The organism is Rickettsia amblyommatis (genome assembly GCF_002078335.1).
GTDB classification, from domain to species: Bacteria; Pseudomonadota; Alphaproteobacteria; order Rickettsiales; family Rickettsiaceae; genus Rickettsia; species Rickettsia rickettsii.
Genome location: NZ_CP015012.1, coordinates 122501 through 179766, shown reverse-complemented (window position 1 = coordinate 179766; position 57266 = coordinate 122501). Strand labels below are relative to the sequence as shown.

The following is a 57266-nucleotide window of genomic DNA, read 5'->3' as shown; positions in this document are numbered from 1 at the left end:
TCCCGTGCTTATGTGCTTCTTTAGCAATTTTTGCGGCATTATCATAGCCTATATGCGGATTAAGAGCTGTAACAAGCATTAGAGATTGATCACGTAAATCATTAATGCGTGCTATATTGGGTTCTAATCCTTTAACACAGTGAGTAACAAGGCTATTTACGCTATCGGATAACAGCTCTATAGATTGTAGGATATTGTATATTATTACGGGTTTAAATACGTTAAGTTCAAGATGTCCGTTTGAGCCGGCAATAGTAACCGTAACATGATTTCCTATCACCTGACTGCACACCATTGTTAAAGCTTCGACTTGTGTAGGGTTTACTTTACCGGGCATAATAGAAGAACCAGGTTCATTTTCAGGTAAATGTAGCTCACCAAGACCGCATCTTGGACCGGAACCGAGCAGTCTTATATCATTTGCTATTTTCATTAAGCTAACTGCTATAGTATTAAGAGTTCCTGAAAATTCTACTAGTGCGTCGTGAGCAGCTAGACTTTCAAATTTATTAGGAGCCGTCTTAAAGGGTTGTTTAGTAAACTCTGCCACTTTCTCGGCAAATTTTATATCAAAGCCTATTTTTGAGTTAATACCTGTACCGACTGCCGTTCCTCCTTGGGCAAGTAGATAAACTTTTTGTAGTGCATTTTCTATGCGTTCTAAAGCATACTCTATTTGTGTAATATATCCGGAGAATTCCTGTTTAAGAGTTAAAGGAGTTGCATCCTGTAAGTGGGTACGTCCTATTTTTATGATTTTGTCCCAATCTTTTGACTTATCCTGCAAAGAGGTAAGTATATTATTCAAAGCTGGTATCAGTTGCTGTTTAGTTGCAAGTACGGTTGCTATATGCATAGCGGTTGGAAAAGAGTCGTTGGATGATTGTCCTTTATTAACATGATCGTTAGGATGTACCGGAGATTTGCCACCTTTCTTGCCTGTTAATTCTTCGTTGGCAATAGAGGCAATAACCTCGTTCATATTCATGTTTGTTTGCGTTCCTGAACCTGTTTGCCAAACTACTAAAGGAAAATTATCCTCAAATTCGCCTTCTAAGATTCTATCCGTGGCTTTATCTATACTTATAGCGATTTTAGCTTCTAAATCACCACACTCATGATTAACCTGTGCTGCACATTTTTTTAAAATAGCAAGAGCACGAATTAAAATTTCAGGCATTTTTTGCTTGCCTATTTTAAAATTTTCTAAAGATCTTTGAGTTTGAGCCCCCCAATAAAATTTTTCTTCTATTTGAATTTCTCCAAAAGAATCACTTTCGGTTCTGTAATTTTTCATAAATTGTTAAATATTATATAATTATCTATTTTTTTCATAAAATGATCACTTACTGCATTCAAGTCTAATTGCTGGGCTAATTTAGCAAAGCTATAATATAATTTGTCTGTTAAAGAAGCTTTTTTTAGATTCTTAGCAATAAATATTAATGTGCTTTCTATCATAAGATTACGATTAAAACTATAAAATTTTTGCCAATGTGCGTTATATTTAGGTTCGGAAGATGCTATATAATCGGAATATATAGGTTTAGTAATTACTGCTTTACCTTGATATATATCAAATATAGTATCATTAATTAATCTTTCATTCTTGAGGTTATTGATCACTTTATCAAAAAAATTGTTTAATATAGCTGTTGTTATCTCTTTTTCTGTAAGTGCATTTATAAATATGTCTAATTGTTTTTCAAAACTCTCGATAATTTGTTCATTTGGTCCCCTTTTCATGACTTTTCTCTCAAATTAATTGATATAATAAAAGTTTATGACTTTAATTTTAGTAGACTAAATATTTATAGCGAAGTAAATAAAACACAATATTTGATTTATTAAAAATATTATTTATGTAATGAATGAAAAATTATAGAAGCGGCATTTGATACATTAAGACTTTCTACTCTCTGAGAAATAGGGATTTTGGCTAAATAATCACATGTTTCTGCAACTAATCTTCGTATGCCTTTATCTTCTGAGCCAAATACCAATACTATTTTGTCGGAAATTAATTTATCGGTCAAGTAGTCATTTGCAGAACCTGTTAGACCTATAATCCAAAAGCCGTGTTTTTTAAGATAATTCATACATGAGCGTAAGTTAGTAACTTTAATTATAGGTATTAATTCTAAAGTACCGCAAGCCGCTTTAGCAATGCCGCCGCTTTCATTCGGAGAATTATCTTGAGGTAATATTATAGCATTTATATCAAAAGCAGCGGCACTACGAATAATTGCTCCAATATTTTGTGTGTCTGTTATTTGATCAAGAATCGCAATTTTACATTTTGGATTTGTTATATCTATGTCCTCTAAATTGTAAGAAAAAATTGGTCTAATTTTTGCAGCTATTCCTTGATGTGTTTGGTTTTTCAGTAATTTAGATAAAATATCGTTATTAACAATTTCATAAGATCTAGTACCTATTAATTTTTTGTTTGTATCAAAGATTTCCTTAGTGCATAAAATATTGTCAATTTGACGTTTTGGATTATTGAGAGCAGCAAATACAGGATGTTTCCCATACATATAATAACAATGTTTAGAATCAAGTTTTTTATTTTGCATCTTATTGAAAACCGTCAGTAATTTGTTCTTGACAGAAACTACTATTTATTATAGAAAGTTACAACTAAATAAATGTGTAAGCTGCTATTTGTTTATTTGATGATTCGGCAAGAAGTTTTATTAAGTCCTAATACTAATTATATTATTGTATTTTACAGTGAATTAGTCTATTTAATACAGTACAGTTCTTTAGGAGGGGTGGCCGAGTGGTCAATGGCAGCAGACTGTAAATCTGCCCGCGTAAGCGTTCGAAGGTTCGAATCCTTCTCCCTCCACCACTTAAATGGTTCAGGGAAGCATATCATTTTATTTTAAAAGATTTCATGTATATATGTTTAATTTTATTTAAAAATAAAACATAATTGTGTATATTTATAAATCTGAATAAAATTGATATAGCACTGTTAACAAAATAACTTTGAAATTATTTTATTAATAGTGCCACAATGCGGGTGTAGCTCAATGGTAGAGTTCCAGCCTTCCAAGCTGGCTGTGTGGGTTCGATTCCCATCACCCGCTCCAGAGATAGTGGTAACAAATAAATTTAGCAAAAAAATGCACTTATAAAAATTAACTTGTATTAAACCTAAAAAATTGTAGAGAGTAATAATATGGCAAAAGCAAAATTTGAACGAACTAAACCGCATGTTAATATAGGTACGATCGGTCACGTAGATCACGGTAAAACTTCCTTAACGGCAGCAATAACTATAGTACTTGCTAAGACAGGTGGAGCACAAGCTACAGCGTATGATCAAATTGATGCCGCTCCTGAAGAAAAAGAAAGAGGTATCACTATTTCCACTGCACACGTAGAATATGAGACTAAAAATAGACACTATGCACACGTAGATTGTCCAGGACACGCTGACTATGTAAAGAACATGATAACTGGTGCTGCTCAGATGGACGGTGCAATATTAGTAGTTTCTGCTGCTGATGGTCCTATGCCGCAAACTAGAGAGCATATATTACTAGCAAAACAGGTAGGTGTGCCTGCTATGGTAGTATTCTTAAATAAAGTAGATATGGTGGATGATCCTGATCTATTAGAGCTAGTAGAGATGGAAGTAAGAGAATTATTATCAAAATATGGTTTCCCGGGTGATGCAATACCTATTATTAAAGGTTCTGCACTTCAAGCTTTAGAAGGAAAGCCTGAAGGTGAAAAAGCTATTAATGAGCTAATGGATGCAGTAGATAGCTATATACCGCAGCCTGTAAGAGCTACGGATAAACCTTTCTTAATGCCGATAGAAGATGTATTCTCTATTTCAGGAAGAGGTACTGTTGTAACTGGTAGAGTAGAGTCAGGAATAATTAAGGTAGGTGAAGAAATTGAAATAGTTGGTCTAAAAGATACGCAAAAAACTACCTGTACCGGTGTAGAAATGTTCAGAAAATTACTTGATGAAGGACAAGCCGGAGATAATGTCGGTATATTACTACGCGGTACAAAAAGAGAAGAAGTTGAAAGAGGACAAGTTCTCGCAAAACCTGGTAGCATAAAACCGCATGATCAGTTTGAAGCTGAAGTATATGTGCTTAATAAAGAAGAAGGGGGACGTCATACCCCATTTACTAATGACTATCGTCCACAGTTCTATTTTAGAACAACAGACGTTACCGGTACAATAAAATTGCCTGCTGATAAGCAGATGGTTATGCCTGGAGATAATGCTACTTTTACAGTGGAATTAATTAAACCAATTGCGATGCAGGAAGGGTTGAAATTCTCTATACGTGAAGGTGGTAGAACAGTGGGTGCCGGCGTAGTAACTAAAATAAATAATTAATTAATTTTATAAATACCTATTATTAAAAAGTAATAGGTATTTATATTTTAAGATGTCTAAAAAAACATCTTGCTGTTTAAATATTAGGTTTACTGAATGAAAAATAAAATCAAAATTCGTTTAAAATCATTTGATCACCGTAGTCTTGATCAAGCTACAAAAGAGATAGTGAGTGCTGTTAAAAGAACGTTTGCTAACATTAATGGTCCTATTCCTTTACCCAGAAAAATTGGAAGATTTACTGTAAATAGGTCTCCTCATGTACATAAGAAGTCAAGAGAGCAATTTGAAATTAGAAAGCATAAAAGATTATTAGTTATAGGTGATCCGAATCCGGCGGTTGTCGATGCTTTAAGTAAAGTTGATTTAGCAGCAGGTGTTGATGTAGTGATTGAATTAGAGAGTGGGGAATAAATGAGAACCGGTATAATTGCTCAAAAAATTGGGATGACTAGTGTTTTTAATGATAAAGGCGAAAGAATTTCTTTAACATTAGTAAAAGTTGATGATTGTCAAGTAGTAGGACATAAAACTCTAGAAAAACATGGATATAATGCTTTGGTTATAGGTGTAAAAGATAAAAAAATATCTAGAGTAACCAAACCTATGAAACAAGTTTTTGCTAATGCTCAAATATCTCCTAAAACTAAATTAAAAGAATTTAGAATTTCTGAAGAGAATTTTATTGATATAGCAGCAAGTCTAGAAGTAGACCATTTTACGGCAGGACAATTTGTGGATATAACGGCAACTACTATAGGTAAAGGATTTGCCGGTAGTATGAAAAGACATAATTTTAGAGGTCTTGAAGCTTCTCACGGTGTTTCGATATCCCATCGTTCGCATGGTTCTACAGGACAAAGACAAGATCCAGGAAAGGTTTTCAAAGGCAAAAAAATGGCCGGTCATATGGGATGTCACCAAGTGACTATTCAAAATTTGAAAATATTTGCTGTTGATAAAGAGCGTAAGCTTATTATGATTCAGGGTAGTATACCCGGTCACAAAAATTCGTATCTTTCAGTAAAAGATGCAATAAAAAAGATTTCAATAACTGTATAATAGATATTTAGACATGTCTGTTGAGGTTAAAGATTATCAAATTAACAAAACACCATGCAATATTATTTATATAAAAGTTTTATATAAGACTGTATAAGGTTAAATAAAGATGAAAACTAAAATATTAAGTCTTGCTAATGAAGAAGTTGGTGAGATTAGCTTAAATGAAGATATATTTGCTGTTGAATTTATCAGAGAGGATATAATAAAGCAGGTTATTGATTGGCAGAGAGCTAAGGCAATGTCCGGTAACCACAAAACTAAAACAGTATCAGAAGTATTAGGAACCACAAAAAAACCTTTTAAGCAAAAAGGTACAGGTAATGCAAGACAAGGCTCCCTTAGATCGGTACAGATGCGTGGTGGTGGTGTAGCTCATGGACCTAGAGTACGTAGTCATGCAACAACATTACCTAAAAAAGTACGAAAACTTGGTTTAATTCATGCTTTATCCGAGAAATTCGCTGAAGGAAAATTATTAGTAATAGATTCTTTAAAGCTAGATAAGCCTAAAACTGCTGCTCTTGTAAATATATTAAACAAATTTCAAGGGAAAAGTTTCTTTGTAATAGACGGAAATGAAGTAGATATTAATTTTTCTTTAGCTGCAAAAAATATTTATAATACTGTGATTGTTCCACAAATAGGAGCAAATGTTTATGATATAATACGACATGAATATATCCTATTATCACAAGCAGCAGTGAGCGTTTTAGAAGAGAGGTTAAGATGAGTTCTTATAAATACTACGATTTAATTAGAAAACCTATTATTACAGAAAAAACTACAACCCTTTCGGAACAAAATAAATACGCTTTTTATGTAGATAAATTTGCTGAAAAACTTACTGTTAAAAAGGCTATAGAAGAAATATTTAAAGTAAAAGTAAAAAAAGTGAATATTTTAAACGTTAAAGGTAAGAAGAAAAGATTTAAAGGAATTATAGGGACTCAAATCAATAGAAAGAAAGCTATTGTTACATTAGAAAAAGACCATAATATCGATTTTGCTGGAGGAATTAAATAAATGGCTTTAAAAAACTTTAATCCAATTACTCCTTCTCTTAGAGAATTAGTTCAAGTTGATAAAACTAGTTTATGGAAAGGCAGACCTTTAAAATCTTTGACCAGAGGTATATCTAAAACCGGTGGACGAAATAATCAAGGTAGAATTACTTCTTGGCACAGAGGTGGAGGACACAAAAAATTATATCGTATTATTGATTTTAAAAGAAATAAAATTGATATTTCTGCTATTGTTGAAAGAATAGAGTATGACCCTAATAGAACTGCTTTTATTGCTTTAATAAAATATGAAGATGGGGAATATTCTTATATTCTAGCACCGCAAAAATTATCTGTAGGTGATAGAGTAATATCAAGTCAAGATGCTGATATAAAAATAGGAAATTGTTTACCTTTAAAATTCATTCCTATTGGTACTACTTTACATAATGTTGAAATGAAAGTCGGTAAGGGCGGTCAAATTGCAAGGTCTGCAGGTACTTCAGTAGATCTCGTGGGTAAAGATTCAGGATATGCTCAGATTAAATTAAGATCAGGTGAATTTAGGTTAGTACCTTTAGATTGTAAAGCTACTATAGGTAGTATATCGAACCCGGATCAAAAAAATATTAATTTAGGCAAAGCAGGTAGAAATAGATGGCTAGGTTGGAGACCGCATGTTAGAGGTGTAGCAATGAATCCTGTAGATCACCCTCATGGCGGTGGTGAAGGTAAAACTTCAGGAGGTCGTCATCCTGTTACTCCTTGGGGATTCCCAACAAAGGGTAAGAAGACACGTAAAAATAAACGTACTTCAAAATTTATCGTAAAGAAAAGAAAATAGATTTTAAATTAATTAGGTATTAGTATGGCACGTTCAATATGGAAAGGGCCTTTTGTAGACGGTTATTTAATAAAGAAAGTTCAAAAATTAATGGATTCAGGTAAATCTGAAATGATTAAAACTTGGTCTAGAAGATCAACGATTTTACCTATTTTTGTAGGGTTTACCTTTTCTGTTCATAATGGAAATAAATTTATTCCGGTTTCTGTAAATGAAGAAATGGTTGGAAGAAAATTCGGTGAGTTTGCTCCTACTAGAACATTTCACGGTCATGGAGCAGATAAAAAAGTCAAAAGAAAGTAAAGATTTATATGGTACAGGGAAATAAAAATTTTGCTACGGCACAAGCTAAATCTATTAGAGTAAGTTCAAGGAAGCTCAATTTAGTTGCAACTTTTATTAGAAATATGAAAGTATCTGAAGCATTGGTACAATTAACTTTTTCTCCTAAAAGAATTGCAAAAGTTGTAAAAGATTGTTTACAATCTGCTGTTGCAAATGCTGAAAATAATTTAGGTCTAGATATAGATAGATTGGTTATTACTAAAGCGACTGTAGGTAAGGCTTTAGTAATGAAAAGAGTTATGCCAAGAGCAAAAGGAAGAGCAACTAGAATAAATAAGTTTTTTAGTAATCTTTATATAACTGTTACAGAAAAAGAGGATAATTAAAATGGGGCAGAAAGTTTGTGCACATGGTTTTAGAGTTGGACCGACTTTAATTAAAGGTTGGGATTCCGTATTATATGCAGAAAAACATTATAAAACTCTTTTGATACAAGATTTAAAAATTAGGGATTTAATAAATAAGGGTTTTAATCAAGCTCAAATTAGCAGAGTTTTAATTGAACGCCCTTCTAATCAAAGTATTATAATTAATATTAATGCCAAAAAACCAAATATCATTATCGGTAGAAACGGTAGTGAAATTGATAAGTTAAAAAAAGCTATCGAGAAAATGACTTCTTTAAAAGAAGTTTATATAAATATTCACGAAGTTAGAAAATTTAATATAGATGCTGCTATAGTAGCTCAAACTATAGCATTACAGCTTGAAAAAAGAGTTTCTTTTAGAAAAGCCATGAAAACAGCAATTCAGGCTTCATTTAAACAAGGTGGACAAGGTATCAGGGTTAGTTGTTCAGGACGACTTGGAGGTGCTGAAATTGCTAGAACCGAATGGTATATAGAAGGAAGAATGCCGTTACATACTTTAAGAGCTGATATTGATTATTCAACAGCTGAGGCTATAACTACTTATGGAGTTATAGGGGTTAAAGTGTGGATTTATAAAGGTGAATATACAGAAAATAAAAGATATAATTAATTTTAAGTATTAAAATGTTAGCTCCGAAAAAACAAAAATTTAGAAAAGCTCATAAGGGTAGAGTTGCTTCAAAAGCAAAAGCAGGTACGACGCTTGCTTTTGGATCATTTGGTCTAAAATCTATAGACGGTTGGCGTGTTACTGCAAGACAAATAGAAGCAGGAAGAAAAGCTGCTACTAGATGTATGAAAAGGCAAGGAAGATTATGGATTCGCATTTTTCCGGATGTTCCCGTTTCTAAAAAGCCTGCCGAAGTAAGAATGGGTAAAGGTAAAGGTTCTCCTGAATTTTTTGCAGTTAGAGTTTCACCTGGAAGAATTATGTTTGAAATTGAAGGGGTAGAAGAAAATGTTGCACTTAGAGCTTTGGAGCTTGCAAGTGCAAAATTACCTGTTAGAACAAGGATAGTGAGACGTTATGAATAATTTAAAATTATTAAGCAGTAAGTTATCTACTGAAACAATAGAAGAGCTTTATAAAAACCTTAATCTTTTAAAAAAAGAATTGTTTAATTTAAGATTTCAACAAGCTTTAGGTGAGTTAAAAAATACTAGTAGGTTTTCGTTAGTCAAAAAGTCTATAGCACGTATTAAAACTGAATTAACAAAAAGATCTAATAGTGAGGAATATTAAAATGCCGAAAAGAGTGTTACAAGGCGTGGTTATAAGTTCAAAAGCTGATAAGACGGTTACAGTAAAAGTAGAAAGAAAGTTTAAGCATCCTATTTATAAAAAATTCGTGAAAGTATCTAAAAAATATGCTGCTCATGATTCAGAAAATAAATATCAAGAAGGAGATAAAGTTAGTATAATTGAAAGTCGTCCTATCTCAAAAACCAAAACATGGGTAGTGGTCAATGGGGAATAAAGTTTTTTAATCTTTGACTTTATAAGGTAGATTGTTTATTTTATTTCTCATGTATAAAAAATTGGAAGTAGTTTATGATTCAAATGCAGAGCATCTTGGAAGTTGCAGATAATTCCGGTGCTAAAAAGGTTATGTGTATTAAAGTTTTAGGTGGTTCGCACCATATGGTGGCAAAGCTGGGTGATGTTATAGTTGTATCTGTTAAAGACGCTATACCCGATGGTAAGGTTAAAAAGGGTGATGTGTGTAAAGGCGTGATTGTGCGTACAAAGACTGGAGTAGTAAGACCTGACGGTAGTACAATAAAATTTGATAAAAACGCATTAGTGCTTTTGAATAAACAAGATGAACCTATCGGTACTAGAGTTTTCGGTCCTGTTACAAGAGAACTTAGAGCGAAAAAATATGTTAAAATAATGTCGCTTGCAGAGGAAGTGTTATAAATGATTAAATTAAAAGTAAAAAAAGGTGATGAAGTTGTTGTTATTACCGGAAAGTACAAAGGAAAAAAAGGTAAAATATTAAAAGTTTTCCCGGAGGACAGTAAAGTAATTGTTTCTGGAGTAAATTTAGTAAAAAAGCATACTAAATCTAATCAAATGAGTGAAGGCGGGATCATAACTAAAGAATTACCTATACATATCTCAAATATTGCACACATCGATCCAAAAACCGGTAACCCTACCAAGATAGCTTTTAAATTCTTAGAAGACGGTTCTAAGGTTAGAGTAGCAAAGAAATCAGGGGAAATTATCGGTAAGGAAGGTAAATAATGTTAAGATTTAAAGAATTATATCAGCAGAGAATTATTGAAAACTTACAAAAAAAATTTTCTTATAAAAATAAACACGAAATACCGCAAATTAAGAAAATTGTTATAAATATGGGAGTAGGGGAAGCAACAGCCGATTCCAAAGTAATTAATAATGCAGTAAATGATCTTACTTTGATTTCCGGTCAGAAGCCGGTTGTAACGTTAGCAAGAAAATCTATTGCAACTTTTAAGTTACGCGAAAATATGAAAATAGGCTGCAAGGTTACATTACGTAAAGATAGAATGTATGATTTTTTAGAGAGGTTAGTAATTGTTGCATTACCCCGTGTTAAGGAGTTTCGCGGTTTTTCTTATAAAAGTTTTGATGGTAAAGGGAATTTTACTTTTGGATTAAAAGAGCAGATAGTTTTTCCTGAAATTAATTACGATAAAATCGATACAATAAGGGGTATGGATATTACAATCGTTACATCTGCTAAAACAGATCAAGAAAGTAAATTTTTGTTATCAGGGTTTAATTTACCTTTTTATAATTAATTTTTAGGATATATATAATGGCAAAAGTAAGTTCTATAAAAAAGAACGAAAGTAGGAAAAAAAAATCACAAAGTTTACATAATAAACGTTTAGCACTAAAAAGTAAAATTTATGATAAAAATATTTCATTAGAAGAGCGTTTTTCTTTGGTAATGTCACTTGCACAATTACCTAGAAATTCATCATCTACTAGAATAAGAAATAGATGTGAGCTTACAGGTAGACCAAGAGGTGTTACAAGAAAGTTTGGTATATCGAGGAATAAGCTTAGAGAATTAATAGGCAGAGGCTTAGTGCCCGGTGTAGTTAAGTCAAGTTGGTAAAAGTTGATAGGTGAATCATATGTCAATGACGGATAATGTAGCAGATATGTTAACTAGAATTAGAAATGCTTATAAAAGCAAATTGATAAATGTTTCTTTTCCTAGTTCTAAAATTAAAACTTCAATTTTAGATGTTTTACAAAAAGAAGGTTATATAAAAGATTATATAACTACTCAAAAAAATAATATTAGTTATACCGAGGTAGCTTTAAAATACTCTGTTAATGGCGATGCTTCTATATGCGAAATTCATAGAGTATCAAAGCCTGGAAAAAGAGTATATTCTGCTATTAAAGATTTGAAAGGATATTATAATAATATGGGTATATATATTCTTTCTACTCCTTACGGTGTTATGTCTGATAGAGAAGCTCATATTAAAAATGTCGGCGGCGAAGTAATTTGTAAAGTATTTTAAGGTAAAAAAATGTCACGTGTTGGAAAATTGCCGATTACTATACCTGAAGGTGTAAAAATTGGTTTAAATGATTTAGAAGTAAAAATATCCGGACCTAAAGGCGAATTATCAAAAACTTTTAAAGGTAATATAGCAATTTCATTGGCAGAAAATAAGCTTTTAGTAAAACCTTTAGCCGCAAATAAAAATGCACGTGCTATGTGGGGTACTGCAAGAAGCATAATATCAAATATGGTTACCGGCGTTAAAGAAGGTTTTAAGCTTAAACTCGAAATTAACGGGGTCGGTTACAGGGCAATGGTCAAAGGTAAATATTTAAATTTAATGCTTGCTAAAAGCCATAATACAAAAATTGAAATACCTTCAGATATTAAAGTAGAGATGCCTAAGCAAAATATTATTATTCTTGAGGGAACAGATAAAGAAAAATTAGGACAATTTGCTTCAATTATTATAAAACAGAGACCACCTGAGCCTTATAAAGGAAAAGGAATTAAATTTGAAAATCAATTTATACCGCGTAAAGAAGGTAAGAAAAATTAAATTTAAGAGTTAAATATGCGTAGTGCTAAGCTAAAATTTGAAAAAAGAAGAAGTAGAATAAGACATAAAATATCTAAAACATCTAATAGAGTTAGATTATCAATATTTAAGTCAGGTAGACATATATATGCACAAATTATTGATGATTCTAAGTCTATAACGATTGCTTCTGCTTCAACTTTAGATGAGAAAATAAAAAAATTAAAAAAATCTCATTGTAATGTTGAAAATGCTATCAAAGTAGGCGAAGAAATAGCAAAAAAAGCTGATTCTGCAGGGATAAAAGACGTAGTGTTTGATAGAGGCGGATATAAGTATCACGGTGTTGTAAAAGCTCTAGCTGATGCAGCTAGAGAGAAAATAAAATTTTAGGTTATAAGGTTGTAGTAATGTCTAAAGTTAAAAAAAATGATGAGACTTTAAGTGAAGTTTTAGTTGATGTAAATAGAGTTACAAAAGTAGTAAAAGGCGGTAGAAGATTTGCTTTTTCTGCTTATGTAGTTGTCGGTGATAAAGCTGGCAGAGTCGGAGCAGGACACGGAAAAGCTAAAGAAGTAAATGAAGCTCGAGGAAAGGCAAAACAAGCTGCTAAAAAGAGAATGATGAAAGTGCCGTTATATCAAAATAGGACTATTCACCATGATGTTGTCGGTAAAAGTGGAGCTGCTAAAGTGATTTTAAGAAGAGCTAAAGCAGGTACAGGCGTTATAGCCGGAGGATCTATGAGAGCAATTTTTGACTCTTTAGGCGTTCATGATATTGTTGCTAAATCAATAGGTTCAACGAATGTTTACGCAATGATTTCTGCAACATTTGATGCATTAAATAAACTTGCATCACCAAAGTCTATTGCTATGAGAAGAGATAAAAAAGTAAATGAAATATCTGTAAAATCTGCTGACATTCAAGTTAATGAATAATGTTGCGTAAGTAAGGTGAAGTTATGAATAATAAGATCAATAATATAAAAATTACTCAAGTTCAAAGTGCTATAGGTCGTAAGTATGATCAAAAATTGATATTAGTTGGGCTTGGTTTAAACAAAATTAATAAGAGCGTTATTCTTGCAAATACTAATTCAATCAAAGGGATGGTTAAAAAAGTAAAGCATTTGTTAAAAATAGAAAATATGTAATTAGAGTTTTTAAATGAAATTAAATGAATTATATAATAATATAGGTGCTAAAAAAAATAAGAAAAGAATAGCACGCGGTATTGGTAGTGGTAAAGGAAAAACCGGCGGTAGAGGAATTAAAGGTCAAAAATCTAGATCCGGCGTTGCAATAAAAGGTTTTGAAGGTGGTCAAACACCTATGATCAAAAGACTACCTAAAAGAGGGTTTAATTGTATTTCAACTAAAAAATACAATATAATAAATATTTATTATATTGAAGAAGCATTAGCCAATGGGCGTTTAAGTGCTGATGATACTATTACGAAAGAAAAATTGGTAGAAGCCGGAGTAGTTAATAATAAAAATAATAAGAAATTAGTGAAATTACTATCTATTTGTAGTGATGATTTCGCTTCTCCTCTATCGTTAAAATTAGATGCTTATTCTTCTAAAGCTAAGGATTTAATCGAGAAAGCAGGTGGAAAATTATTATAGTATATGGGGCAGCATTTTTCTAAAAAATCCGGTAATGATTTAGTTAGTCGCATTGTTTTTACTATTCTCATTCTTATAGTATGTAGATTTGGGTCTTTTATACCTATACCTGGTATAGATTCAATTGCTTTAAGTAGTGTGGCTGCAAAGAATCAATCCGGAATACTTGGAATGTTTAATATGCTATCCGGAGGATCGCTAGGTAGAATGTCCATTTTTGCTTTAGCAATTATGCCGTATATTACCGCCTCAATTATTATCCAATTAATGTCAGTTGCATATAAACCTTTGGAAAATTTAAAAAAAGAAGGGGAAGTCGGTAAAAGAAAAGTAAATCAGCTATCGAGATATTTAACGGTTCTGCTTGCTTCTTTTCAGGCTTATGGGGTTGCTATAAGTTTAGAGTCGATTGTAACAAATACCGGTCCTGTAGTAATTTTAGCGGGTTTTTTCTTTAGAGTTACAACCGTAATTACTTTGGTTGTAGGCACGATGCTATTAATGTGGTTAGGCGAACAAATTACACAACGCGGAATAGGTAATGGTACGTCTTTAATTATATTTATAGGTATAATTTCGGGAGTACCTAGTGCTATTATTAGTATGTTTGAATTATCAAGAAAAGGAGCATTATCGCCTTTAATAGCGATAGCTGTTTGTATTGGAGTAGTTGTATTAATAGCTATAATTATATTTTTTGAAAAAGCACAAAGAAAATTATTGGTGCAGTATCCTAAAAGACAAGTAGGAAATAAAATTTATGGAGGCGAAGCAACCCATATGCCTCTCAAGTTAAATACTTCTGGTGTAATACCTCCAATATTTGCTAGTTCAATTTTACTATTTCCTGCTACGCTTGCTAATTTTTCTAATAGTAATTCAGAAACTATGGGCATGCTTACTTATTACTTAGGGCATGGAAAACCCGTATATATTTTATTATATGTAGCATTAATTATGTTTTTTAGTTTTTTTTATACTGCAATAGTATTTAATTCTGAAGAAACTGCTAATAATTTAAGAAAATACGGTGCTTATATTCCAGGTAAAAGACCAGGGAAAAATACGTCTGGTTATTTTGATTATATACTTACAAGGCTTACGGTTATAGGTGGGATATATTTAAGTGTAATATGTGTAATTCCGGAGCTATTAATGAATAAATATGTAATCTCTCTTTCTTTAGGAGGTACGAGTTTTTTAATTGTAGTGAACGTGGTACTTGATACTATGACTCAGATTCAAACTTACTTATTTAGTAGTAAGTATGAAGGTTTAATGAAGAAAGTAAAATTAAAAAATTAAAAATGAGCTTAAATAGTGATAGTAATTTTTTTAGGTCCGCCAGGAGCGGGAAAGGGAACACAAGGAAAAAAGATAGCTAAAAAAATTGATTTACCACATATAGCAATCGGTGATATATTTAGAACAATTATTAAAACATCAACTAGTGAAGCAGAGTTAATTAATAATTATGTTAAGCAAGGGGAGCTTATCCCTAATGAAATAGTTAATCAAGTAATCAAAAATTTTTTATTACCCTCTGAATATAAAAACGGATACATATTAGATGGATATCCGCGTAATTTAGAGCAAGCGAAATTTTTTGAATCATTTATTAAAGAAAAAATTAAAATAATATATTTTGATGTTTCAGATGCATTATTAATTAAAAGAATTTTAGGAAGATATAGTTGTAAAAATTGCGGTAAAATATATAACAGTTACTTCTTGCAGCCTAAAACTGATAATGTATGTGATGTCTGCGGTTCAAGTACATTTGATTATAGAAAAGACGATAATGAAGAAGTAATAAAAAAAAGAATTGAAGTATATAAAACAGAAACATATCCGTTAATAGATTATTATAAAAATAGTGGTAATTTTTATATAGTTAATGGAAGTAAAAATGAACAAGAAATAGAAATTGATATACAGGAAATACTAAAAATAAATTGACTTTATCAAAGATTTTTTTATTATTTTCTAGTTACCAGTAAAATTTTGGAGATTATTTGTGGCAAGAATTGCAAGTGTTAATATTCCTGATAATAAACGTTTAGTTGTGAGTTTAACTTACATTTACGGTCTTGGGCCTACTATGGCAGCAGAGATCTGTAATAAAGCAAAAATATCGAAAGAGAAAAAAGTGAAAGAACTGACAGATCAAGAGTTAATAAGCTTACGTAATATTATTGAAAGTGAGTATAAAGTTGAGGGTGATTTAAGACGAGAAGTTACGCTTAATATTAAGAAAAAGAAAGATATAAGATGTTATCAAGGACTTAGACATATACGTAAGTTGCCGGTGAGAGGACAGAACACGCATTCTAATGCTCGAACTAGAAAAGGTAAAGCTATTGCGATAGCCGGAAAGAAAAAAGCTGTAAAATAATAGTTTAAGTATAGAGTATAAATAATGAATCAGACGGTTAAAGTTAAGAAAAAGAAAAAAACTATCACTCTTGGTGTTGTGCATATCCGAGCATCATTTAATAATACTATAGTAACATTTACTGATATCCAAGGTAATACTATTTCTTCTGCATCGGCAGGAGGTAATGGGTTTAAAGGGGCAAGAAAAGCAACACCTTATGCAGCTCAAGTAACAATTGATAGAGCATCGGAAAAAGCAAAAGAATATGGTCTAAAAACTATTTCTATTAGGATTGGAGGACCGGGGGCTCAGCGTGAATCAGCAATGAGAGCTTTATTCGGACAAAATTTTGTGGTTACATCAATTTTAGATGTATCGTCAATTGCTCATAATGGAGTAAGACCGCCAAAAAGAAGAAGAGTATAAGAGAATCATAGGTATTAAATGTTATCGTTAAGTAAAAATTGGAATACTTTAATAAAGCCGAATAAAGTCGCTTATGAAAATTTTCCAGAAACCAATAATAAAGCTAAAATTGTAGTTGAACCTTTAGAAAGAGGTTTTGGTTTAACACTCGGTAATGCTATGAGAAGAGTATTACTTTCTTCTTTACAAGGAGCAGCTATCACTTCTATAAAGATCCCTGCTATAGAACATGAATTTTCTTCTATACCCGGTGTAAAAGAAGATGTATCGGAAATGATTTTAAACATTAAAGGTATTGAAGTAAAAATGCATGTTGCAGAAAAACGTATCATGAAATTAAAAGCAACAGGACCTTGTGTTGTAACGGCTGGTATGATTGAAACAGGTCATGATGTAGAAATACTGAATCCGGATCATGTAATTTGTGATCTAGCTAAGGACAAGCAGCTTGAAATGGAATTAACTTGCAAGGTTGGTAAAGGATATGTACTGAGCACAAATAGTTATGAGGATAATTTACCTATTGGTGAAATAGCTATAGATGCTTTATTTAATCCGGTAAAGAGTGTTACTTATAAGGTAGAAAATACTAGGGTAGGTCAGGTTACCGATTATGATAAATTAATTATGTTTGTAGAAACTAACGGTGATTTATTACCTGAAATGGCTGTAGGTTTAGCTGCACGTATTTTACAGGAGCAATTACAATTATTTATTTCTTTTGAAGAACAGGAAGAAGATAAGCAAGTTAAAACTGATGCTTTACCATTTTCACCTTATTTACTTAAGAGAGTCGATGAATTGGAATTATCCGTTAGATCGGCAAATTGTTTGAAAAATGATAATATAATATATATAGGGGATCTAGTAAAAAGAACGGAATCCGATATGCTGAGAACTCCAAATTTCGGTAGAAAATCTTTAAATGAGATTAAAGAAATATTGGCAAAATTTAATTTAAGATTCGGTATGGATGTACCAGATTGGCCACCGGAAAATATTCAGGAATTATCTAAACGTTATGAAGATTCTTATAATTAAGGACTAAAAAATGCGACATAAAATTAAAGGCGGAAAGTTAAATGTAACAAGTAGTCATAGGCAAGCAATGCTCGCTAATATGGCTGTAGCACTTGTAACCCATGAACAAATTAAAACTACTTTACCAAAAGCTAAGGAATTAAGACCTTACATTGAAACTCTAATTACTAAAGCTAAAAAAGCTGATTTAATGGTAAGAAGAAGCATTTTATCAAAAATAAAAGATAAAAAAGCAGTAGAAAAGCTTATAAATATTTTAGGTACCAGATATAGAGATAGACCTGGTGGTTATACTAGAATAATAAAAGCCGGATTCCGTTATGGTGATTTAGCACCGATAGCATATATTGAATTTGTAGATAGAGATATTAATGCTAAAGGAAATATACAGCAAGATGCTAATGAAGAAATTAAAAATTAAAATATAAGGGACTCGGTGATGGCTAATCATTCTTCAGCAAAAAAAGCTGCTAGACAAACAGTAAAAAGAACTCTAATCAATAAAAAACGATCTAGTGCAATAAAAACTTTTATAAAGAAAGTTGTACATGAAATCAGTCTTGGTAATAAAGAAAATGCTAACTTAGCTTTATCTGTTGCTCAGTCTAAGATAATGCAAAGTGTGAAAAAAAATATAATTAAATTAAATACCGCCTCAAGAAAAATCAGCAGATTATCAAGGCAAATAAAAAGTTTGAACGAAAGTAAATAACACTTTATAGTAATTTAAAAGCAAAAACTAATAAAATTTTGCTAAATTATTTATATACTGCTTATTAATTATAAGTGATGTTATTTTACTAATTCATAAAAAATATGGGCGATTAGCTCAGTTGGTAGAGTATCTCGTTTACACCGAGAGTGTCGGCGGTTCGAGTCCGTCATCGCCCACCAATCAAAAGTTTTTAGTATTTCAACGAAAATATCAAACAATGAATGAAGCTTAAACTTAAGCTTTTCAGTTTTAAATGTTACAATAGTTAAAAACCTATCAAGAAAAACAGTATCTTTGTGAAATGGCATTTCTAACTAAGTATATATTAGTTAATAATTTAATGCCATTGCAATAAAATTACAAAGTAATTGACGAAATAATCCAGTACTAAAATACTAAATTTTAGCATTTTTTAGTACTTTTTCTAAACCCCCAGATTCTTTATAGTTATAGTTTTTTATTGTGTAAATCAGGAAACACGTTCAGTGTCATACAATAGACCTCTTCGGAAACTCTACTTCTAGAGGTAATTTGTACGTCAATCCTTACCACTCATCCTCACATACTAGTATGTACGCTCCGGTTCAAAGTGAAGTGTCTCTTTCAAATTCCTCTCTAAACGCCAGTTTAGGATAAGGGAAGTTGTGAATTGTTTAAAAAAGGTATAAATTTATTAGTTTTAGTAAGATTAAAAGCATTAACACAAGCTAGAATATGAACTAAAAAGTTGTTAGGTGACCTATGTCTTGAATGTTCAAGATTCATGTTTTTCTTTAATACACGTTAAGAATAGACTTAATTAACGATCTTTTACGAAGTAGTATCTTATCTTCTAAATCTAATAGATAGATTCTTCATATCTTTCCTTATTCCTGTAAATAAATGCAAGCCTCTAGAGTTTAATATGCTAAATAAATCCTTAGAGATATAAGCTTTATCACCAAAGATTTTGCCTTTTAATGCGGTAGTTATACTGCTTGCTACTGATAAATCACTACTATTTGCTTTGGTAATGTTGACTGCCATAATTTGACCTTTATTATTAATTCTATATGTAACTTAAAACCCATAAACCAACCATAGCTACTCATACCTATTTTAGCAATATTACTAAACACTCGATTATTACTTGTACGCTTTGTATGGCATATAGATAATTTAGTTGAATCGATAAAATAAACCCCTGTATCTTCACCCCTAAATAATTGTAGCATTATAACAAGCGGTAAAACTAGCCTCGGCCATGGTTGTATTATCCGACTATAACTCGGTAGTTTAAAATAACCTCTGCATTTGTATGATAAATAATATAAATAGTAATTTTTAAAGTCCTTACACGGTGATAAATAAAAATATAATACTATAGTTAGTAACTCGCAGAGTTTTAAACTCCCTTCTCTCTGACGTTGCCTATCTTTTGGTATTGATTTCTTTTGCTCCCATTCCTCATACTATGTTGCAAAAATTATCTAGTATACAGAATAAACTTATGATACATTTCTTCATGTTGAGAGTATATTTTTTGAATAAATCTTATATATCTCAACACTCAAATCCTTGCAACCACTTCTATATTATCATCTCTCTATATCCTTCTTATACTCTAAATGCGCGTTATAAAAGCATCAAGTTTTTATTTTCTCTTATCCTAAACTGGCGTTATAAATCCTTATTTCTGAAGAAGTCTAATAAAGTTTACGTAATGCGTTGACAAGAAGAAAACGAGAAGAGATTGTCTATTTAGAGATTGATATAGATAGGGTTAAAAAAAATGGTATGCTATTAATTTGTCATCCCGTGGTTTGACCACGGGATCCAAAACTTTTTAAGGTCTTCTGGATACCGGGAACAAGTCCTGGTATGACAGTTTATATCTTTTTTATCTCGCTTTAGCCATATTACATTACTTGGCTATTGTTTTTGGAACCTGCGGTCAAGCGAACTAGGATGACATGGGCGGAATCGATCCGCGTAATAATGCTATATCGTGGTCAACAAGCCATGGTATGACACTGAATAAATTTCCTGATCCATACGAGTTTTTAGAATCTTTCATATACAGCATAATTCATAAAGCTTGATACAAGCGAATTTTGTACTATCGTCCTTGCTCACATATTAATATACGCCTAGCTCGCTCGCCTTTAAATTTGTCTTGTTGGAACCTTTCTGAATTCTACTGTAATTCTTTTCCGCATTATTTATTACTTTTGCCGTTATTTTTACTAGATTTTCAAAAAAAATAGCAAAGTATAAATTGCACGAGGAAGTGGAAGTTAAAGCAGCTAATAAAGTAAAATGATAGTTGTTAAAATACAAAATAACCAAAGGTTGCTAACATATTTAAAGTTAAAATATTATTACAATTTTTTAATTTTTGCTTTAATTGTAATCAACTATTATTAACAAAAAATAAAAAATAACTTTTATGGAAGATATAGGCTCTAGGAAAAAAAAGTTTGAAGTATACGTTTACGCTAAAAAATTACTTGATAAACTCGAAAATTTAAACACTAAAGTAAAAAATCCTATTGATATAGAGGAGGTTAAAAAAGGCATTTACTACGCTCGTAAATATCACGGTTCTCAAATGCGTCATCAATCAGGTGATCCTTATTACTCCCATCCGATTGAGGTGACGATTATGCTTGCAGAGTTTGTAGCTGAAGAAGTTCCTAAGCTTTTTACGACCATAATGTTACAAGCTGCGTTACTTTATGATACTATTGAGGATACAGCAATTAACTGAAGAAATGATTAACGGCATTTTTGGAGCAGAGGTAGCGAAACATGTAGAAGGCCTAACTAGAATTAAACCTTACGGGAAAATCACTGCTGAAGAAAGCTTAAATCTATTAATTAAACAGAAAAGATAAAACTTTTTGATAGAGTCCTAATATACAGACTTTAGGAGCTAAATCACCTGAGAAAGCTAAAAAAATTATTGAAGAGACTTTAATAAATTTTGTAACTATAGCTGCGCATACTTTAAAATTCCAGTAATAAAAGAAAGGCTCTTATTTTTATGCTATCAGTATCTATATCCTAAAGATTATCCGCTGGAACGGTCACTAACGAAGTTTGAGGATAACTTTCAACCACTTTATCCAGCTTTTCACAATATAATATTCCCCACGTAAAGCTTATACTTACTGGAATTAATATAAACAATATTCCCCAATTATCAAAATATTTAACTAAAAAAACTAGTCCAAAAGAGGTAATAATATGCATTAAGGCTTGTGATAAAGCAAATAACCAACTTGGATATTAAAACGTTTAAAAATTGGAAAATGTTTTATATATATAGGTACGCAGGAAAAGCATCAGGTCTAAAGATAATAAAAAATGATTGTATAAAAAGAACTGCAAAAGGACTGGCTACAGTTGATAATAAATAAGAATATATAAAAGCAAATAACCAAAATATTAATAACCTAAATTTTATAAGAATTAATGGATATATTTTATAGCATAGATAGGTTCATATTATATATGAACCTATCTATGCTATAAAATTATTATGTATAATCTGTTCACTGGTGTAACCAAAGGTATTTTTTAGTATATTACTACAATGAATATAAGCAAAATAAAACCATACTGGTTGTGCTAGTGGTATTAAAAAATAATAGATTGCAGTCTTCTTATTAACTTTTTCTTGCCATACAGGATTATTTTTTATCTTTGCTACATCAATTATATCTTTTATCGTTTCTTGTATTCTACGCTTAGCATCAACAAAATCCGGTGTTTCTCGCAAAGTAGTCCTAGCAGCACTACCTATTAATGCAATTCCTGCACCTACCCAAAATGCGATACGCCAATTAAAGCCATAGGATGTAACTAAGGTTGCTATGTCAAGGGCCACAGTTAATCCTAAGCTAGCACACACCCCTACAAATGCTACGGCAGGGAAGCGTTTAGGAACTCCAACAGATTCCGTTAAATATAATTCTGCTCCTACTCTTGCTCCCATGGATGACATACCTTGCACTATAACGGCATATTGTTATTATCCAGGCGGCACTAGCACCATAAGTAGGAAGATTAGCCATAACGATGCAAGAAAATGATAATTAAAATAGTGGTGTAATAATGACCGTGGATTTCCAACCTATATTATCTCCTATCCAGCCAAATAATAAAGCTCTTAAGGGTCTAAAAATAAAAGTAGAACAAAAAGAAAAAACTGCAAGAAGTCGATTAACGTGAGTATCATATTGCGGAAAGAAAAGCTCATTAATTAGTACTGCCATATGAACATATAGCATACTATAGCCCGTTTTTGTTCTCTGTTTAAACTTTTTTGTTTTTTTCGTATCCCAACACAATTTTTTCTAAAAAGTTAATTTATAGCAAGGTTATATTGAGAAGATTTCAAGTCAAGGAAAAAGTTACAATGTTTTATGCTTATACTTATTTAAAACTTCTTTGACTAATGAAGTTGTTATTTTTCTTTTGGAAATTAAAGCAAAATAGTTAATATTTTCTAATATTTCTATAATTTTAGAATATTCCCTAGGCAAATTTACTAAAAGAAAATCTATTATTTGTCCGGATATTGTTACCGAAGAAATAGCAAAATGCTTAAATATTAGAATTTTGATTAATTCATCATCAGGTGAGTTTAATAGAATACTAAGTACTGATTTAATACGTGAAGATAAATCGGGTAAAGTAAAATTTCTGCTTTTATCAGATGCGGTAAGTAAAAGATATTTTTGTTTTTCGTTAATAATATTAAATATATGAAGTAATGTCGGCTCTTGCCAGTTTTCAATATCTTCAATGATGAAAGCATTATATTTTTCTAAAATTTCTTCATTAAAAAAAATATCTTTAATAATATAGGCATTGCTTAAATTTTGCCATATTTTGGTTAAATAAGTTTTGCCTGACGAAGAAGGTCCTTTAATTAATAAAGTAAATTTATAAGGGTTAATGCCAAAGCCGTACTGCCAATTTTTTATAATATTATAAGCTTGATCGTTAGAATTAGAAACAATAAATTCATCAGGATGATATTTATTAGAAGTAGTAAAACGAAATATATATTGCTGCACTGTTATAAGAATTTTTTAGCCGTCTATTCGATAGAATTTGCTAGATTTATAAAATTTAATTAGATTCAAAAGTAAAATTTTTGTAATCCCTGCAATCGGTATAGCAAAAAATATTCCAATAATTCCAAATAAACTGCCACAGGCAAAAATTGAGAATATAATCCAAAGAGGATGCAACCCTATTTTATCACCGATAATTTTAGGGGTAAAAATATAAGACTCGCAAATATTTCCAACTAGATAAATTATCATTATATATAGTAATTTGGTAGTTACACCAAAAGTTAAATAACCGATAATTAGAGTTAAAAGAAACGATATAAAAGTACCAAGGAAAGGAATAATAACTAAAAATCCTGTTAAAATGCCAAGTAAAAGAGCGAGATCAATACCTATTACGGTAAATGCAATACTATAATAAGTAGATAATAATAAGCAAATATTTAGCTGTCCTCTTATGTAAGCAGATAACAGATTATTAATTGCCGATAATATTTCAAGGATTTTCGGTCGGGTTTTTATAGGTAATAATGATTTCATGTTTGCAATAATTTTAGCCCAATCACGTAGGAAATAGAATAATATTATAGGTATAAGTAAAAATAAAACAAATATGTTAATAGTTATAATAGTATAACGCCAAAAATTATTAGCAACACTGCCAAGTATAGTAAATATACTATTTATAAAATTGCTTAAAGAATTCTTGATTTTATCGGCAATATCAGGTTCGATCGAATAAATTTTTGCCATTATAGGCGGTAATATTTCTGCCTGTAAATAATTGTTATATTTTGGAATATTATTTATAAAAGTAAAAATTTGTCCATAAATTATCGGCACTAAAATAGTTAAGCTTAAGAAAAATATGCTCAAAAATATCAAATAAATTATGCTTGATGCAAATTTATTTGATATTTTAAATGTTGATGCGATAAAACCTATAGTAGGTTGTAATAAGTAAGATATTATAAATGCGATAAAAAATGGTTTTACTGCGTCTGAAATTAGCATAAAACCGCTTATAAAAAGCCCTAAAAAAACTAGCCAAAATATAACGGTTCTATTCATATTATTTTGCCCATTTTCTATACGAAGATCAACTTCAAAAAGAGCTAGGAGTTCACAAGGCGAAGATCACAGCGTATACTTATTAATACGTGAGCACCGAAGCTCTTGTAAAACGACGGACGCCAATTTTTGAAGTTCATCGAGTATTAAGGTTTTTTAACTACTTGTACAGTAGCAGGACGAAGTAGTCTATCTCTAATTTTATATCCTGATTGCATTAAAGTAATAATACTATTCGGTGCATGATCGGGATGTTCTATCTGCGCAATTGCATTATGTAAATTATAGTCGAACATTGATCCTATTTCCGGCTTTATTTCTTCAATATGATGTTTATGAAAGACTTTGTCTAGCTCGTCTTTAGTCATCTGAACGCCTGCAATAATATTTGTGACTTCTACATCAGAATTTGCTGGTTTATGTGCTAATGCTCTTGAAAGATTATCACTAACATTTAGTAGTTCTTTAGCAAATGTAGCAATTGCATAATCTTTTGCTTCGTCACGTGCTTTTTCTAAACGCTTTCTTGTATTGTCTATTTCGGCAGTAGTTCTTATTAGCTTATCTTTTAGCTCTTCAATCTCGGCTTTTAACGCTGTTATCTCCGGATTTGCCGTTTCAACTATCTCTTCAGCAATATCATTTATTGTTTGTTCATTATTTTCTATATTATCGTCTATCATATTATTTACTTTATATTTATGTTCTTTTTTGAGATATATATATATAATAAAAATTTTTTTCAATAGTATACTCGTTTAATTTGAAAAATTGGCGTCGTTGTTTGGTATTTTTTTATCCTCACGTACTACTAGTATGTACGCTGCGGTCAAAAAATATGAAACGCCTTACTCTTTTCCAAATTAAACTTCGTCTACTATTTATTTTTACTTATGGAGTACAAATTGTATTATGAGACAGTCAGGAAGAAAAAGCAACCAATTACGTCCTATTTCATTAGAATTATCTCCGCTTATTAATGCGGAAGGTTCATGTCTTATTAAAATAGGTAATACACATGTCATGTGTAGTGCTACTTGTGAAACTACCGTACCGCCATTCTTGAGGGGACAAAATCAAGGCTGGATTACTGCCGAGTACGGTATGCTTCCCGGTTCTACATCACAGCGTATTAAAAGAGAAGCGGCACTCGGAAAACAAGGCGGAAGAACGCAAGAGATACAGCGTTTAATAGGTAGGGCGATGCGATGTGTAATTGACGTGAAGAAACTCGGCGAGAGGCAAATTATCATAGATTGTGATGTTATTAATGCTGATGGTGGTACTAGAACTGCAGCAATAACAGGGAGCTACGTGGCATTGCACCTAGCTATTAGGTCCTTGATGAAAAAGAGAGTTTTAAAGGTGAACCCGTTAATTAGTCAAATTGCAGCTATTTCTTGCGGTATATATAAAGGTGAGGCGATACTAGATTTGGATTATTTAGAAGATAGTGATGCGGACGTGGATAGTAATTTTGTGTTTGCAGGTAACGGTAATTTAATCGAAGTACAAGGCACGGCAGAGAAAAATCCTTTTTCCGAAGAGCAGTTTTTAGCAATGTTAAAACTTGCTAGAGGCGGAGCTGCGGAATTATTTAAACTACAAAATCAGGTACTGCTTGGGTCTTAGAAAGTTGCTAAGTGGATCAGTTTTCCCGTCATTGCAAAAAATGCTATAAATTAGCATTTTTTTATTATTTCTCTGGATTGCCGCATCGCTTTGCCCCTCGCAATGACGGTGCATGTATCCACGCAACCAATCTTCCACGAGAATAACATATTTATTAAGCGTATGGATTATCATCAAAAGCAATATGTTCACCTGATAATATAATTATCTTATCTCGATTGGTATTATTTATAAATACCTTATGATTAAGATCTGTTACTTTAACACTACTATGTGGTCCTAAGATTAATTCCGCAACATTGCCTAGGCTTTCAAACGTAACACGCTGATTAGCTCCAATGGTTATTTTATCGGGGGGGGATATATTAATATTTGCTGTTCTACTTTCTTCGGTAAAAGTAATAGTTCTATATTGCGTTCATATTTTCCTCTCCAATTTGAATGAATTTTAAGTTATAAAATCATTACTACTGCAATTTAAATTTTTTTAACCTAACTCTTTACTCAATTTATAATTGTATTATAGTGTACTTTTTAAATTTAAGCGGCTATGGTATTAAGATTATATTATTGTCTAGTATGCCTTATAATTATTTTTGATATTAATAAGGTACATGCTTCGGCATGGTTGTTAGAGCAAGGAGAAGATATAGATATATTGTAGGGGGTAATAAAGTTAATAAGATATCAAAAAACGAGAAAAAGCAAAGAGAAGAAGCTATTTTATACATAAGAGAAAGAGTAGCTTATCTATGGGAATACCTCAAAAAAGTAAGTGATCAGCCGAGTCTTCATACAAAAATCTTACGACAAATAAAAAGATTAGAGCAGAAGATAGTAGAATTATCCTCTGATCAATATGAGCAATTTGTAAGTAGTACTGTAGAATACGGTATTACCAATAATCAAAATATTGGAGTACATTTTTTGTACAAAGAAGATAAATTTTTGAATGAAAAAAACATAAGCACGGATGCTTCTATTTACTATAAATTGAAGCTATTTGAAGATAAAGATTTTGTTATTTCGGCTCAGCCTAAAATTTTAATGAGTAAGAGTAAAAAACTTAGAGAAGATTTTTGAGGCGAGATATCTTTACTAATGGGAATAAGAATAAAATATCCGCCCTGTTACTATTTTTAATCAAAATATATTTAGCTTTGGACATTCAATTAATATTGGTTCTAAGACGATGTATTATAATTTTTCTACTTGTGAAGGGATTAAATTTAAAAACGGTATAATGCTTACAAGTTTTACGAAATACCATACTCGGCAAAATTACAGTTATGTATATGATAGTTCAGTTTATGAGCAGCTAGGAATTGCCAAGATAATTAATTTTGGTAAAGAGAATAGAAACTTGTTAACTGCTCAAATCGGTTATTTTTGGGATTGCAGTCTTTCAAATAAGAAATATAAAATATCAGGTATAAGTTTTTCAGCATGGTTAGTGTATAAATGAAGATAATAATCAGAGATAAAAACTTATTAGGTAAAAAACAAGCTACTAGTTTAAAAGCTATGATCGAAAAAGCAATTATCGATAATGAGATAATGATTGACATATTATATGAAAATAGAATATTGCCGCTAATAAGCAATATTTCTTATATTAAAATTTATCATTATTCTTATATACAAGCCTATGTAGTGAATGGTTATTGTATATATGAAGATGTTCACGGTAATACAATAACTGCTATAAATGATCTAAAAATATTGTTTAGTAATAATAATATTTTTAGATCTATAATGCTGATCAAGAAATATTATTTTTATAAATTATTAGAAAAAAATTTCGCCCATTTAACTAGTATTAAAGCAAAATATGCTCTTGAATTTAAAGTCGAATAATATTAATTATACCAATAAAATAATAATATTTTTCGTCGTGTTTATAGCCACATTGATTTATCTGCCGGTTTTATTTCAGGTTGCTAATAATATAAGCTATTGTTTGCAAAATATTTTAAAATCCCTGTTATTTATAAGGGCAGTAAGAGAATTGCCTTCGGTAGGGTTGCATGGATTGAAAAGCGTATTCGGTGTCATACCGTGGTTTGACCACGGTATCCAGAAAATAATTAAAAATACTAATATTAGTATTTTTAACTGGATCCCGCGATCAAGTCGTGGGATGACAGAGGTGGAATCGCTGCACAAAACAAGTAGTACTAAAAATCATTCGGTGGAATCACAAATTTTTCAAAATGAGGAGAAAGCTTTACCGGTTTATACAGTTTTAATACCGTTATATAAAGCATTAAGTAAGTTAAGGTCGATAATTAAAATATTTCATTAATTGAATTATCCAAAAGATAAACTAGGCGTTAAAATTATTATCGAAGATGACGATTATCTAATGATTAAAGAAGTAGTGTTATATAATTTACCGTCTTATTTTCATGTTATATCTGTTCCGAAAAGTCTACCAAGAACTAAGTCGAAAGCCCTTAATTATGCTCTAGAATATTCACGTGGCGAGTATCTAGTAGTATATGATGCTGAAGATAAACCTGAACAGCTACTTAAAGCTCTAGCAATGTTTAAAAACTTGCCTCTAGAATATGCTTGTCTTCAAGCTAAGCTTAATTTTTATAATAAAAATGAGAATATTTTAACCAAAATGTTAATGTAACAGCAGATGCCGAGCTTGGTATAAGAATTTACTCACAGAACTATAAAGTAGCTATTCTTGATTCCTATATTCTAGAAGAAGCTCCGAATAGTTTAGGTAATTGGCTAAATCAAAGATCACTTTGGATTCAAGGCTTTTTGCAAACATTTTTGGTATTTAAAGCACAAAAAGATAAATACCAAAAGTTTATTTTATTGCAAGTAATAACAATTTATATTTTTATCGGCTTATTTACTTATAATTTTTGGAGTGTACCCTTTATAATATTTTCTATTGTTATAAATAAAAATTCTATAATTAATTATTTATGGCGTATTAATAGTATTTTTTCGCTTTTATATCTATATGGTACAGCTCTGTATATATTAAAAAATTATTTAAAAAGCGGAAAAGTAAAATTTCAGGATATAGTAGCTTTGATCTTATGGGCTAGTTATTTTATATTACATACTGTAGCTTCATATAAAGCAGTATTTGAAATAATTTTCTGCCCTTTGAATTTTTGAAATGGAGTAAAACTAAACACGGCACTAGTTTAGAGGATTTTGAGAAAGAATAGACCTCTAATAAAAAAAATTTTATTCTTGCCCCTTGAATTAACAAAAATAAAATAATATATTAGTATGTACATTTAAAGATTTAATAATTGGAGGTTAAAATGTCTTTTAAACCATTACATGATAGAATTGCAATAAAGCCTATCGAACAAGAAGAAAAAACTAAAGGTGGAATTATTATTCCGGATACTGTAAAAGAAAAGCCGATGCAAGGTGAAATAGTAGCCGTAGGTAACGGTATTCGTAATCAAAAAGGCGAAATTCATCCTTTAGAGCTAAAAGTAGGCGATAAAGTTTTATACGGTAAATGGGCAGGCACCGAAATTGAAATTAAAGGCGCAAAACTGATCGTTATGAAAGAAAGCGACGTATTTGGTATTATTAATTAATTATTTGTTTTAAGGAGAAATTAAATATGGCAACAAAACTTATTAAACACGGCTCAAAAGCTCGTGAGCAAATGCTAGAAGGCATTAATATACTTGCAGATGCAGTAAAAGTTACTTTAGGTCCAAAAGGCAGAAATGTACTTATCGAGCAATCATTCGGTTCACCGAAAATTACCAAAGACGGTGTGACGGTTGCAAAATCGATCGAGTTAAAAGATAAAATTAGAAATGCAGGAGCTCAGTTATTAAAATCAGCTGCTACAAAAGCTGCAGAAGTAGCCGGTGATGGTACTACTACAGCTACGGTACTTGCTAGAGCTTTGGCTCGTGAGGGTAATAAGCTAGTAGCTGCCGGTTATAATCCTATGGATTTAAAGCGTGGTATGGATTTAGCGGTAAACGCAGTAGTAGAAGAAATTAAAAAATCCAGTAAAAAAATCAATAGCCAAGAGGAAATCGCACAAGTCGGTACTATTTCTTCAAACGGTGATAAGGAAATCGGTGAGAAAATTGCTAAGGCAATGGAGGAAGTCGGTAAAGAAGGCGTGATAACCGTTGAAGAAGCAAAGAATTTTAGCTTCGATGTTGAAGTAGTGAAAGGTATGATGTTTGATAGAGGTTATCTATCACCGTATTTTGTAACGAATTCCGAGAAAATGGTTGCTGAGCTTGAAAATCCTTTCATCTTACTATTTGAGAAAAAATTATCAAATTTACAACCGATGTTACCTATACTTGAGGCTGTAGTACAATCACAACGCCCGCTATTAATTATTGCTGAGGATGTTGAGGGCGAAGCTCTTGCAACGCTTGTAGTCAATAGATTACGTGGTGGTTTAAAAGTTGCGGCAGTAAAAGCTCCAGGTTTTGGCGATAGAAGAAAAGCAATGATGGAAGATATTGCTATCCTAACTAAAGGTGAGCTTATTACTGAAGATTTAGGTATGAAGCTTGAAAATGTGAGTATTAAGAGTCTAGGGACGGCAAAAAGAGTAACAATTTCTAAAGAAAATACCGTAATTGTTGACGGTAACGGTGATAAGAAAAATATTGAAGATAGAGTATTACAAATTAAATCTCAAATAGCTGAAACTACTTCTGATTATGATAAAGAAAAACTACAAGAGCGTTTAGCTAAACTTTCCGGCGGTGTTGCCGTATTAAAGGTTGGCGGTGCTACGGAAGTTGAAGTGAAAGAGCGTAAAGATCGTGTTGAAGATGCACTTGCTGCTACAAGAGCGGCAGTTGAGGAAGGTGTTGTTGCCGGTGGCGGTGTAACATTACTTCATGCATCACAACCTTTAACAAAGCTTAAAGTAGAGAATAAGGATCAACAAGCAGGTATTGAAATAGTAATAGAAGCTTTAAAGGATCCGCTAAAACAAATTGTTGAAAATGCCGGTGAAAACGGTGGTGTAGTAGTTGGTAAGTTACTAGAACATCAGGATAAAAATTATGGCTTTAATGCTCAAGATATGCAATATGTCGATATGATTAAAGCAGGAATTATTGATCCGGCTAAAGTAGTGCGTACTGCACTTCAAGATGCTGCTTCCGTTGCTTCGTTAATTATTACCACGGAAACTTTAATTGTTGACGAACCTTCTGATAAGGAAGAGCCAATGCCAATGCGTGGCGGTATGGGTAGCATGGGCGGTATGGATTTCTAAGTCTATACCTCTATAAGATAGGTTATGCAATAGATCTAATAAATGCGTTTTGTTGTATTGCTCGTTCCCCTCATTGTAAGGAGGCATTGTTGCGTGGACCGCAAAACCTGTTCAATGTCATATCGTGGTTTGACCACGGTATCCAGAAAACAATTTAAAATACTAATATTATTAGTATTTTAAACTGGATCCTGCTACAAGCTCGCAGGATGACAATTAAGAAACTTGGTCCACGCAGGCAATGCCTGCTCCGCAATGACGATTTTAACAACGTGCCGTACCACACATTATTAAGTCGCAGTGTGTAGGGACACTGAAAAACTGATTTATGCAACAAATGGGTTTTAAAGCAATTCTTTGCTTGATTTGAAAATAAACTCTTTAATAAAACTCTTCCTCAAAAAATAAAATATAGAATTTCTTGTAATTATTTCAATAAATGATTGCAAATATTTTTTAATTAATTATGATAGCTCAACCTTTGGTGTTTATCCTATGAGACTGTTAACAAAATAATTTTAAAGCTAATTAAATTCTTTTTAACTGCAAATTATAAGATTTTTTTTGAAATAGGGATATTTATTACTGTAAAAATCTCTTTAATTATCAATTAAAGTTATTTTGTTAACAGCCTTATATAGGATGATGAAAAGGTTTAAAGCGGTTTTACGCTTTAATGATTAAGAATAGATTTCTTGTTGAAGCTATAGGCAAGGTTAATCTATAATGTATATATTCGTTTAATTTAAAAAATTAGTAATAACAGTTTCTAGCTTTTGGTCGGTTAAACTATGCTAACTAAAATTAGTAAGGTTTTAGAAAAATTACTATTCTTATTTTAAAAAAATCTTATAATTTATACAGTTAAGAAAGACTAAAATAAGATAATTTAAATTTTATATATAAAACTTAAAAAATTAGGTTCTAAAAGCAATCTAAATAATGTGAATTTAGGATAAAAGATAAAATAATAGGGTAGTGTGAAGCTTTGCCACAAGTTTAATTTTTCCTATTAATATCAACTAAAGCTGGGTTTTATTAATATTTACTAAAAATAGCAAATTAATTAGAAATATTAATAGAACTTAATCAAGTTTATTGCTTTAATTGGTGTTTAGTTATTCGTAAGTATAACTATTAACTGAATTAGTATAAATTAAAGAGGTAGTGTTGCTTCAAAGGGTTATTAAACATTTAAATTATAATTTATCTAAACATGATATGGCTGCTCAAATAACAGGTAGGATCAAACATCCAATATCAATTTTATATAAATTATATCGTAAGGGTATAAAGTTAGAAGAATTAACAGATATTTTTGTGATAAGCATAGTGGTAATAGATGAAGAGAAATGTTATAAAGCTTTAAAAGTAGTTCATGATCTTTATGAGTATGAAAAGGATAAATTTAAAAATTATATTCTTAATCCTAAACCAAACGGCTATCAATCTTTGCATACTATTATCACAACTGAGAATGATTATAAAATAGAGATACAAATACGTGATCATAAGATGCATTATCATGCAGAGAGCGGTGAAGCTGCACACTGGAAATATAAAAATAGTTTTTAGCTGATATACACTTCTTTTTTTTCTAAAGTATATGCCTACTCCTTTGGGAAGAAGTTTGAAATAATGAATATCCAAGATGAAAGACGGCTTCTATCTTGGACACAAATTTAATTTATTTTTTTATTTTGTATTATTTTGAAGTTTAAAAAAGAAATTGCGTAAACCGACTTTTTGAAATATTTCTTTTTGTTCTGAAGGGAAATGTTGCTTGATAAAATTAGTACAAACATTTAATAGATTGTGGTTCTACGGTTCGTATTTCTAAATAAGCTGCTATGAGTAAGAAGCTTTCTATAGTTTCTTTTACTGTTTCTAAAGCCTTGTCTGTAGATTTAGCATTTATAGTTTGTAAATTATGTAGGCGATCAAATACTTTAATAAGTGCGATATCATATCTTTGTTCTTGGATTAGTAAATTTAACATTTCACCGGAGCTAATTTTACCGTACGGCTTAATTCTTGTTAAACATTCTACACTATTGGCAATATTCTTATCAAAAATTTTGCTAATATCAGCATGTGTAAGTATTGTATCCTCTATAGTATCATGAAGAAGGGCAACATTTATCATATATGATTTGTAAAGTTTAGGAGCTGCAAGAGCTGTAAAATCTGCAAGCATGATTGCAACTTCTATAGGATGATAATAATAAGGCTCCCTTGATTGACGCATTTGAGAAGCATGATATTTACGGGTATAATAAAGACCTTTTTCAATTTCTGTTATATCTATAGGTGAGTCTACTAGTATTCAAATATTTAATTCGATCAATTAATTTTTTACTATAATCACAAACCTCAAATTTTTTCTGCCAAATATCAATTATCTTCCATAAACCTACTAAACAAGTTAAACTATATCTTGATTTTTAAATAGGATTATATTTTTGTTAACATGATAAATTGAATATATTACTATAATAATAGCTAGTATCTTAAGTAAAAATATAAAAATAGTTAATAAAACTTAATAAAAAGAAAAGCCTTTTTTTATTTATTCTCAAATATTTTTTCACTTTAGTGGTTTATAACTTCTTGCAATATATTAAAAATTTAGTAAGCATTATTAATTGTAGAGATAGATTATTATTCAATCTATCTCTATATATATCGAAATACAATTTAAATTAAAGGTAAATTATGACTAAAAAACTAGTTGATAACAAAATAGCTCCTAATAAAGCAGAGTACTATAAGAAATTTTCGCATGTCTTAGGTGTTACCCCATATCATGGGGCAGTAACCTTACCGAAGACAATGGTTTGAGTTTGCGAAGAATTAAAGTTGTTAAAGGATAGCTCACAGAAAAATGAGATGGAAGGAGGAAAAAATCCTTTCCTGGTGATGTTGACTTTCCTGATGATACTCTAAGTGCACCGGCAATTAAAGAGGGACATCTTCTTAGCGGTGGAAAAGAAGATGAGAGAGATGCTGTTAATGATACTAATGCAGAAATGCAATTTTCATCTGACAAAACTATTTGTATTGAAGAGATGGAAGCAAGTACCATCATGTTCATAAAGTAAAAGCCGGTGACAAGTTTTATATACATTGGGATTATACCATGGCACATAAAACACGTGGTTATACATATGCGATCACTGATCATCCTAATGACTTTTCTCAAAGACTAACTTTTAATGAGCTTAAGACATTTTTTGAAAATATAAGCCAAGAAAAACCATTTTGGAGCCATCCATTACCTGCTCTACGGGTCATTCAATAATTCTTCCGGAAAGAGAAGCAGGATTTCGCGTTCTTTTAGAAAGATGGATAGTCGCTGATACCAGCATGGCATTTCATCAATCATGGGTTCTTGAATATGAAGCAAGTTTAGGCGGTGAAGGGCCTGGGGGACATGGACACCATCATCATGATACTTAATTAAGCTTTAAAGCAACTTAATAGCGAGTGGTTATGCGCTAAGCGACTCAAAGCATTGTTGTGCGGATACCCAAGTCGTCATTGCGAGGAAAAATTGAAAATTTTGACAAAGCAACCTCGGACCAAAATCTTGAGATTGCCACCCTCCTTTCAGTCGCTCGCAATGACGGTTTAGTATCCACGCAACAATGCTTAAATTCTTGCGTTACTATCTACTCAAAGCTTTTAGGCCTTCCTTTAAGCCGTCTTTTATAAATGAAATTTTAGCTTGTTTGCCGTCTGCGGTAATTAGTTCTATATAATTATCGTTTGATAAAATCATGTCTAGATCGTCTTTTGTAATAATAGCTAAAGCCTGACAGCCGTTTACTGTACAATTTACGTATTTTCCAGCTGCTATTCGTTTGTCACCGCTATTAATAACTGTACCTGCCGGAATTTGAACATTTGACGGGACCATTTCTATTATTTTTAATTCCTGTTCTTCGTGCTCCCCATTGAAATAACCTATGTGATAAATGGCTAACATTTCCTTTTCTTTATCTTTCTCTAGATTATTAATTTGTTGTGATAAGAAGCAAAGTTGTTTTTTCTCATTATTAAGAGTACAATTTAAAGTCCAAGCTCCGTACTTTTTTGGTGTTGTTGATGCGCTGACGTTTCCTATGCTATACAAAACAAAAGTGCCGGTTATTATAAATAATCCACTAAAAACAAAAGCAATTTTTTTTATACAATCTTTCATATAATTTTTAACCTTTTTAAAATATTTTCTTTTCCTAAAATTTCTGCAATCTCAAATATGCTAGGTGATGCAGTCATACCTGTTATTAAAGCTCTTACCGGTTTCATAATGTCATTCAGCTTTAAGTCGTTTGCTGCTGCTATTTCTTTAAATTTATTCTGTACGGATTCCTTATCAAACTGCTCAAGTTCGCTTAAGTTTTCTATAACTTGTTTGATTAAATTCTTATCGCAATTTTCTATAATTTCTTTTGAATCTTGGTTGTAGATGATAGGCAAATCTACTAGATAAATTTGAGCAAGGCGTGTTAGTTCTAGTAATGTTTCACTTCTAACTAACAAGCTTGGCATTGCTTGTTTGATATAACCTATTTCCTGCTCACTAACCTTAAACTTCTTCGGCAACTCTACTGCTAGGGGTAATTTGTACGTCAATCCGGTACTCGCATCCTCACATATGTCTATATACGCTGCGGTGCTGCATTCCGTGTTTCCTTCAAATTCCTTCCTATAAGCGAGTGTCTGAAGAAGTTTATTATAATTTTGTTCCAATATCTCTACAGCCTTTGAAGTTAAACTATCATTGTCAAGCATTCTTAAGTAATGAGCGTTAATGCTATTCATCTTAGCAAAATCAAGCTTAGAAGGTGATTTACCAAGTGAATCGAGATTAAACCAGTCTATAGCCTGAGTCATTGAGATAATTTCATCATCGCCGTGACTCCATCCAAGACGCAGTAAATAATTACACAAACTTTCCGGTAAATACCCCATATCCTTATAAGCTTCAACGCCTAATGCTCCATGCCTTTTGGATAATTTTGCTCCGTCTGCTCCATGAATTAACGGTATATGAGTCATGCTCGGTACTTCATATCCGAAAGCCTGATAAATAGCGAGTTGCCTTGCTGCATTGGTTAAATGATCGTCACCTCTAATAATATGAGTTATACCCATATCATGATCGTCTACTACAACGGCTAGCATGTAAGTAGCAGTGCCGTCTGCTCTTAATAGTACCATATCGTCTATATGAGAGTTTTCAATTACTACCTCACCTTGTAAGGTGTCATGAATTGTTATGCTACCCTCTCTTGGAGTTTTTAGACGTATTACCGGTTTAATATCATTAGGATAGATAGATGGATCTTTGTCACGCCACTCGCTATTAAAAATAAAATGCTGTTTATTGTCTAAAGCTTGTTGTCGCTGTCTTTCTATTTCTTCTTGGCTAGTAAAACAATAATATGCTTTACCGTTTTGCAGTAATTTTAGTGCAGCTTCTTTGTAAAGATTATTACGTTTAGACTGGAATATAACCTCACCGTTCCAATCAAGCCCTAGCCATTTTAGACCTGAGAATATAGCTTCTACCGCTTCTTTAGTTGACCTTTCTTTATCAGTGTCTTCAATGCGAAGCAAGAACTTACCGTTATGGTGCCTTGCGAACAAATAATTAAAAAGGGCGGTTCTTGCCGAACCTATATGTAAAAACCCCGTCGGTGACGGAGCAAATCTAGTAATTACGTTATTAGTCATTTATTATCTTTTTTAAATATATACTAAGAACTGTGTCATACCGTGGTTTGACCACGGTATCCAGAACACAACTAAACATACTAATATTATTAGTATGTTTAACTGGATCCCGCGATCAAGTCGGCTTTGTTGAATGGATCAGTTTTTGCATCATTGCGAGGAAATTGCATAGCAATTGACGAAGCAATCCAGAAAAATAATAAAAAAATGCTAATTTTTAGCATTTTTTTATTATTTTTCTGGATTGCCACGTTCCTTACAGTCGTTCGCAATGACGTTCGATATTCATGCAACAAGGCTGATCAAGTTAGCTAGGATAATAACACATACTCTTTCTCCCCAAACACATAAAATAATTTACGTCTATATCATCGCTTAATTTCCACTCATTTTTAGCCGGATCATATACCAAGCCTTTCAGCTCTTTAATTTCAATTTCGGTATCCGTAAGCATTTCGTAAATTTCCAACGGTTTTAGGAATTTGCTATAATCATGAGTGTTTTTTGGTACCCAACCTAAAATATATTCGGCAACTATTATTCCAAGTATATAAGCTTTTTTAGTACGGTTAATCGTAGAAATTATTGCCATACCGTTTGGCTTAATATGCTTCACCAAATTTAGTATAAATTGCTGTACGTTTTCTACATGTTCAATAACCTCAAGACAAATTACCACATCATATAGCTTGTCACTTTCTAATTCTTCTATAGTAGATTGTAAATAATTTATCTTTACGCCGTTTTCCTTAGCATAAGCAGTTGCCGTTTCAATATTACTTTGCAGTGCATCAATGGCTGTAACGTTAAAACCTTGAGCCGCTAAAGGCGTTGCAATTAACCCTCCACCGCAACCGACGTCTAATATTTCTAATTTAGAAATATTAGACGTCTTCTCAAACTCTACTTCTAGAGGTAATTTGTGCGTCAATCCGCTGCTCGCATCCTCACGTACTTCTATGTACGCTGCGGTGCTGTGCTGCGTGTTTCCTACAAATTCCTCTCTATAAGCTGGTTTGGAAAGGTGTCTATTGTAATGCGTAGTTATTTTCTCTATTATATATTCAAGGCGAATAGGGTTTATTCGGTGTAAGATACCGAATTCTCCGTCCTTATTCCACCAATTATGAGAAATTTTCTCAAATTTTTCTAATTCTTTTTTATCGATTGAAGACATAGTCTATGATTCTTTCCAATGTCATCCCGTGGCTTGGTCACGGGCTCCATAAGTACAGCCTAAGCACTTTAGTGGATCCTGTGGTCAAGCCCACGGGATAACAAGAGGCCATACAACAAACATATATAATATACTCAGATGACTTTAATAATACTAGCCTTAATTTTAATTAGCTGCATATTTGCCCCGCTTGGCTGCATTGCCCTATGGAAGAGATATATTTATTTCGGTGACGGGTTTGCTCATAGTAGTTTTTTAGTGGCTAGCATAAGTATTATAGCAAATGTTCCATTAGTATATTCAGGCATAATAGTTGCAATTCTTTTTTCGTTTTTTGTGTTTATTTTTAAAAATAATTCTGAAAAAAACGCAGTTATTAATTTGATTTCTAGCTTTATGCTAGCTGTTGCTTTAGTTATTAATTATTTTACTTCTTTGCAGAATAATATAGTGAATTTATTGTTTGGGGATATTTTATCCGTATCTTTTAATGATTTGATGATACTTGCAATAGTGCTAATAACTATTATAGGCTTTATAGTATATTTTTATAATCAAATTCTTCTTATCATTATCAATAGAGATATTGCCGTTATAAAAGGCTTAAAGGTTAATATTATTGAGCTAATATTTTTACTTCTTCTCTCATTATCGGTATTTTCTGCTATAAAGATTGTCGGAGTACTTATGGTAACTGCTATTTTACTTATTCCTGCAATGATTGCACGGTTTGTAGCATATAGTCCCTCCCAGATGATTATAATATCAATTCTTATATCTTTATTTATTAATTTTTGTGCCGCATTTAGCTCTTTCTACTTTGATTTACCTTTAACTCCATTGTTTATTATATTAGGTACGTTTATTTATGGTTTGTTGTGTTTAAAGCGATTATTATGAACAAAAATGAATTTACTGAATATGTCAAAGAATTGTTAGAACCATATGGTTCAGTAGCCGTTTGTGCCATGTTTGGTAGATGGTATATATAAGGGTGGTGTTATGATAGGAATTATTAAGAGTAATGAATTATATTTTAAGTCAGACCTAAGTACTTATGAATATTTTCAATCTTGCGGTTCTGAGTCATTTGTATATCAAAGTAAAGGTAAACTTGTAACTCTATCATATCGGAAGGTGTTACCTGAAATTATGGAGGATCAAGAGTGATTAGGTAAGTGGTTTAAATTAGTTTTGAATGCTGCTATTAATAGTCAAAAGAAAAAATAAATGTCGCCCCGTGGCTTGACCAGCATTGTTGTGTGTGGCGTTTTTTTTCGTCATTGCGAGAAGACGCCATAGGCGTCGACAAAGAAATATCAGGCACGATTCCTGAGATTGCCACGCTCCTTGCAGTCGCTCGCAATGACGTTAGAATCTATCCACGTTTTTCATAATCTCAAGATAATCAATTTTGCCGCTTGTAAGTAGAGGTATTTCTGAATCGGTAATAATTACTTTCGGTAAATGTAGTAAAGAAATTTGAGCTTTAGATACAGCATCTGCAAAGTTCTCTCTATTTATATTGGAACCGGTAGTAAGTAAAATAATCTTTTCTCCGTGCGTTTTATCGGGAATAGAAATAGCAGCGTGCAAGGAATCAGGATCAATTTCGCTTGCAAGTTCTTCAATTTTTGTAAGAGATATCATGTCCCCTGCTATTTTAACAAAGTGTTTTAAACGTCCTAAAATGGTTATATATCCTTCAGAATCGATTTTGACTATATCGCCTGTGTCGTACCATTCTTTATAAGTACGGTGACCTTCTAAGTCCAAGTAACCAAGCATGATGTTAGGACCCTTAATGAATAAACGTCCCCCTTCATTTATTCTCTCTACTTTCTCAAGCTTATAATCAATTTTCGGTAATAATCTTCCTACCGTGCCTGCTTTATTATGCATAGGGGTATTGCAAGCTATAATAGGTGAGGCTTCTGTAATCCCATATCCTTCAAAAATACGTATGCCGTACTTATTAAGCCAAAATTGTCTTGTAGATTCTTTTAATTTCTTGCTACCGGCAAATATATAGCGTAATGCGTAAAAATCATATGGGTGAGCGTAATTAGCATAACCGTTTAAAAAAGTATCGGTAGAAATTAATATAGTTGCTCCAATATCGTATATAACTTCAGGAATGCTATGATAATTTAGTGGAGAAGGATATAGAAACAGCTTAATACCGTTTAAAGTTGTAATAATTGTACTACTAAGACCAAAACAATGAAATAGCGGTAGCGCATTAAATACTATATCTTCAGGGCTAAAAGGTACTTTAGCAGTTATTTGATATCGATTAGTTTGTAAATTTCTGTGAGATAATAGTACGGCTTTAGGTTCACCTTCAGTACCCGAAGTAAAAATGATCACTGCCGGTTTTTCGTCATCACGATTACGACAAAAATAATTGTAATAAGTTTGGGCACAATAACTTCCTATTTTTGCTTTTAGTTTTAGAGCTGTACCAATCTGATTTTTCAAATCTTCTAAATATATTATTTTAATACCGCAATCTAATAAGTTAGTTATTAATTCATGTAGATTTACTTTCTCAATAAATTGTTTTGAAGTGTAAACTACTTTAATTTGTGCAAGTTTACAGGAGTTAATAATAGTACTTATGCCGCTGCTCCAGTTAATTATAGCAGGAACATAACCGCTAGATTGCATAGCGTAAAAAGTAATTAACGTATTCGTGGTATTAGGCAACATTAAGCCTAAATTTCTGCCAAAGATATTATTCTTTTTGATTAAATCACCTAGGATAAAAGATTTTAATATTAAATCTCGATAAGTAACCGTATTATTTTCAAAATCATCAACTATTTTTTTCTTAAATCCATGAATTTTAGCAGCTTCTATAAGAGATGAGAATACAGTATTTTTATAGTCTGAACTCTCAAACATCATGTCAGCCATGATATCATAAAGAGTCCTAGATATATAACTGCGTCGTTCTTGATTGCTTGTAGCATCCATATTAGCGAATTTTACCGGCGGTAAAACGGTTATAGTAATTTTAGGAAATATTTTTCTTTTTAATATGTTTTTTAATTTTGATAAATGAGTAAATTGAGTACCGTCTATTCTAACCGGTAAGATGGTAGCACCGGCTTTATCGGCAATCATTCCCGGTCCTTCGTATATTTTCATTAAAGAGCCGGTAACGCTTATTCTACCTTCAGGGAAAATTGCTACTTTCTGATCCTTTTGTACTTCTTTTACTAAAGTCTTTATTGCCATTGGGTTACTTGGATCAACCGGCAAAGTTCTTGCCATACGTAAAAACGGTTTAATCCACCATATTTTTTGTATATCGGGACTAATTGCAAAAGTCATTTCTTCTCGTAAGTAAGTAGCAATTAGCGGCGGATCTAGATATGAAATATGGTTAGCGACCACTACTACTTTTTTACCTGCTTTTTGAAGATTTTCAAATCCTTTAACTTCAACCTTATACATAAGATCAAAACAGATTTGGAATATTCTTCGCAATAGCTTAAACGGAATAATTTTAACTTCAGGTATTAAACGGTAAATATGTATAGTAACGATTATATTAGCTAGGCTAATAAATAATATAATCCAGGGTATAGTGAAATTTAGGTAAAATAATAAAGATAGAATTATTGTTGATCCTACCATGAAAATGGAATTGATAAGATTGTTAACGGCAATAATTCGACTACGATGAGCAGGGTTTGCGTAATGCTGTAATATCGCAAAAAGAGGAACGATATATAATCCGCCTATTGCCGCTAAGAACAATAAATCTATAACTATTCGCCAATTATGTCTTTTCGATAAAAATACTAAAATACTTTTTAGCTGAGTAGGTTCGTAGTTAACTGAGCTAATTCTACTTGCAAAGAATAAATCAATACCGAAAATACTAATGCCTAGGGCTGAAATAAATAGATATTTAACGGTAATCTCATCTTCAAATATTTTGCTACATAAAAACGAACCGACCCCAACACCAAGCGAGAAAACCGCTAAAAATAAATTAGCAACATTTTCATCAGCTTTAAAAGTTATCTTAGCAAGTAAAGGTATTTGAGAAATTATAGCAGCTCCGATAAACCAAAACCATGAAATACCAAGTATAGCTAAATATATCTGTTTTTTTGCTTTGGCATATTTAATCATATTTATGCTTTCATCTATAATATTAAAATTTATTTTAATATCACGATTTGCGTTTTTAGATTTTGGGGAAAAAAGGCTTGTAATAAAGCCAAGAAAAACGATGGTAATTAAGGAATAAATTATAAAATTATTGCTGATTGTATAATAGCTGCCGATTATAGTACCGATAAAAATACCGATAAAAGTTCCGGCTTCAACAAAGCCGTTAGCTCCAAGTAGTTCGTCTTTATTTAGGTGGTCAGGTAATACACTATATTTGATTGGACCGAAAAAAGTAGAATGTATGCCCATTAAGCAAATAGAACAAAACAGGATTAACAGATTATTATGATGAAATCCGTAAATTGCAAAGACAATTATACCGATTTCACAAATCTTAATAATTTTAATAAGATTTGCACGCTCGTATTTATCGGCAATTTGTCCTGCTATGCTTGCGAATATTATAAAAGGTAATACAAAAGTAGCATTAGCAATTAAAACAAGTAGATTATTATATTTACTTAAAGCTCCTGAAATACCATAAGTTATAAGGATTACCAGAGCATTTTTTAATATATTATCATTAAGACAACCGCATAACTGCACTATAAAATTCGGTAAAAATCGTCTATCTTTGAAAAGATATAATTTGTTTGTGTCCATGATATAAAATATTTTAAATGCCAATTTTGTTGGGTGACTCTTATGTCATCCCCGTGAAAACAGGAATCTAGTAATTAAAAAATATAAATACAGTCAGTTTTTAAAACTAAAAATTTGATTTATCTCGCTTTACCCTGGATTCCCGCCTATGCGGGAATGACATAAGCGAGCTATGCAACAAAACCTAAACGCCCCAAATATTAGCAATTTATATTAATATGTCAAATGTGGTGCTTATTTACTTTCTGTTTCTCAGCGTCTTGATTTTATTAATTCATCTACAAGAGAAATTTTGCCGTCCGTAGAATCAGTGTAATTTTTTACTATTGTTTGTAATGCAGATAAAGCTTAGCTTGTAGTATCTTTCGTTTTAACTTTCTTTCTTCTTTGTAAATTCTTTTTTAAGGCAGTTGATAAATTATCAAATTTAGCCGATGATTTGGCTTTTTTCGGTGCTTCTTTGATATCTTTGGTAGATGACATAAATAATTATCTTTTCACATTAGCATTATTATATTATATTGGATATTTTGGAAAATAAAACTATAAATAATCTATGAATCAAAGTAATATAATCTCTCCTGAGTTACTGGATGAGAGAAGAAATATTGCAAGGCAAGGGGGCGGTGAAGCTAGGATCAACGCACAACATCAAAAAGGTAAGTTAACTGCACGAGAACGCATAGAAGTATTATTAGATCCGAATAGCTTTAACGAAACAGGTATGTTTGTATCCCATAGATGCGATAATTTTGGGATGCAGGATAAAAAGTTTTTAGGTGACGGCGTTGTAACGGGATACGGTACGATAAACGGTAGGTTGGTATTTATTTATAGCCAAGATTTTACCGTACTCGGCGGCTCTCTCGGCGAATATCATGCTAAGAAAATCTGCGATATTATCGATCAAGCTATAGAAACCGGTGCTCCCGTAATCGGTATTAACGACTCAGGGGGAGCAAGAATTCAAGAAGGGGTTGATGCTTTGGCCGGATACGGTGAATTATTTCAGCGTAATGTTTTAGCGTCGGGTGTCATCCCTCAAATTACCCTAATTATGGGACCTTGTGCCGGTGGTGCGGTATATTCTCCTGCCTTAACCGATTTTATATTTATGGTTAAGAATAGTTCTTATATGTTCGTAACCGGTCCCGATGTAGTAAAAACCGTTACGGGTGAAGAAGTAAGCCAAGAAAAGCTCGGCGGTGCTAGGATGCATACCACTAAAAGCGGCGTTGCCGATCTTGCATTCAACAATGATATAGAAGCATTGCTTGAAATTCGTAAATTCTTTAATTTCCTTCCGTCATCCAATCGTAGTCCTCTTCCTGTTCGTTCGACTGTTGATCCTGCCGATAGAGTTGATATGTCTCTTAGCACGTTGATACCTAACACTCCTAATAAGCCTTATGATATGAAAGAGCTTGTTGAGCGTATAGTTGATGAGGGAGAATTTTTTGAACTACAACCTGATTTTGCTAAGAATATCATTATTGGCTTTGGTTATATGGAAGGTTATCCGGTAGGATTTGTGGCTAATCAGCCTTTGCATTTAGCAGGATGTTTAGATATAAACGCCTCAAGAAAAGCAGCAAGATTTATTAGATTTTGTGATGCTTTCAATATTCCTATAGTAAGCCTTGTTGATGTGCCTGGATTTCTGCCTGGTACATCCCAAGAGCATGACGGTATTATTAAACACGGGGCTAAGCTGTTATACGCTTATGCGGAAGCTACAGTGCCGAAGATTACTGTAATTACCCGTAAGGCTTATGGAGGTGCTTATATAGTTATGAACTCCAAGCATCTTAGAGGCGATATAAACTATGCTTGGTTTAATTCGGAAATCGCCGTTATGGGGGCAGAGGGAGCAGCCGAGATAATATTTAAGGAAGAATGTAAAAATCCTGAAGCTAAAAAACAAAAAATCGATGAATATCGGAAAGTAGTAACTTCGCCTTTTGTTGCGGCAGCTAGGGGATATTTGGATGATATTATAAGACCACAAAATACCAGATGGCGAATATGTAAGGCGTTAAATTTCCTGCGTACTAAAAAAGTAGAACTGCTTTGGAAGAAGCATGATAATTTGCCGCTTTAGCTGTCATCCCGTGGCTTGACCACGGGATCTCAGAATACAGTCTGTGACACAAGACCCCGTGGTCAAGCCACGGGGTGACATTAGGATACAAAAAACTATGAATAAACCATTATTTGATAAAATTTTAATTGCTAATCGTAGCGAGATCGCCGTTAGGATAATACGTACCTTAAAAAAGATGGGGATAAAGTCGGTTGCAGTATATTCTGAAGCAGATACAAACTCAATGTATGTGCAGCATGCAGATGAGGCTTATTATATAGGTGATTCCCCTGCAACGGAAAGTTATTTATCTATTAAAAATATTATTTCGGCGATTCGTGAAAGTGGCGCAAGTGCAGTACATCCAGGTTACGGTTTTTTATCAGAAAATCCAAATTTTGCCAATATTCTTAAAAGAGAAGGTGTTGTTTTAATAGGACCGAGTGCCGGAACTATTAAAAAAATGGGCGATAAAATCGAAGCAAAAAAGATAGCGATAGAAGCGGGAGTTAGCACCGTTCCGGGTTATATGGGAACTATAAACGATGTTAAACAAGCTATAGATATTGCTAAAGAGATTGGTTTTCCGGTAATAGTAAAAGCGGCTGCCGGCGGCGGTGGGCGTGGTATGAGAGTAGTGAATAATTCCGCTGAAATGGCCAATGCTTTTGAGTCGGCAAAGCTTGAAGCAGCCAATAGTTTTAGTGACGATAGATTATTTATTGAGAAGTTAATTCAAACTCCCCGTCATATCGAAATTCAGCTAATTGCCGATCAATACGGCAATAGTGTATGTCTCGGAGAGCGGGAATGTTCAATACAGCGTCACCATCAAAAAGTAATCGAAGAAGCACCAAGTTCTTTTATTACTGAAGATATAAGGCAAGAAATGTATCGGCAGGTAATATCCTTATCTCAAAAAGTGGGATATTATTCGGCCGGTACCGTTGAGTTTATAGTAGATAGCAATAAAAATTTCTATTTTTTAGAGATGAATACTAGGTTGCAAGTCGAGCATCCTGTTACTGAGCTAATTACCGGTATAGATATCGTTGAAGAGATGATACAAATCGCAGCCGGCGAGAAATTATCATTTACGCAAGATGACATAAAATTAAAAGGTTGGGCATTTGAATCACGAATTTGTGCTGAAAACCCAAGCCGAGGTTTCTTACCTTCTAGCGGTAGAATTATAGCTTATTCCGAACCTGCAAAGAGTCCTAATATCCGTATAGATACAGGGATTGGGCTTGGTGGCGAAGTAAGTATGTTTTATGACTCAATGATTGCAAAATTATGTACTTACGGTGAAACAAGAGAGCAGGCAATTGAGCTAATGCGTTCTGCTTTGAGTTCTTATATAATTAACGGTATTGCTCATAATATCAGTTTCTTAGAAGCGGTAATGCTACATCCACGCTTTGTTAGCGGCGATATTTCTACTGCCTTTATTCAAGAAGAATATCCTGACGGTTTTTCCGGAGCTAGTCTAACTTCAGAAGTAACTACTGTATTTTTAGCAACGGCTATTTTTATTTATATATCAGAGCAAAGACGTGCTTCTTTAATTTCCGGCAATATTAACAATCAGGCTAACAAAATAGGTACAAGGTGGGTAGTAACTATCGATGATAAACTATTTCCCGTATTAATTACACCTGTTGAAAACGGCTATAATATACGTCACGAAAGCGATAGAATATATATTCGTAGTAACTGGAATTTAGGTAATGAACTTTTTACGGCTATAATTAACGGTAAAAAGACAAATGTGAAAATTGAGAATATCAGAACCGGTTATTTATTATCGCATGCTGGTATTAGCGTAAAAGCCTTTGTACGCTCTCCTCGTATATCAGAACTTGAAGCGTTGATGGTCTCAAAAGTAGTGGTGGAAGAAAGTTCCGAACTACAAGCTCCTCTAAGCGGTCAGATTGCTGCGATAAAGGTGAAAGAAGGGCAGGAAGTGACGGCAGGACAAGAAATTATGATTTTAACTGCTATGAAAATGGAAAACCTGATTCTTGCCGAAAGAGACGGAAAAATAGCTAAAATTTTTGTTAATGAAAAGGATAATGTTGTAAGAGGGCAGGTATTATTAGAATTTGCTTGATATACTAGGTTCTGTAAAGGAAAATTCAATTATTTATATTTTCAGATATTTTTTAGCGAAAATTAATAAGATGCTTGCAGTAATAGTTGTTCCTATTTCAAAACAATCTTATAATTTGCAGCAAAGAAGAGCCAAAATAGATTAATTTAATTTTCCTTCACAGAACCTAATTAATATATTGTCTTTTGCTTATAATTCGCTACTACAGTAAACTCAGCTCCATTTTATGACAAGCGTAAAGATAGAGCCTATATATTTAATAGGCAAGACAACGCACAACGAAGTACAAAAGGGAGATCAGTTTACTATATTCATTTATTTAGAATATATCCATATTAATTAAGTCAAAATTTTTCTCAATAACTGAAATATTTGAGCTAGCTTTTTCAAATAGATAATGATTTTTGTTTACCTTATTATATGCCTCTACAGCTTCTATAAATTCTTCTTGATTAAGGTAACACTCTCCTAAATAATATTGTGCTTCTTGATAATAATTAGAGCTTTTGTGTATTTTACTATACATGTCTATAGCTTCTTTATATTTCTCATTCCTAAAATAATTATTTCCTTCCGTAAGATTTGGATGAGCCATGGTTCCTCCATATTTTAATTAGATTTTTTTTATCAAAAAGTATATATTACCATGAAACATAGGAATCATATTTCATGGTAATATATATGTATCTAATAAATGTGCAAGAGGTTTTGTCGTCATTTTGAGGAAAAATTGTAAGTTTTGATGAAGCAATCTAGTTAAAAGTACTAATATTATTAGTACTTTTAACTAGACCCCGTAGACAAGCCACAGGGTAACAATTAGGAAAATGGTCCACGCAACAACGCCTATGCGGGAATGACATAAGAGCAGGCAATGAAGTAATCTTATCGTAGGAATGACATTATTAAAGCTCAGAATCAAATATTTTTATATCACCGACTAAAGACGTTTCTTCATCAAGTCCCTCAAGGGCAAAAGTGCGAAATATACCTGATTTAGAAGGAGTATGTTCTAACCTAGAGCCTGTGTTAGGTTTTTCAGTTTCAACCTTAAAATCCGAAACATAGTCCTCGTCTTCTACTACAGTATTTGTATTTATTGGAATTTTCTTCCCACTAGAATAATCTTCTAACAGTGCTTTAATTTCTGCGAAATTTTGTAAATCTTTAGATAGTTGTTTTTTGAATTTAGAAAATTTTTACTTTCTTTGTTCTGATTATAAATTCTTATATCCGTCATAATGTGATGATATACTTGTTTTTAATATCCTCTCTAATATATATTGGTGGTTAGGATTATTAGCTTTTTCATACAATGTAGAAATCTCAGAGATTTGAGTTAGTTGACACAATACATCGCTATGTAAGGTTATCTTTTGCCCATCCTTTAACATTATAGTTAGCACCGTGTTTAAGTAAATATTTTACTATTGTGACCTGCCCATGCTCTGATGCAAGCATTAAAGGTGATACATCTTTATTGCCGTTAATCTTTGCCCATGCATCTAATAATGTTTTTACCGCATTGAAATTACCGTATATTCTTGCTATTTCTAGAGCTACATCTAAACTAGCATTTTTAGATAAAAGATACTTTGCCATTTCTTTTCTATTTTTTAAATTTGCGGTACTTAATGGTGTGTTAAAACGATATTCAGTATTAACATCAAAACCGTATATTTCAACAAATTTTTTAATTACTTCAAGCTTATTTTCGTTTATTGCTTTAAAAAAGATTTGCTTATGAAGATCGTTTACATTTTGACCACCTTGTGCTGCTTCTTTCTAAGGTTATATTTAAATAAGTTGCTCCTTTTATTAAAAGATCACATGTCATGTCTGTTTTGTAAGGTTCTTCCAAACCGGCAGTAACATTTAGTGTAATTAGAACCATAATGACTAAAATTTACATGCGCTTCTTTTTCTTCTACAAAATACTTTACTAAAATTAAACTTTTATTGTGTATTGCTTGTATTATGCTGGGATTAGGTTCAAACGTAAGATGATTAAGTAAATATTCAGCTTGTGCATTATTGTTTTTAAGTGCAAATTCTAATGCTTTGTATTTATTTGCACCTTGCGATATAAGGCCTTCCATGAGATTTATTTTATTTAAATTCGGATCGTCTAAGTTAGCTATAATATTTAATGCTGTCCCGTCTTTAGGATGAAACGCATCAAAATATTGTTTTAAATACCCTAGAGTTATTACATTTTCTGTTTTAGTAGTTTCCCGGCTTAGTAGTTCTTTTAATTTTAGAACCCCACGGAGCTGTGGAGGAGTTGTGCATGATAATTTACCTTAAATTAATTTATAGCGTGCGTACTATAAGTAAATTATCAATATCTTAATTGATAGTAAAATAATTTACGATTTCTTAACTTTAAGTTGTATTTGATGGTTCTCTAATTCTACTTTACTTACATAATCAGGCGTGAAATTTCTAGCAAACTCGCCTAAAGTTTGTTCTTTAATAAAGTCTCCATAATTATCAATTATCTTAGATAAATCAAACTCGCTTATTATCTCAATTAAAATCCTGTCAGTGATAGAGAAATCGGCATCTTTGCGAGCCTGTTGTATAAAGCGTACAATGTCTCTTGCGTACCCTTCTTCTATTAACTCAGGTGTTAGCTCTAAATCAAGTATTAACAAGCTACTATTATTTTCAAAACTTGCTGTTCCTTTGATATGTGAATACGGCTCTAAAACTAGCTTATATTCGTCACTATTTAAGGTTTCACCGCATATAGCTAAACCGCCTGCGATAATTTCCCACTCACCTTTTTTAGAAGCGACTATAATCTCTTTCATTTTATGCGGCAAACGTTTACCAAGCATTGGGAAATTAATCGATAGTTTTTTGCTTGCGTAATTCTCTAGATCGTCACGATAAATTACCGCCTTAACATTAATTTCATCTTTAATTAAATCTTCAAAATCTTTGAGGTTGTTATTATGTTTACTGATAATAGCTATGCTAGCAAGTGGTTGTCTTACCCTGATATTTTCAGTGCTTCGGATAAATAGGCTATTACTGCAAATATCAAGCACGTTATCCATAGTAGCAACCAGCTCGTGATTTATTTCAAAGTCTGAGAGAGTAGGGTAGTTGCAGAGATGTACACTAATCTCGTCATTGCGAGGCACTGAAAGTGCCGTGGCAATCTTATGAGATACTCCTGAGATTGCTTCGTCAAGACTTGTATCTTTCCTCGCAATGACGTTTGATTTTCCTGAGAGTGCCGTGTCGTTACGCTCCTCACAATGACGTAATCCCTTATATATCGCTTCCGAAGTCATAGGCACTAGTGCCAACATCGCAATAGCCATGGTTTCTAAACATGAATATAGAGTATTATAAGCATTTTGCTTATCTGTATCTTTTTCGCTTTTCCAAAATCTAGCTCGGCTTCGTCTTATATACCAGTTATTCAACACTTCAAAAAATTCTGAAACTGTATGATAAGCTGTTTGCGTATCGAAATTATCTAAGCTCTCTTCAATTTTTTGTACGGCTATTTTAAGCTTAGATAATATATAAACATCAAGTACGTTTTTAGAGCTAAAATTAAGCTCGCCTTTAAGCGAATCGGCATTAGCATACATCGTAAAGAAATGGTAAGCATGCCATATAGGTTTGATAAATAGACGAAGCGTATCAAATACCATTTTGCCGTCTTTATCAATTAATAGCTCCTGACCTTTAACAACATTTGAAGATAACATCGTAACTCTTAAAGCGTCAGAGCCATATTTATCAAATAGCTCCAGCGGATCGGCGTAGTTATTAAGACGCTTTGAAAGTTTTTGACCTGTAGCATCTAAAATTACGCCGTGGCATATACAATTTAAAAACGGTGGGCGATCAAATAAAGCGGTAGATAGCACCATTAAAGTATAAAACCATCCGCGTGTTTGAGCTGAATACTCAACTATAAAATCAGCCGGAAAATGATCCTCAAACCACTCTTTATTTTCAAAAGGGTAATGGGCTTGCCCATATGGCATTGAACCGCTTTCAAACCAGCAATCAAACACGTCTTCTATTCTACGCATTGTTGATTTACCGGTTGGATCGTCGGGATTTGGTCTTGTCAGTTCATCGATAAACGGACGATGTAAATCAGTAACTTTAACACCAAAATCTTTTTCTAATTCCTCTATAGAGCCGTAAACGTCTATGCGTGGATATTTTGGATCATCGGACTTCCATATAGGCAGCGGTGTTCCCCAGAATCTATTACGGCTTATCGACCAATCACGAGCATTTTCAAGCCACTTACCAAATAAATTATCTTTAACATGGAAAGGTATCCAGTTAATTTGCTGATTTAACTCTACCATTCTATCTTTAAACTGCGTAACCTTTACGTACCATGACGGAACAGCCTTATATATAAGAGGTGTATCTGTTCGCCAGCAATGAGGATAATTATGAATATACTGCTCGGTTTTTAGCCAATTTCCTTGCTCTTTCAGTTTGATTATTATTTTGTCATTTGCATCAAATACTTGTAAGCCCTCTAAATCAGGAATTTCTTTAGTGAATTTACCACTATTATCAACAGGACAAACAAGCTCAATACCTTTCGATTCACAAAGTATTTGGTCATCTTCACCAAAGCCTGGAGCCATATGTACGACTCCCGTGCCGTCACCCTCAACCACGAAATCGCCTGCAAATATCTTGAAGCTGTTTGGATGATTCTCGAAATAGTCGAATAAAGATTTATAGCTCAATCCTTGAAGTGCTGAGCCTTTAATTATCTCAAAATTTTCTTCACCACTAAGTCCTAATTCTTTAGCATATTTAGAGACGGAAGAGGCAGCTATTATATAACAAACATCATTTTTAGGGACTAATGCATAATCTATATCACTACCGACTGCTAATGCTAAATTTGATGGCAATGTCCAAGGTGTCGTCGTCCAAGCGAGTATACGGTATTCTTTAAAAGATCCTGTGGTCGTAGCCACGGGATGACATAGTACAAAACTCACCGTTACAGCTTTATCGGCTCGCTCGCGATAAGAATTATCAAGTCTTGTTTCAAAATTAGAAAGCGGTGTTTCGCATGCCCAAGAATAAGGCATTACCCGCATAGATTCATACAATAACCCCTTATTATATAACTCCTTAAATGCCCAAAGTACGGATTCCATAAAATTCTTATCCATCGTTTTATAAGAATTTTTAAAATCCACCCATCTTGCTTGACGAGTTACATATTCTTCCCAATCATTAGCATATTTCATTACTGAAGCCCTGCAATGTGCATTAAACTTCTCTATACCAAAATTAGCTATTGCAAGACGCCCTGAAATGCCAAGTTCTTTCTCTGATTGCATTTCAGCAGGAAGACCGTGACAGTCCCAGCCAAAGCGACGCTCGACTTTCTTACCTTTTACGGTTTGGTATCTAGCATATACGTCTTTAATAAAGCCGGTAAGCAAATGACCGTAATGCGGCAAACCGTTTGCAAAAGGCGGGCCGTCATAAAAAATAAATTCTGACTCTCCGTTCCTATCATCAATAGATTTTTGGAATATATTATTGTCTTGCCAAAATTTTAGTATCTCTCGCTCTAAGCCTGCAAAATCAGCATTCGAGCTAACTTCAGGATAATATTTAGTATTTGTCATTATTTTAGCAATTATTTTAAAAAATATCTTAATTATATGCAAGAGAGGTCATAATACAAGAACTTTTAAGGTATTTAAGAAAGTAATAAGGTGTATTACAGATTAAAAGATGATATAGAAATTTTGTCTAACTCAATTCATTTTACTATTAGTTACTACCTATCGTTTCAGCTTCATAAGCCGATAATATTTGTGCTTCGTATTCTAAATATTTCCACTCTTCATTTAAATATTACTTCCACTCCAATATATTTTGTTAAATCGCTAAGGCACTGTGCTTTAGCATCACTTTCTACTTTATTACTTAATATTTAGTGGGAGCTTTTGTTTTTGCTCTAAATTAATAGTTTTCATAAGAGCTAGAAAATCACAAATTTTAAATATTAAATTCTTTATTGTTATCTTTATACTATTAATATCTTCATTATAGTTCACTTCGTTAAATTTTTTCACTTGAATCCCTTTTATACTCAGGTACATTCTTATATTTAGTAACAGTACGGCTCTTTATCATCTCTTTCTCTATCCGTGCTTTTTTATAAATTGGCTCATAGCCCTTAATTTGTATACATACGTTATAATTTAATAGTTGGATATATATAAATTGGTTTTGCTAAAGAAATATCATCATAAGTTTTTAATTTTTTCCTAGGTGGATAAGTATATATTGGCTTCGGCTCGATTTGTTTAGTTTCTTCTATAAGCTCTTTTTCTCAATATTGTTGTTCTGCGGTATAGGCGATTTCTTTTAAACCTATATATTTCTTTTCTGTTTTATAAGAATAATATTTGTCATCATTTATCTTCTCTTGAAGATCTAAATTATTTTTATACGCTTTAGCAAGTTCAGAGAAAAGTATCTTCAGTGTTTTTGAATTTTCACCGAAATAACTTATAGGGATAACTTGATTATTAACTAATGTTCTATCATGTTCTTTATTAGAACATTCTTTTTTAAATTGAGTTTTCATATTATGTGAATTAGCGAATCAAAACAATATTGCACTTAATTGTAAGCTAGCCCAAGTTTTGTCTGCTGTATATATCGGATAATTTTTCCCTGTCCTTTTTCTTCCGCAAGTAAAGCCATCAAGGAAGAAGAATCAAGAGTTATTATTATGAGAAGACATTATTGGGTTACAAGTTAAAGTTTAGAATTTTCTTTATTTGCTTCTTGATATTTATGCTTTAAAAATTCATCAACAAATGATTCTGATTTAGAACCATGTTGTTTAAACAATGCTTGAGCTTTTTTTACAGTCTTATGACAAGTGATTAAATATAATTCATTTTAACTATTATTTATAAGTTTTATAGCATTTTTATATTTGATATGGAGTTAATATGACCTATTAAGCATATCTACGTAAACATTCTAACTATGGGGATATTTGAAGGGGCGAGTAATTTTTTCATCTGTGAGAAAGTTTTTACTATATTTTCTACGGCAGTCTCAATAAATTTATCGGTTTCAATATAATTGTCCGATTCGTCTTGGATATAAAAAAGAATAGATGAAACATAAACCGAGAGCAACAAGCTTCTTTTGGTATAATAGTTAAAATCAAGAGATTTATCACCGGCATAACGCCAAATAGCATCACAACTACGGAATGCAACTTCAGTTCCTTGTATTGGGTTTAATGCAAAATAAGCGGCATTCTTACTATGAATAATAGGCAGTACAGTTTTGACCCTAATCTTTACGGCTAAAGATATTTTTTCTCTTATTTTTGATGGTTCTGCTATTATCTTTAAGCTTCCTAGCATAATATTATCTAAATACTCTTCCAAGAATCCTACTATTTCGGATAAACTTTCTGGAAAAACTATTAAGCTATAGCCTTTTGCAAAACCGCATTTTTCTTCTGCTTCTTCAAGTAGTTTATTATTCCATTCATTAAACGGTAATAATTCTACTAAAGATTGCACGAAGCTTATTTTTTTGATATGGTGTTCTTCTTGAATGCTCATATTTTTAACCTTGACATATAACTTAATTATAGGGTATAGTTCAATAAACCACAATATCTTTTAAGGAGAGTAATTTTAGTGATACTAGTAAATGTTCACGCTGGTAATTGTGATCATACTCTTAAGAATTTTAAGAAAAAGCTACAAAGAGAGCTTTATTTTCGTAAGATGAAAGAACAGCGTTATTATGAAACACCTTCAGCGAAGCGTGTTCGTAAAGCACAAGAAGCAGCGAGAAGACAGAGAAAATTTGCTCGTAAAAAAATGTTTGATGAATAAAATTTCAAACAATTTTCATACTAAATAAAAAGCTAGAAATATTAATATTTCTAGCTTTTTATTTAGTATGAAAATTGTTTGGCCCCGTGTTGTACGAACGAACGTTCAAGATGTCATTCCTACGAAAGCAGGAATCCAAAAAAATAGCAATACAAAATTACGTATTTGATGAAATAAATATAATAAAAAAACAAGTTTTTATATGTTTGACCGGATTCCCGCTTCCGCGGGAATGACATAAAAACAATCAATGCAACAACACCCCGCTTTTGCAGAAATGACAATAAGGTACTTAAAACTTGAAATATTTCCAATTAGCTTTTTTTATGTTATAAAGAACTGTTATAGTCATATAAACAGTATCTATGCTTAGTTATCTTAAACAAAATTTACGTTCTTATTTTTCTAGTAGAGTACTAATTTTTACTTTAGCAACAGCAGCTATTATTTTTGCTTGTGCTACTTTTTATGTGATATCTTTAGAATCAAAGAATTTTAGTACGATTATTGGCTTTTTATTAGTTGATTTAGCAATTTTTTTAATTGTAGGTGTTTTACTAACTCAAAAATTTTTTACTAAAAATAATAATAACGATAGTTCTAAATTACAAAATCGTATTGTGATTGCCTTTAGTTTAGTTGCAGCTATTCCAACTATAATTGTTTCGGTATTTTCTGTTTATTTTTTTAATCTTAGTGTTCAAGCTTGGTTTGATAAGAAGATTTCTACGGTTCTTGATCAATCCGTGATAGTTGCAGAATCTTATATTGCCGAGCATAAATTACAGCTAAAAGAAACGGCTTTAGCCGTTGCTGAAGATTTAAGCGATATGTATTACGATTTAATTCACAATCCCGCTTTATTTACTAAAACACTTAATACTGAAGCAGAGATGCGTTCGCTTGATGAGGCTATAGTTTTAAACAAATCTACTAATACTATAATAGCTAATAGTTATTTAAGTTTTTCATTATCATTTGCAACTATCCCTGCACATTTAATTAAAAAAGCGGATTTAGGTGAACCGGTGGAAGTAAAATCTGATCCAACCAAAATAAGGATGCTGATTAAATTAAAAGAGTATAATGATGTGTATTTATTAGTCGGTAGATTAGTAGATAATAAAATTATCGACCATGTAGATGCAACTAACGGAGCAGCTGCCGAGTATAATAGCCTTAAAAATGAAATAGATAATATACAGATTAAGTTCTCTATAATGTTTATCTTTATTGCCTTATTACTTCTTTTTGTAGCTATAAGTTTCGGGGTTATATTTACTGCTAAAATAGTAAAACCTATTAAAAAATTAGTTACTGCAACCGACAAAGTGAAAGACGGTGATTTAACGGTACAAGTGCCTGAAAATGAAGTAGATAAAGACGAAATAGGCACGCTTTATGTGGCATTTAATAGAATGATTAAGCAGCTTTCTCGCCAGCAGCGTGATTTAGTTATAGCACAGAGGGCTATGGCTTGGTCGGATGTTGCAAAAAAAGTAGCCCATGAAATCAAGAATCCGTTAACTCCTATTTTACTTGCTTCTGAAAGATTGCTGAAGAAATTTAGCCCTGAAATTAAGGAAAGGGTAGAATTTGAAAATTATTTAAAAATGATTATTCGCCATACTAACGATATTAAAAATATAGTATCCGAATTTGTTCTTTTTGCACGTCTTCCTGCTCCTAAATTTACGAAGAGTGAATTAGTTTATTTAGTTAAACATATTGTTGAAGCACGTAAATTACTTAATGATAATATTTTGTATAAATTTGAGTCTAACGTAGAACAATTTGATTTTATGTGTGATGCTACCCAAATAAATCAAGTTATGATCAATTTGTTGAAAAACGCAGAAGAGTCAATAGAAGGACGAGAATCCGGAAAAATAGAAGTTACTATAGATGCTAAAGACGATTTTATTAGTGTTATTGTAACGGATAACGGTAAAGGATTCCCGCCTGAGCTAATAGGCAAAGCTACCGAAAGCTATGTTACGACCCGCAGTAAAGGTATGGGAGTAGGTCTTGCTATAGTTAAAAGAATAGTCGCAGAACATTGCGGCATTCTAGATATAGCAAACAGAGAAGAAGAGGGAGCAATAATCGATATAAAATTTGATTTAAAAGAATTGGATTTAAAGGCTAAGCGTTGGGAAATGTAGTATTTTACTAGAGGATAAAAG

General features: G+C 32.2%; 65 protein-coding genes, 3 tRNA genes and 7 pseudogenes (1 of these 75 cut by a window edge). 51 read left to right on the top strand and 24 right to left on the bottom strand.

Going from position 1 to position 57266, the window contains the following annotated elements; all coding sequences use genetic code 11:
• From fumC to rlmB, 3 genes are all read right to left on the bottom strand, one after another.
• Window positions 1-1297, bottom strand: partial view of a class II fumarate hydratase gene (fumC, locus tag A3305_RS00935; RefSeq protein WP_014392640.1) — the 5' portion only. It extends 95 nt beyond the left edge of the window; only the first 1297 of its 1392 coding nucleotides appear in the window; the start codon lies at window positions 1295-1297; its stop codon lies beyond the left edge, outside the window.
• On the bottom strand, window positions 1294-1746 hold the full coding sequence (locus tag A3305_RS00930) for a hypothetical protein (RefSeq protein ID WP_014392639.1): 453 nt from the start codon (window positions 1744-1746) through the stop codon (window positions 1294-1296). The genes fumC and A3305_RS00930 overlap by 4 nt, the downstream gene beginning before the upstream one ends.
• 110 nt (window positions 1747-1856) lie before the next feature.
• On the bottom strand, window positions 1857-2579 hold the full coding sequence (rlmB, locus tag A3305_RS00925) for a 23S rRNA (guanosine(2251)-2'-O)-methyltransferase RlmB (protein ID WP_014392638.1): 723 nt from the start codon (window positions 2577-2579) through the stop codon (window positions 1857-1859).
• A gap of 192 nt (window positions 2580-2771) precedes the next feature.
• On the opposite strand from rlmB, the gene A3305_RS00920 reads away from it, so the two are divergent.
• From A3305_RS00920 to A3305_RS00765, 32 genes are all read left to right on the top strand, one after another.
• A tRNA-Tyr gene (locus A3305_RS00920) sits at window positions 2772-2857 on the top strand.
• Window positions 2858-3027: 170 nt separating this feature from the next.
• Window positions 3028-3101: transfer RNA gene (locus tag A3305_RS00915), tRNA-Gly, on the top strand.
• An 89-nt stretch (window positions 3102-3190) separates the two neighbouring features.
• Window positions 3191-4375, top strand: a complete 1185-nt coding sequence (gene tuf, locus A3305_RS00910; RefSeq protein WP_014392637.1) for an elongation factor Tu — start codon at window positions 3191-3193, stop codon at window positions 4373-4375.
• Between the two features lie 96 nt (window positions 4376-4471).
• Window positions 4472-4789, top strand: coding sequence for a 30S ribosomal protein S10 (gene rpsJ, locus A3305_RS00905; protein WP_012153050.1), 318 nt, complete (start codon window positions 4472-4474; stop codon window positions 4787-4789).
• Window positions 4790-5437: a 50S ribosomal protein L3 gene (rplC, locus tag A3305_RS00900; protein ID WP_014392636.1), complete on the top strand. Its 648-nt coding sequence runs from the start codon at window positions 4790-4792 to the stop codon at window positions 5435-5437. It begins immediately after the preceding gene.
• 109 nt (window positions 5438-5546) lie between these two features.
• Window positions 5547-6170 carry a 50S ribosomal protein L4 gene (gene rplD / locus A3305_RS00895; protein ID WP_014392635.1) on the top strand — a complete coding sequence of 208 codons (624 nt, stop codon included), beginning with the start codon at window positions 5547-5549 and terminating at the stop codon, window positions 6168-6170.
• On the top strand, window positions 6167-6463 hold the full coding sequence (gene rplW / locus A3305_RS00890; protein WP_011270632.1) for a 50S ribosomal protein L23: 297 nt from the start codon (window positions 6167-6169) through the stop codon (window positions 6461-6463). The genes rplD and rplW overlap by 4 nt, the downstream gene beginning before the upstream one ends.
• Window positions 6464-7285, top strand: a complete 822-nt coding sequence (rplB, locus tag A3305_RS00885; protein WP_014392634.1) for a 50S ribosomal protein L2 — start codon at window positions 6464-6466, stop codon at window positions 7283-7285.
• A gap of 24 nt (window positions 7286-7309) precedes the next feature.
• On the top strand, window positions 7310-7588 hold the full coding sequence (gene rpsS, locus A3305_RS00880; protein ID WP_014392633.1) for a 30S ribosomal protein S19: 279 nt from the start codon (window positions 7310-7312) through the stop codon (window positions 7586-7588).
• An 8-nt stretch (window positions 7589-7596) separates the two neighbouring features.
• A complete protein-coding gene (gene rplV, locus A3305_RS00875) occupies window positions 7597-7956 on the top strand; it encodes a 50S ribosomal protein L22 (protein ID WP_014392632.1) in 360 nt (119 codons plus the stop codon).
• A gap of 1 nt (window position 7957) precedes the next feature.
• Complete coding sequence (gene rpsC, locus A3305_RS00870; RefSeq protein WP_014392631.1) at window positions 7958-8611, top strand: 30S ribosomal protein S3; 654 nt, start codon at window positions 7958-7960, stop codon at window positions 8609-8611.
• A gap of 14 nt (window positions 8612-8625) precedes the next feature.
• The gene (gene rplP, locus A3305_RS00865) at window positions 8626-9036 is read left to right on the top strand and encodes a 50S ribosomal protein L16 (protein ID WP_011270636.1); all 411 of its coding nucleotides are present in this window, start codon (window positions 8626-8628) and stop codon (window positions 9034-9036) included.
• On the top strand, window positions 9029-9244 hold the full coding sequence (gene rpmC, locus A3305_RS00860) for a 50S ribosomal protein L29 (protein ID WP_014392630.1): 216 nt from the start codon (window positions 9029-9031) through the stop codon (window positions 9242-9244). The genes rplP and rpmC overlap by 8 nt, the downstream gene beginning before the upstream one ends.
• Window position 9245: 1 nt before the next feature.
• Entirely contained in the window at window positions 9246-9479 is a 234-nt protein-coding gene (gene rpsQ / locus A3305_RS00855) for a 30S ribosomal protein S17 (protein ID WP_004997812.1), read from the top strand.
• Window positions 9480-9553: 74 nt separating this feature from the next.
• Window positions 9554-9922 carry a 50S ribosomal protein L14 gene (gene rplN / locus A3305_RS00850; RefSeq protein WP_014392629.1) on the top strand — a complete coding sequence of 123 codons (369 nt, stop codon included), beginning with the start codon at window positions 9554-9556 and terminating at the stop codon, window positions 9920-9922.
• On the top strand, window positions 9923-10252 hold the full coding sequence (gene rplX, locus A3305_RS00845; RefSeq protein WP_014392628.1) for a 50S ribosomal protein L24: 330 nt from the start codon (window positions 9923-9925) through the stop codon (window positions 10250-10252).
• Entirely contained in the window at window positions 10252-10791 is a 540-nt protein-coding gene (gene rplE, locus A3305_RS00840) for a 50S ribosomal protein L5 (protein WP_014392627.1), read from the top strand. Before rplX ends, rplE begins: the two co-directional genes overlap by 1 nt.
• A gap of 17 nt (window positions 10792-10808) precedes the next feature.
• On the top strand, window positions 10809-11114 hold the full coding sequence (gene rpsN, locus A3305_RS00835) for a 30S ribosomal protein S14 (protein ID WP_008580947.1): 306 nt from the start codon (window positions 10809-10811) through the stop codon (window positions 11112-11114).
• A gap of 19 nt (window positions 11115-11133) precedes the next feature.
• On the top strand, window positions 11134-11532 hold the full coding sequence (rpsH, locus tag A3305_RS00830) for a 30S ribosomal protein S8 (protein WP_010977581.1): 399 nt from the start codon (window positions 11134-11136) through the stop codon (window positions 11530-11532).
• A 9-nt stretch (window positions 11533-11541) separates the two neighbouring features.
• Window positions 11542-12075, top strand: a complete 534-nt coding sequence (rplF, locus tag A3305_RS00825) for a 50S ribosomal protein L6 (protein WP_014392626.1) — start codon at window positions 11542-11544, stop codon at window positions 12073-12075.
• Between the two features lie 15 nt (window positions 12076-12090).
• Entirely contained in the window at window positions 12091-12447 is a 357-nt protein-coding gene (gene rplR, locus A3305_RS00820; RefSeq protein WP_014392625.1) for a 50S ribosomal protein L18, read from the top strand.
• A gap of 17 nt (window positions 12448-12464) precedes the next feature.
• Window positions 12465-12995, top strand: a complete 531-nt coding sequence (gene rpsE, locus A3305_RS00815; RefSeq protein ID WP_014392624.1) for a 30S ribosomal protein S5 — start codon at window positions 12465-12467, stop codon at window positions 12993-12995.
• Between the two features lie 23 nt (window positions 12996-13018).
• The gene (rpmD, locus tag A3305_RS00810; RefSeq protein ID WP_014392623.1) at window positions 13019-13210 is read left to right on the top strand and encodes a 50S ribosomal protein L30; all 192 of its coding nucleotides are present in this window, start codon (window positions 13019-13021) and stop codon (window positions 13208-13210) included.
• A gap of 13 nt (window positions 13211-13223) precedes the next feature.
• Window positions 13224-13685, top strand: coding sequence for a 50S ribosomal protein L15 (gene rplO, locus A3305_RS00805; protein WP_014392622.1), 462 nt, complete (start codon window positions 13224-13226; stop codon window positions 13683-13685).
• Window positions 13686-13688: 3 nt separating this feature from the next.
• Window positions 13689-14990 (top strand): preprotein translocase subunit SecY, encoded by a 1302-nt coding sequence (secY, locus tag A3305_RS00800; protein ID WP_014392621.1) that lies wholly within the window; start codon window positions 13689-13691, stop codon window positions 14988-14990.
• Window positions 14991-15005: 15 nt separating this feature from the next.
• A complete protein-coding gene (locus A3305_RS00795) occupies window positions 15006-15644 on the top strand; it encodes an adenylate kinase (protein ID WP_014392620.1) in 639 nt (212 codons plus the stop codon).
• 58 nt (window positions 15645-15702) lie between these two features.
• Complete coding sequence (rpsM, locus tag A3305_RS00790) at window positions 15703-16080, top strand: 30S ribosomal protein S13 (RefSeq protein ID WP_014392619.1); 378 nt, start codon at window positions 15703-15705, stop codon at window positions 16078-16080.
• A gap of 24 nt (window positions 16081-16104) precedes the next feature.
• The gene (rpsK, locus tag A3305_RS00785) at window positions 16105-16488 is read left to right on the top strand and encodes a 30S ribosomal protein S11 (protein ID WP_008580920.1); all 384 of its coding nucleotides are present in this window, start codon (window positions 16105-16107) and stop codon (window positions 16486-16488) included.
• Window positions 16489-16506: 18 nt separating this feature from the next.
• Window positions 16507-17529 carry a DNA-directed RNA polymerase subunit alpha gene (locus tag A3305_RS00780; RefSeq protein WP_014392618.1) on the top strand — a complete coding sequence of 341 codons (1023 nt, stop codon included), beginning with the start codon at window positions 16507-16509 and terminating at the stop codon, window positions 17527-17529.
• 10 nt (window positions 17530-17539) lie between these two features.
• Window positions 17540-17950, top strand: coding sequence for a 50S ribosomal protein L17 (gene rplQ, locus A3305_RS00775; RefSeq protein WP_014392617.1), 411 nt, complete (start codon window positions 17540-17542; stop codon window positions 17948-17950).
• An 18-nt stretch (window positions 17951-17968) separates the two neighbouring features.
• The gene (gene rpsT, locus A3305_RS00770) at window positions 17969-18241 is read left to right on the top strand and encodes a 30S ribosomal protein S20 (RefSeq protein WP_014392616.1); all 273 of its coding nucleotides are present in this window, start codon (window positions 17969-17971) and stop codon (window positions 18239-18241) included.
• A gap of 106 nt (window positions 18242-18347) precedes the next feature.
• Window positions 18348-18423 (top strand) — tRNA-Val (locus tag A3305_RS00765).
• A 646-nt stretch (window positions 18424-19069) separates the two neighbouring features.
• Here A3305_RS00765 and A3305_RS11110 read toward each other — a convergent pair.
• Together A3305_RS11110 and A3305_RS11105 are read right to left on the bottom strand one after the other, a co-directional pair.
• The gene (locus tag A3305_RS11110; protein ID WP_014391701.1) at window positions 19070-19270 is read right to left on the bottom strand and encodes a transposase; all 201 of its coding nucleotides are present in this window, start codon (window positions 19268-19270) and stop codon (window positions 19070-19072) included.
• The gene (locus A3305_RS11105; protein WP_014391702.1) at window positions 19225-19458 is read right to left on the bottom strand and encodes a transposase; all 234 of its coding nucleotides are present in this window, start codon (window positions 19456-19458) and stop codon (window positions 19225-19227) included. Before A3305_RS11105 ends, A3305_RS11110 begins: the two co-directional genes overlap by 46 nt.
• A gap of 1214 nt (window positions 19459-20672) precedes the next feature.
• Between A3305_RS11105 and A3305_RS11755 the strand changes: the two are divergent.
• A pseudogene (locus A3305_RS11755) lies at window positions 20673-21384 on the top strand (HD domain-containing protein).
• Between the two features lie 365 nt (window positions 21385-21749).
• On the opposite strand, the gene A3305_RS09860 reads toward A3305_RS11755, so the two are convergent.
• From A3305_RS09860 to grpE, 5 genes are all read right to left on the bottom strand, one after another.
• A complete protein-coding gene (locus A3305_RS09860) occupies window positions 21750-22232 on the bottom strand; it encodes an MFS transporter (RefSeq protein WP_226983940.1) in 483 nt (160 codons plus the stop codon).
• A gap of 91 nt (window positions 22233-22323) precedes the next feature.
• Window positions 22324-22503 (bottom strand): hypothetical protein, encoded by a 180-nt coding sequence (locus A3305_RS09855; protein WP_231289097.1) that lies wholly within the window; start codon window positions 22501-22503, stop codon window positions 22324-22326.
• Between the two features lie 138 nt (window positions 22504-22641).
• A complete protein-coding gene (locus tag A3305_RS00735; protein WP_014392614.1) occupies window positions 22642-23310 on the bottom strand; it encodes an HdaA/DnaA family protein in 669 nt (222 codons plus the stop codon).
• A 15-nt stretch (window positions 23311-23325) separates the two neighbouring features.
• The gene (locus A3305_RS00730; RefSeq protein WP_014392613.1) at window positions 23326-24381 is read right to left on the bottom strand and encodes an AI-2E family transporter; all 1056 of its coding nucleotides are present in this window, start codon (window positions 24379-24381) and stop codon (window positions 23326-23328) included.
• Window positions 24382-24527: 146 nt separating this feature from the next.
• Complete coding sequence (gene grpE, locus A3305_RS00725) at window positions 24528-25064, bottom strand: nucleotide exchange factor GrpE (protein ID WP_014392612.1); 537 nt, start codon at window positions 25062-25064, stop codon at window positions 24528-24530.
• A gap of 229 nt (window positions 25065-25293) precedes the next feature.
• Here grpE and rph point away from each other — a divergent pair, with 229 nt between their 5' ends.
• The 9 genes and pseudogenes from rph to A3305_RS00665 all read left to right on the top strand — a co-directional run bounded on the left by rph (window position 25294) and on the right by A3305_RS00665 (window position 32845).
• Window positions 25294-26013, top strand: a complete 720-nt coding sequence (gene rph / locus A3305_RS00720) for a ribonuclease PH (RefSeq protein WP_014392611.1) — start codon at window positions 25294-25296, stop codon at window positions 26011-26013.
• A gap of 927 nt (window positions 26014-26940) precedes the next feature.
• Window positions 26941-27478: pseudogene (locus tag A3305_RS00705) on the top strand (hypothetical protein).
• Window positions 27475-27870, top strand: a complete 396-nt coding sequence (locus tag A3305_RS09245; RefSeq protein ID WP_196795996.1) for a hypothetical protein — start codon at window positions 27475-27477, stop codon at window positions 27868-27870. Before A3305_RS00705 ends, A3305_RS09245 begins: the two are co-directional and overlap by 4 nt.
• Window positions 27871-27973: 103 nt before the next feature.
• Complete coding sequence (locus tag A3305_RS09850) at window positions 27974-28318, top strand: hypothetical protein (RefSeq protein WP_231289096.1); 345 nt, start codon at window positions 27974-27976, stop codon at window positions 28316-28318.
• Window positions 28319-28654, top strand: coding sequence for a glycosyltransferase (locus tag A3305_RS09845; protein ID WP_045799464.1), 336 nt, complete (start codon window positions 28319-28321; stop codon window positions 28652-28654).
• A 20-nt stretch (window positions 28655-28674) separates the two neighbouring features.
• Window positions 28675-29160, top strand: coding sequence for a glycosyltransferase (locus tag A3305_RS09230; protein WP_226984100.1), 486 nt, complete (start codon window positions 28675-28677; stop codon window positions 29158-29160).
• Window positions 29161-29312: 152 nt separating this feature from the next.
• The gene (locus A3305_RS00680; protein WP_014392610.1) at window positions 29313-29600 is read left to right on the top strand and encodes a co-chaperone GroES; all 288 of its coding nucleotides are present in this window, start codon (window positions 29313-29315) and stop codon (window positions 29598-29600) included.
• A gap of 26 nt (window positions 29601-29626) precedes the next feature.
• Window positions 29627-31270 carry a chaperonin GroEL gene (gene groL, locus A3305_RS00675; protein ID WP_014392609.1) on the top strand — a complete coding sequence of 548 codons (1644 nt, stop codon included), beginning with the start codon at window positions 29627-29629 and terminating at the stop codon, window positions 31268-31270.
• A 1170-nt stretch (window positions 31271-32440) separates the two neighbouring features.
• Complete coding sequence (locus A3305_RS00665) at window positions 32441-32845, top strand: bifunctional (p)ppGpp synthetase/guanosine-3',5'-bis(diphosphate) 3'-pyrophosphohydrolase (RefSeq protein WP_041860636.1); 405 nt, start codon at window positions 32441-32443, stop codon at window positions 32843-32845.
• A 217-nt stretch (window positions 32846-33062) separates the two neighbouring features.
• On the opposite strand, the gene A3305_RS11750 is transcribed toward A3305_RS00665, so the two are convergent.
• The gene (locus A3305_RS11750; protein ID WP_014392607.1) at window positions 33063-33518 is read right to left on the bottom strand and encodes an HD domain-containing protein; all 456 of its coding nucleotides are present in this window, start codon (window positions 33516-33518) and stop codon (window positions 33063-33065) included.
• A gap of 467 nt (window positions 33519-33985) precedes the next feature.
• Between A3305_RS11750 and A3305_RS11095 the strand changes: the two genes are divergently transcribed.
• The 3 genes and pseudogenes from A3305_RS11095 to A3305_RS11375 all read left to right on the top strand — a co-directional run.
• On the top strand, window positions 33986-34111 hold the full coding sequence (locus A3305_RS11095) for a hypothetical protein (RefSeq protein ID WP_264357823.1): 126 nt from the start codon (window positions 33986-33988) through the stop codon (window positions 34109-34111).
• Between the two features lie 298 nt (window positions 34112-34409).
• A complete protein-coding gene (locus tag A3305_RS09835) occupies window positions 34410-34571 on the top strand; it encodes a hypothetical protein (RefSeq protein WP_231289094.1) in 162 nt (53 codons plus the stop codon).
• 213 nt (window positions 34572-34784) lie between these two features.
• Window positions 34785-34901, top strand: a pseudogene (locus A3305_RS11375) (zinc ABC transporter substrate-binding protein); the annotation flags it as partial.
• Between the two features lie 36 nt (window positions 34902-34937).
• Here the strand turns inward: A3305_RS11375 and A3305_RS00645 are convergent.
• The 3 genes from A3305_RS00645 to ubiG all read right to left on the bottom strand — a co-directional run bounded on the left by A3305_RS00645 (window position 34938) and on the right by ubiG (window position 38189).
• Window positions 34938-35474 carry an invasion associated locus B family protein gene (locus tag A3305_RS00645; protein ID WP_014392605.1) on the bottom strand — a complete coding sequence of 179 codons (537 nt, stop codon included), beginning with the start codon at window positions 35472-35474 and terminating at the stop codon, window positions 34938-34940.
• Window positions 35471-37012 (bottom strand): glutamate--tRNA ligase, encoded by a 1542-nt coding sequence (gene gltX, locus A3305_RS00640; RefSeq protein WP_014392604.1) that lies wholly within the window; start codon window positions 37010-37012, stop codon window positions 35471-35473. The genes A3305_RS00645 and gltX overlap by 4 nt, the downstream gene beginning before the upstream one ends.
• Window positions 37013-37319: 307 nt before the next feature.
• On the bottom strand, window positions 37320-38189 hold the full coding sequence (gene ubiG, locus A3305_RS00630; protein WP_014392603.1) for a bifunctional 2-polyprenyl-6-hydroxyphenol methylase/3-demethylubiquinol 3-O-methyltransferase UbiG: 870 nt from the start codon (window positions 38187-38189) through the stop codon (window positions 37320-37322).
• 138 nt (window positions 38190-38327) lie between these two features.
• Here ubiG and A3305_RS00625 point away from each other — a divergent pair, with 138 nt between their 5' ends.
• Both A3305_RS00625 and A3305_RS11745 read left to right on the top strand, forming a co-directional pair.
• On the top strand, window positions 38328-39089 hold the full coding sequence (locus A3305_RS00625; RefSeq protein WP_014392602.1) for a metal ABC transporter permease: 762 nt from the start codon (window positions 38328-38330) through the stop codon (window positions 39087-39089).
• A 102-nt stretch (window positions 39090-39191) separates the two neighbouring features.
• A complete protein-coding gene (locus A3305_RS11745; protein WP_231289105.1) occupies window positions 39192-39359 on the top strand; it encodes a TfoX/Sxy family protein in 168 nt (55 codons plus the stop codon).
• 201 nt (window positions 39360-39560) lie between these two features.
• Here the strand turns inward: A3305_RS11745 and A3305_RS00615 are convergent, their stop codons facing one another.
• On the bottom strand, window positions 39561-42983 hold the full coding sequence (locus A3305_RS00615; protein ID WP_014392600.1) for an acyl-[ACP]--phospholipid O-acyltransferase: 3423 nt from the start codon (window positions 42981-42983) through the stop codon (window positions 39561-39563).
• A 252-nt stretch (window positions 42984-43235) separates the two neighbouring features.
• A pseudogene (locus A3305_RS11740) lies at window positions 43236-43466 on the bottom strand (hypothetical protein).
• A 73-nt stretch (window positions 43467-43539) separates the two neighbouring features.
• Between A3305_RS11740 and A3305_RS00610 the strand changes: the two are divergent.
• On the top strand, window positions 43540-45084 hold the full coding sequence (locus A3305_RS00610) for an acyl-CoA carboxylase subunit beta (RefSeq protein WP_014392598.1): 1545 nt from the start codon (window positions 43540-43542) through the stop codon (window positions 45082-45084).
• Window positions 45085-45181: 97 nt separating this feature from the next.
• Window positions 45182-47179: an acetyl/propionyl/methylcrotonyl-CoA carboxylase subunit alpha gene (locus A3305_RS00605; RefSeq protein WP_014392597.1), complete on the top strand. Its 1998-nt coding sequence runs from the start codon at window positions 45182-45184 to the stop codon at window positions 47177-47179.
• A gap of 319 nt (window positions 47180-47498) precedes the next feature.
• Here A3305_RS00605 and A3305_RS00600 read toward each other — a convergent pair whose 3' ends face one another.
• The 8 genes and pseudogenes from A3305_RS00600 to A3305_RS00565 all read right to left on the bottom strand — a co-directional run bounded on the left by A3305_RS00600 (window position 47499) and on the right by A3305_RS00565 (window position 54801).
• A complete protein-coding gene (locus A3305_RS00600; RefSeq protein ID WP_014392595.1) occupies window positions 47499-47774 on the bottom strand; it encodes a tetratricopeptide repeat protein in 276 nt (91 codons plus the stop codon).
• 622 nt (window positions 47775-48396) lie between these two features.
• Window positions 48397-48781, bottom strand: a pseudogene (locus A3305_RS11365) (ankyrin repeat domain-containing protein).
• A 29-nt stretch (window positions 48782-48810) separates the two neighbouring features.
• Window positions 48811-49128, bottom strand: a pseudogene (locus tag A3305_RS09220) (hypothetical protein).
• Window positions 49129-49254: 126 nt separating this feature from the next.
• Window positions 49255-49471, bottom strand: a pseudogene (locus A3305_RS11360) (hypothetical protein); the annotation flags it as partial.
• A gap of 77 nt (window positions 49472-49548) precedes the next feature.
• Window positions 49549-52827 (bottom strand): isoleucine--tRNA ligase, encoded by a 3279-nt coding sequence (gene ileS / locus A3305_RS00585; RefSeq protein ID WP_014392592.1) that lies wholly within the window; start codon window positions 52825-52827, stop codon window positions 49549-49551.
• A gap of 300 nt (window positions 52828-53127) precedes the next feature.
• Window positions 53128-53280 (bottom strand): hypothetical protein, encoded by a 153-nt coding sequence (locus A3305_RS09820; RefSeq protein WP_226983938.1) that lies wholly within the window; start codon window positions 53278-53280, stop codon window positions 53128-53130.
• A gap of 260 nt (window positions 53281-53540) precedes the next feature.
• A complete protein-coding gene (locus A3305_RS00570; RefSeq protein WP_014392590.1) occupies window positions 53541-53798 on the bottom strand; it encodes a hypothetical protein in 258 nt (85 codons plus the stop codon).
• 391 nt (window positions 53799-54189) lie between these two features.
• Entirely contained in the window at window positions 54190-54801 is a 612-nt protein-coding gene (locus A3305_RS00565) for a COQ9 family protein (RefSeq protein ID WP_014392589.1), read from the bottom strand.
• Window positions 54802-54879: 78 nt separating this feature from the next.
• On the opposite strand from A3305_RS00565, the gene rpsU reads away from it, so the two are divergent.
• Together rpsU and A3305_RS00555 are read left to right on the top strand one after the other, a co-directional pair.
• On the top strand, window positions 54880-55080 hold the full coding sequence (gene rpsU, locus A3305_RS00560; RefSeq protein WP_014392588.1) for a 30S ribosomal protein S21: 201 nt from the start codon (window positions 54880-54882) through the stop codon (window positions 55078-55080).
• 365 nt (window positions 55081-55445) lie between these two features.
• Window positions 55446-57245 (top strand): sensor histidine kinase NtrY-like, encoded by a 1800-nt coding sequence (locus A3305_RS00555; protein WP_014392587.1) that lies wholly within the window; start codon window positions 55446-55448, stop codon window positions 57243-57245.
• Window positions 57246-57266 lie beyond the last annotated feature (21 nt).

Bases quoted from the DNA above. Each gene is read 5' to 3' on its own strand.
- A3305_RS00930 (WP_014392639.1), bottom strand. From the start codon at position 1,746: ATGAAAAGGGGACCAAATGAACAAATTATCGAGAGTTTTGAAAAACAA.
- rlmB (WP_014392638.1), bottom strand. From the start codon at position 2,579: ATGCAAAATAAAAAACTTGATTCTAAACATTGTTATTATATGTATGGG.
- tuf (WP_014392637.1), top strand. From the start codon at position 3,191: ATGGCAAAAGCAAAATTTGAACGAACTAAACCGCATGTTAATATAGGT.
- rpsJ (WP_012153050.1), top strand. From the start codon at position 4,472: ATGAAAAATAAAATCAAAATTCGTTTAAAATCATTTGATCACCGTAGT.
- rplC (WP_014392636.1), top strand. From the start codon at position 4,790: ATGAGAACCGGTATAATTGCTCAAAAAATTGGGATGACTAGTGTTTTT.
- rplD (WP_014392635.1), top strand. From the start codon at position 5,547: ATGAAAACTAAAATATTAAGTCTTGCTAATGAAGAAGTTGGTGAGATT.
- rplW (WP_011270632.1), top strand. From the start codon at position 6,167: ATGAGTTCTTATAAATACTACGATTTAATTAGAAAACCTATTATTACA.
- rplB (WP_014392634.1), top strand. From the start codon at position 6,464: ATGGCTTTAAAAAACTTTAATCCAATTACTCCTTCTCTTAGAGAATTA.
- rpsS (WP_014392633.1), top strand. From the start codon at position 7,310: ATGGCACGTTCAATATGGAAAGGGCCTTTTGTAGACGGTTATTTAATA.
- rplV (WP_014392632.1), top strand. From the start codon at position 7,597: ATGGTACAGGGAAATAAAAATTTTGCTACGGCACAAGCTAAATCTATT.
- rpsC (WP_014392631.1), top strand. From the start codon at position 7,958: ATGGGGCAGAAAGTTTGTGCACATGGTTTTAGAGTTGGACCGACTTTA.
- rplP (WP_011270636.1), top strand. From the start codon at position 8,626: ATGTTAGCTCCGAAAAAACAAAAATTTAGAAAAGCTCATAAGGGTAGA.
- rpmC (WP_014392630.1), top strand. From the start codon at position 9,029: ATGAATAATTTAAAATTATTAAGCAGTAAGTTATCTACTGAAACAATA.
- rpsQ (WP_004997812.1), top strand. From the start codon at position 9,246: ATGCCGAAAAGAGTGTTACAAGGCGTGGTTATAAGTTCAAAAGCTGAT.
- rplN (WP_014392629.1), top strand. From the start codon at position 9,554: ATGATTCAAATGCAGAGCATCTTGGAAGTTGCAGATAATTCCGGTGCT.
- rplX (WP_014392628.1), top strand. From the start codon at position 9,923: ATGATTAAATTAAAAGTAAAAAAAGGTGATGAAGTTGTTGTTATTACC.
- rplE (WP_014392627.1), top strand. From the start codon at position 10,252: ATGTTAAGATTTAAAGAATTATATCAGCAGAGAATTATTGAAAACTTA.
- rpsN (WP_008580947.1), top strand. From the start codon at position 10,809: ATGGCAAAAGTAAGTTCTATAAAAAAGAACGAAAGTAGGAAAAAAAAA.
- rpsH (WP_010977581.1), top strand. From the start codon at position 11,134: ATGTCAATGACGGATAATGTAGCAGATATGTTAACTAGAATTAGAAAT.
- rplF (WP_014392626.1), top strand. From the start codon at position 11,542: ATGTCACGTGTTGGAAAATTGCCGATTACTATACCTGAAGGTGTAAAA.
- rplR (WP_014392625.1), top strand. From the start codon at position 12,091: ATGCGTAGTGCTAAGCTAAAATTTGAAAAAAGAAGAAGTAGAATAAGA.
- rpsE (WP_014392624.1), top strand. From the start codon at position 12,465: ATGTCTAAAGTTAAAAAAAATGATGAGACTTTAAGTGAAGTTTTAGTT.
- rpmD (WP_014392623.1), top strand. From the start codon at position 13,019: ATGAATAATAAGATCAATAATATAAAAATTACTCAAGTTCAAAGTGCT.
- rplO (WP_014392622.1), top strand. From the start codon at position 13,224: ATGAAATTAAATGAATTATATAATAATATAGGTGCTAAAAAAAATAAG.
- secY (WP_014392621.1), top strand. From the start codon at position 13,689: ATGGGGCAGCATTTTTCTAAAAAATCCGGTAATGATTTAGTTAGTCGC.
- rpsK (WP_008580920.1), top strand. From the start codon at position 16,105: ATGAATCAGACGGTTAAAGTTAAGAAAAAGAAAAAAACTATCACTCTT.
- A3305_RS00780 (WP_014392618.1), top strand. From the start codon at position 16,507: ATGTTATCGTTAAGTAAAAATTGGAATACTTTAATAAAGCCGAATAAA.
- rplQ (WP_014392617.1), top strand. From the start codon at position 17,540: ATGCGACATAAAATTAAAGGCGGAAAGTTAAATGTAACAAGTAGTCAT.
- rpsT (WP_014392616.1), top strand. From the start codon at position 17,969: ATGGCTAATCATTCTTCAGCAAAAAAAGCTGCTAGACAAACAGTAAAA.
- A3305_RS11110 (WP_014391701.1), bottom strand. From the start codon at position 19,270: ATGGCAGTCAACATTACCAAAGCAAATAGTAGTGATTTATCAGTAGCA.
- A3305_RS11105 (WP_014391702.1), bottom strand. From the start codon at position 19,458: ATGCTACAATTATTTAGGGGTGAAGATACAGGGGTTTATTTTATCGAT.
- A3305_RS09860 (WP_226983940.1), bottom strand. From the start codon at position 22,232: ATGTCATCCATGGGAGCAAGAGTAGGAGCAGAATTATATTTAACGGAA.
- A3305_RS09855 (WP_231289097.1), bottom strand. From the start codon at position 22,503: ATGGCAGTACTAATTAATGAGCTTTTCTTTCCGCAATATGATACTCAC.
- A3305_RS00730 (WP_014392613.1), bottom strand. From the start codon at position 24,381: ATGAATAGAACCGTTATATTTTGGCTAGTTTTTTTAGGGCTTTTTATA.
- grpE (WP_014392612.1), bottom strand. From the start codon at position 25,064: ATGATAGACGATAATATAGAAAATAATGAACAAACAATAAATGATATT.
- rph (WP_014392611.1), top strand. From the start codon at position 25,294: ATGAGACAGTCAGGAAGAAAAAGCAACCAATTACGTCCTATTTCATTA.
- A3305_RS09245 (WP_196795996.1), top strand. From the start codon at position 27,475: ATGAAGATAATAATCAGAGATAAAAACTTATTAGGTAAAAAACAAGCT.
- A3305_RS00680 (WP_014392610.1), top strand. From the start codon at position 29,313: ATGTCTTTTAAACCATTACATGATAGAATTGCAATAAAGCCTATCGAA.
- groL (WP_014392609.1), top strand. From the start codon at position 29,627: ATGGCAACAAAACTTATTAAACACGGCTCAAAAGCTCGTGAGCAAATG.
- A3305_RS11750 (WP_014392607.1), bottom strand. From the start codon at position 33,518: ATGCGTCAATCAAGGGAGCCTTATTATTATCATCCTATAGAAGTTGCA.
- A3305_RS11095 (WP_264357823.1), top strand. From the start codon at position 33,986: ATGACTAAAAAACTAGTTGATAACAAAATAGCTCCTAATAAAGCAGAG.
- A3305_RS09835 (WP_231289094.1), top strand. From the start codon at position 34,410: ATGGCACATAAAACACGTGGTTATACATATGCGATCACTGATCATCCT.
- A3305_RS00645 (WP_014392605.1), bottom strand. From the start codon at position 35,474: ATGAAAGATTGTATAAAAAAAATTGCTTTTGTTTTTAGTGGATTATTT.
- gltX (WP_014392604.1), bottom strand. From the start codon at position 37,012: ATGACTAATAACGTAATTACTAGATTTGCTCCGTCACCGACGGGGTTT.
- ubiG (WP_014392603.1), bottom strand. From the start codon at position 38,189: ATGTCTTCAATCGATAAAAAAGAATTAGAAAAATTTGAGAAAATTTCT.
- A3305_RS00625 (WP_014392602.1), top strand. From the start codon at position 38,328: ATGACTTTAATAATACTAGCCTTAATTTTAATTAGCTGCATATTTGCC.
- A3305_RS11745 (WP_231289105.1), top strand. From the start codon at position 39,192: ATGATAGGAATTATTAAGAGTAATGAATTATATTTTAAGTCAGACCTA.
- A3305_RS00615 (WP_014392600.1), bottom strand. From the start codon at position 42,983: ATGGACACAAACAAATTATATCTTTTCAAAGATAGACGATTTTTACCG.
- A3305_RS00610 (WP_014392598.1), top strand. From the start codon at position 43,540: ATGAATCAAAGTAATATAATCTCTCCTGAGTTACTGGATGAGAGAAGA.
- A3305_RS00605 (WP_014392597.1), top strand. From the start codon at position 45,182: ATGAATAAACCATTATTTGATAAAATTTTAATTGCTAATCGTAGCGAG.
- A3305_RS00600 (WP_014392595.1), bottom strand. From the start codon at position 47,774: ATGGCTCATCCAAATCTTACGGAAGGAAATAATTATTTTAGGAATGAG.
- ileS (WP_014392592.1), bottom strand. From the start codon at position 52,827: ATGACAAATACTAAATATTATCCTGAAGTTAGCTCGAATGCTGATTTT.
- A3305_RS00570 (WP_014392590.1), bottom strand. From the start codon at position 53,798: ATGAAAACTCAATTTAAAAAAGAATGTTCTAATAAAGAACATGATAGA.
- A3305_RS00565 (WP_014392589.1), bottom strand. From the start codon at position 54,801: ATGAGCATTCAAGAAGAACACCATATCAAAAAAATAAGCTTCGTGCAA.
- A3305_RS00555 (WP_014392587.1), top strand. From the start codon at position 55,446: ATGCTTAGTTATCTTAAACAAAATTTACGTTCTTATTTTTCTAGTAGA.